General features: G+C 69.2%; 51 protein-coding genes, 2 tRNA genes and 1 riboswitch (2 of these 54 only partly in view). Of the genes, 28 read left to right on the top strand and 25 right to left on the bottom strand.

Translation table 11 applies throughout. The features are described 5' to 3' along the window. On the top strand, positions 1–1,497 hold the 3' portion of the coding sequence (gene pgi / locus HT102_RS06235) for a glucose-6-phosphate isomerase (RefSeq protein WP_225443362.1). 147 nt of this gene lie to the left of the window's left edge; the window shows 1,497 of its 1,644 coding nt (coding positions 148–1,644); its start codon lies beyond the left edge, outside the window; its stop codon occupies positions 1,495–1,497. Beyond that, the gene (locus tag HT102_RS06230) at positions 1,494–2,945 is read left to right on the top strand and encodes a hypothetical protein (RefSeq protein WP_192038554.1); all 1,452 of its coding nucleotides are present in this window, start codon (positions 1,494–1,496) and stop codon (positions 2,943–2,945) included. Before pgi ends, HT102_RS06230 begins: the two co-directional genes overlap by 4 nt. A gap of 19 nt (positions 2,946–2,964) precedes the next feature. Here HT102_RS06230 and cobF read toward each other — a convergent pair whose 3' ends face one another. Beyond that, the gene (gene cobF / locus HT102_RS06225; RefSeq protein WP_192038553.1) at positions 2,965–3,735 is read right to left on the bottom strand and encodes a precorrin-6A synthase (deacetylating); all 771 of its coding nucleotides are present in this window, start codon (positions 3,733–3,735) and stop codon (positions 2,965–2,967) included. 50 nt (positions 3,736–3,785) lie between these two features. Then, positions 3,786–4,436: a TetR/AcrR family transcriptional regulator gene (locus HT102_RS06220; RefSeq protein WP_225443328.1), complete on the bottom strand. Its 651-nt coding sequence runs from the start codon at positions 4,434–4,436 to the stop codon at positions 3,786–3,788. A gap of 320 nt (positions 4,437–4,756) precedes the next feature. Here HT102_RS06220 and HT102_RS06215 point away from each other — a divergent pair. From HT102_RS06215 to HT102_RS06205, 3 genes are all read left to right on the top strand, one after another. Continuing rightward, positions 4,757–4,830 (top strand) — tRNA-Arg (locus tag HT102_RS06215). 213 nt (positions 4,831–5,043) lie between these two features. Next, the gene (locus HT102_RS06210; protein WP_192038552.1) at positions 5,044–6,663 is read left to right on the top strand and encodes an adenylate/guanylate cyclase domain-containing protein; all 1,620 of its coding nucleotides are present in this window, start codon (positions 5,044–5,046) and stop codon (positions 6,661–6,663) included. A 66-nt stretch (positions 6,664–6,729) separates the two neighbouring features. Then, positions 6,730–7,755 (top strand): cutinase family protein, encoded by a 1,026-nt coding sequence (locus HT102_RS06205; protein WP_192038551.1) that lies wholly within the window; start codon positions 6,730–6,732, stop codon positions 7,753–7,755. On the opposite strand, the gene HT102_RS06200 is transcribed toward HT102_RS06205, so the two are convergent. From HT102_RS06200 to HT102_RS06190, 3 genes are read right to left on the bottom strand one after another with little or no spacing between them, the layout of a single operon-like run. Beyond that, positions 7,736–8,419: a GntR family transcriptional regulator gene (locus HT102_RS06200; RefSeq protein ID WP_192038550.1), complete on the bottom strand. Its 684-nt coding sequence runs from the start codon at positions 8,417–8,419 to the stop codon at positions 7,736–7,738. The genes HT102_RS06205 and HT102_RS06200 overlap by 20 nt on opposite strands. Beyond that, on the bottom strand, positions 8,400–9,161 hold the full coding sequence (locus tag HT102_RS06195; protein ID WP_192038549.1) for a maleate cis-trans isomerase family protein: 762 nt from the start codon (positions 9,159–9,161) through the stop codon (positions 8,400–8,402). The genes HT102_RS06200 and HT102_RS06195 overlap by 20 nt, the downstream gene beginning before the upstream one ends. Beyond that, entirely contained in the window at positions 9,162–9,911 is a 750-nt protein-coding gene (locus HT102_RS06190) for an aspartate racemase/maleate isomerase family protein (RefSeq protein WP_333473337.1), read from the bottom strand. 88 nt (positions 9,912–9,999) lie between these two features. Between HT102_RS06190 and HT102_RS06185 the strand changes: the two genes are divergently transcribed. From HT102_RS06185 to HT102_RS06175, 3 genes are all read left to right on the top strand, one after another. After that, the gene (locus tag HT102_RS06185; RefSeq protein WP_192038548.1) at positions 10,000–10,971 is read left to right on the top strand and encodes a D-2-hydroxyacid dehydrogenase; all 972 of its coding nucleotides are present in this window, start codon (positions 10,000–10,002) and stop codon (positions 10,969–10,971) included. Positions 10,972–10,980: 9 nt separating this feature from the next. Next, positions 10,981–12,354, top strand: a complete 1,374-nt coding sequence (locus HT102_RS06180; RefSeq protein WP_192038547.1) for an amidase — start codon at positions 10,981–10,983, stop codon at positions 12,352–12,354. A 306-nt stretch (positions 12,355–12,660) separates the two neighbouring features. Further along, the gene (locus HT102_RS06175) at positions 12,661–13,128 is read left to right on the top strand and encodes an FABP family protein (protein ID WP_192038546.1); all 468 of its coding nucleotides are present in this window, start codon (positions 12,661–12,663) and stop codon (positions 13,126–13,128) included. A 76-nt stretch (positions 13,129–13,204) separates the two neighbouring features. Here HT102_RS06175 and HT102_RS06170 read toward each other — a convergent pair whose 3' ends face one another. Then, a complete protein-coding gene (locus HT102_RS06170) occupies positions 13,205–15,034 on the bottom strand; it encodes an acyl-CoA dehydrogenase (RefSeq protein ID WP_192038545.1) in 1,830 nt (609 codons plus the stop codon). 173 nt (positions 15,035–15,207) lie between these two features. Here HT102_RS06170 and HT102_RS06165 point away from each other — a divergent pair, with 173 nt between their 5' ends. The 4 genes from HT102_RS06165 (at position 15,208) to HT102_RS06150 (ending at position 18,386) form a co-directional block, all read left to right on the top strand. After that, positions 15,208–15,921 (top strand): ABC transporter ATP-binding protein, encoded by a 714-nt coding sequence (locus HT102_RS06165; protein WP_192038544.1) that lies wholly within the window; start codon positions 15,208–15,210, stop codon positions 15,919–15,921. A 57-nt stretch (positions 15,922–15,978) separates the two neighbouring features. Then, positions 15,979–16,716 (top strand): ABC transporter permease, encoded by a 738-nt coding sequence (locus tag HT102_RS06160; protein ID WP_192038543.1) that lies wholly within the window; start codon positions 15,979–15,981, stop codon positions 16,714–16,716. A 60-nt stretch (positions 16,717–16,776) separates the two neighbouring features. Continuing rightward, entirely contained in the window at positions 16,777–17,394 is a 618-nt protein-coding gene (locus HT102_RS06155; protein WP_192038542.1) for a TetR/AcrR family transcriptional regulator, read from the top strand. Positions 17,395–17,591: 197 nt separating this feature from the next. Next, on the top strand, positions 17,592–18,386 hold the full coding sequence (locus HT102_RS06150; protein ID WP_192038541.1) for a VOC family protein: 795 nt from the start codon (positions 17,592–17,594) through the stop codon (positions 18,384–18,386). Between the two features lie 179 nt (positions 18,387–18,565). On the opposite strand, the gene HT102_RS06145 is transcribed toward HT102_RS06150, so the two are convergent. From HT102_RS06145 to HT102_RS06135, 3 genes are all read right to left on the bottom strand, one after another. Then, positions 18,566–19,363 (bottom strand): adenylate/guanylate cyclase domain-containing protein, encoded by a 798-nt coding sequence (locus HT102_RS06145; RefSeq protein WP_192038540.1) that lies wholly within the window; start codon positions 19,361–19,363, stop codon positions 18,566–18,568. A 68-nt stretch (positions 19,364–19,431) separates the two neighbouring features. Then, positions 19,432–20,706: a glutaminase gene (locus HT102_RS06140; protein ID WP_192038539.1), complete on the bottom strand. Its 1,275-nt coding sequence runs from the start codon at positions 20,704–20,706 to the stop codon at positions 19,432–19,434. Positions 20,707–20,819: 113 nt separating this feature from the next. Next, complete coding sequence (locus tag HT102_RS06135) at positions 20,820–22,088, bottom strand: aspartate aminotransferase family protein (protein ID WP_408611315.1); 1,269 nt, start codon at positions 22,086–22,088, stop codon at positions 20,820–20,822. Between the two features lie 72 nt (positions 22,089–22,160). On the opposite strand from HT102_RS06135, the gene HT102_RS06130 reads away from it, so the two are divergent. Both HT102_RS06130 and HT102_RS06125 read left to right on the top strand, forming a co-directional pair. Beyond that, positions 22,161–23,624, top strand: a complete 1,464-nt coding sequence (locus HT102_RS06130; RefSeq protein ID WP_192038538.1) for an NAD-dependent succinate-semialdehyde dehydrogenase — start codon at positions 22,161–22,163, stop codon at positions 23,622–23,624. 137 nt (positions 23,625–23,761) lie between these two features. Then, on the top strand, positions 23,762–24,598 hold the full coding sequence (locus HT102_RS06125) for a hypothetical protein (RefSeq protein ID WP_192038537.1): 837 nt from the start codon (positions 23,762–23,764) through the stop codon (positions 24,596–24,598). A 127-nt stretch (positions 24,599–24,725) separates the two neighbouring features. Here HT102_RS06125 and HT102_RS06120 read toward each other — a convergent pair whose 3' ends face one another. Both HT102_RS06120 and HT102_RS06115 read right to left on the bottom strand, forming a co-directional pair. Next, entirely contained in the window at positions 24,726–24,986 is a 261-nt protein-coding gene (locus tag HT102_RS06120; protein ID WP_192038536.1) for a hypothetical protein, read from the bottom strand. 60 nt (positions 24,987–25,046) lie between these two features. Then, entirely contained in the window at positions 25,047–26,255 is a 1,209-nt protein-coding gene (locus HT102_RS06115) for a fatty acid desaturase family protein (protein WP_192038815.1), read from the bottom strand. A 361-nt stretch (positions 26,256–26,616) separates the two neighbouring features. Between HT102_RS06115 and HT102_RS06110 the strand changes: the two genes are divergently transcribed. Both HT102_RS06110 and HT102_RS06105 read left to right on the top strand, forming a co-directional pair. Next, positions 26,617–27,525: an ABC transporter substrate-binding protein gene (locus tag HT102_RS06110; RefSeq protein WP_192038535.1), complete on the top strand. Its 909-nt coding sequence runs from the start codon at positions 26,617–26,619 to the stop codon at positions 27,523–27,525. 126 nt (positions 27,526–27,651) lie between these two features. Further along, on the top strand, positions 27,652–28,569 hold the full coding sequence (locus tag HT102_RS06105) for an ABC transporter substrate-binding protein (RefSeq protein ID WP_192038534.1): 918 nt from the start codon (positions 27,652–27,654) through the stop codon (positions 28,567–28,569). Positions 28,570–28,661: 92 nt separating this feature from the next. Here HT102_RS06105 and HT102_RS06100 read toward each other — a convergent pair whose 3' ends face one another. Continuing rightward, the gene (locus HT102_RS06100) at positions 28,662–29,912 is read right to left on the bottom strand and encodes a fatty acid desaturase family protein (protein ID WP_192038533.1); all 1,251 of its coding nucleotides are present in this window, start codon (positions 29,910–29,912) and stop codon (positions 28,662–28,664) included. A 144-nt stretch (positions 29,913–30,056) separates the two neighbouring features. Next, positions 30,057–31,145 (bottom strand): ferredoxin reductase, encoded by a 1,089-nt coding sequence (locus tag HT102_RS06095; protein WP_225443359.1) that lies wholly within the window; start codon positions 31,143–31,145, stop codon positions 30,057–30,059. A gap of 259 nt (positions 31,146–31,404) precedes the next feature. Between HT102_RS06095 and HT102_RS06090 the strand changes: the two genes are divergently transcribed. Beyond that, positions 31,405–32,025 (top strand): TetR family transcriptional regulator, encoded by a 621-nt coding sequence (locus tag HT102_RS06090; protein ID WP_192038531.1) that lies wholly within the window; start codon positions 31,405–31,407, stop codon positions 32,023–32,025. Positions 32,026–32,155: 130 nt separating this feature from the next. Here HT102_RS06090 and HT102_RS06085 read toward each other — a convergent pair whose 3' ends face one another. Further along, on the bottom strand, positions 32,156–32,377 hold the full coding sequence (locus HT102_RS06085) for a DUF3618 domain-containing protein (protein WP_192038530.1): 222 nt from the start codon (positions 32,375–32,377) through the stop codon (positions 32,156–32,158). Between the two features lie 136 nt (positions 32,378–32,513). On the opposite strand from HT102_RS06085, the gene bcp reads away from it, so the two are divergent. Next, a complete protein-coding gene (gene bcp / locus HT102_RS06080) occupies positions 32,514–32,987 on the top strand; it encodes a thioredoxin-dependent thiol peroxidase (RefSeq protein WP_192038529.1) in 474 nt (157 codons plus the stop codon). Positions 32,988–33,054: 67 nt separating this feature from the next. Next, positions 33,055–33,759, top strand: coding sequence for a TetR family transcriptional regulator (locus tag HT102_RS06075; protein ID WP_408611325.1), 705 nt, complete (start codon positions 33,055–33,057; stop codon positions 33,757–33,759). Positions 33,760–34,027: 268 nt separating this feature from the next. Here the strand turns inward: HT102_RS06075 and HT102_RS06070 are convergent, their stop codons facing one another. Both HT102_RS06070 and HT102_RS06065 read right to left on the bottom strand, forming a co-directional pair. Then, entirely contained in the window at positions 34,028–34,543 is a 516-nt protein-coding gene (locus HT102_RS06070) for a holo-ACP synthase (RefSeq protein ID WP_192038528.1), read from the bottom strand. Then, positions 34,540–43,758 carry a type I polyketide synthase gene (locus HT102_RS06065; protein ID WP_192038527.1) on the bottom strand — a complete coding sequence of 3,073 codons (9,219 nt, stop codon included), beginning with the start codon at positions 43,756–43,758 and terminating at the stop codon, positions 34,540–34,542. The genes HT102_RS06070 and HT102_RS06065 overlap by 4 nt, the downstream gene beginning before the upstream one ends. A 360-nt stretch (positions 43,759–44,118) precedes the next feature. Here HT102_RS06065 and HT102_RS06060 point away from each other — a divergent pair. After that, positions 44,119–44,200: transfer RNA gene (locus tag HT102_RS06060), tRNA-Leu, on the top strand. Between the two features lie 237 nt (positions 44,201–44,437). Here HT102_RS06060 and HT102_RS06055 read toward each other — a convergent pair. Further along, positions 44,438–45,046 carry a SanA/YdcF family protein gene (locus HT102_RS06055; protein WP_333473313.1) on the bottom strand — a complete coding sequence of 203 codons (609 nt, stop codon included), beginning with the start codon at positions 45,044–45,046 and terminating at the stop codon, positions 44,438–44,440. Between the two features lie 197 nt (positions 45,047–45,243). On the opposite strand from HT102_RS06055, the gene HT102_RS06050 reads away from it, so the two are divergent. The 6 genes from HT102_RS06050 to HT102_RS06025 all read left to right on the top strand — a co-directional run bounded on the left by HT102_RS06050 (position 45,244) and on the right by HT102_RS06025 (position 49,123). Further along, on the top strand, positions 45,244–45,894 hold the full coding sequence (locus tag HT102_RS06050; protein ID WP_192038526.1) for a hypothetical protein: 651 nt from the start codon (positions 45,244–45,246) through the stop codon (positions 45,892–45,894). Between the two features lie 62 nt (positions 45,895–45,956). Continuing rightward, a riboswitch (SAM riboswitch) is annotated at positions 45,957–46,070 on the top strand. 29 nt (positions 46,071–46,099) lie between these two features. Then, positions 46,100–46,510 (top strand): hypothetical protein, encoded by a 411-nt coding sequence (locus HT102_RS06045; protein WP_192038525.1) that lies wholly within the window; start codon positions 46,100–46,102, stop codon positions 46,508–46,510. A gap of 93 nt (positions 46,511–46,603) precedes the next feature. Beyond that, the gene (locus HT102_RS06040; protein WP_192038524.1) at positions 46,604–47,518 is read left to right on the top strand and encodes an arginase family protein; all 915 of its coding nucleotides are present in this window, start codon (positions 46,604–46,606) and stop codon (positions 47,516–47,518) included. A gap of 36 nt (positions 47,519–47,554) precedes the next feature. Next, positions 47,555–47,947, top strand: a complete 393-nt coding sequence (locus HT102_RS06035) for a transcriptional regulator (RefSeq protein WP_192038523.1) — start codon at positions 47,555–47,557, stop codon at positions 47,945–47,947. Then, positions 47,944–48,285, top strand: coding sequence for a DUF3817 domain-containing protein (locus HT102_RS06030; protein ID WP_192038522.1), 342 nt, complete (start codon positions 47,944–47,946; stop codon positions 48,283–48,285). The genes HT102_RS06035 and HT102_RS06030 overlap by 4 nt, the downstream gene beginning before the upstream one ends. Positions 48,286–48,340: 55 nt before the next feature. Then, the gene (locus HT102_RS06025) at positions 48,341–49,123 is read left to right on the top strand and encodes an LpqN/LpqT family lipoprotein (RefSeq protein WP_192038521.1); all 783 of its coding nucleotides are present in this window, start codon (positions 48,341–48,343) and stop codon (positions 49,121–49,123) included. Positions 49,124–49,161: 38 nt separating this feature from the next. On the opposite strand, the gene HT102_RS06020 is transcribed toward HT102_RS06025, so the two are convergent. From HT102_RS06020 to clpS, 8 genes are all read right to left on the bottom strand, one after another. Next, a complete protein-coding gene (locus tag HT102_RS06020; RefSeq protein ID WP_192038520.1) occupies positions 49,162–49,818 on the bottom strand; it encodes a non-canonical purine NTP pyrophosphatase in 657 nt (218 codons plus the stop codon). Further along, positions 49,815–50,606: a ribonuclease PH gene (gene rph, locus HT102_RS06015; protein WP_192038519.1), complete on the bottom strand. Its 792-nt coding sequence runs from the start codon at positions 50,604–50,606 to the stop codon at positions 49,815–49,817. Before rph ends, HT102_RS06020 begins: the two co-directional genes overlap by 4 nt. Before the next feature lie 61 nt (positions 50,607–50,667). Then, the gene (locus HT102_RS06010) at positions 50,668–51,459 is read right to left on the bottom strand and encodes a cyclic nucleotide-degrading phosphodiesterase (protein ID WP_192038518.1); all 792 of its coding nucleotides are present in this window, start codon (positions 51,457–51,459) and stop codon (positions 50,668–50,670) included. 392 nt (positions 51,460–51,851) lie between these two features. Then, positions 51,852–52,655 carry a glutamate racemase gene (gene murI, locus HT102_RS06005; RefSeq protein WP_192038812.1) on the bottom strand — a complete coding sequence of 268 codons (804 nt, stop codon included), beginning with the start codon at positions 52,653–52,655 and terminating at the stop codon, positions 51,852–51,854. Positions 52,656–52,699: 44 nt separating this feature from the next. Beyond that, entirely contained in the window at positions 52,700–53,344 is a 645-nt protein-coding gene (locus HT102_RS06000; RefSeq protein ID WP_192038517.1) for a rhomboid family intramembrane serine protease, read from the bottom strand. Further along, on the bottom strand, positions 53,328–54,434 hold the full coding sequence (locus HT102_RS05995) for a P1 family peptidase (RefSeq protein ID WP_192038516.1): 1,107 nt from the start codon (positions 54,432–54,434) through the stop codon (positions 53,328–53,330). The genes HT102_RS06000 and HT102_RS05995 overlap by 17 nt, the downstream gene beginning before the upstream one ends. Further along, complete coding sequence (gene aosR, locus HT102_RS05990; RefSeq protein ID WP_192038515.1) at positions 54,435–55,025, bottom strand: oxidative stress transcriptional regulator AosR; 591 nt, start codon at positions 55,023–55,025, stop codon at positions 54,435–54,437. Positions 55,026–55,079: 54 nt separating this feature from the next. Beyond that, the gene (clpS, locus tag HT102_RS05985; protein WP_192038811.1) at positions 55,080–55,376 is read right to left on the bottom strand and encodes an ATP-dependent Clp protease adapter ClpS; all 297 of its coding nucleotides are present in this window, start codon (positions 55,374–55,376) and stop codon (positions 55,080–55,082) included. 191 nt (positions 55,377–55,567) lie between these two features. On the opposite strand from clpS, the gene HT102_RS05980 reads away from it, so the two are divergent. Together HT102_RS05980 and HT102_RS05975 are read left to right on the top strand one after the other, a co-directional pair. Further along, entirely contained in the window at positions 55,568–56,830 is a 1,263-nt protein-coding gene (locus HT102_RS05980; protein WP_232845176.1) for a nicotinate phosphoribosyltransferase, read from the top strand. Next, positions 56,827–57,299, top strand: the 5' portion of a protein-coding gene (locus HT102_RS05975) for an isochorismatase family protein (protein ID WP_192038513.1). Its footprint extends 148 nt past the window's final position; 473 of the gene's 621 nt are visible here — the first part of the coding sequence; the start codon lies at positions 56,827–56,829; the stop codon falls past the right edge of the window. Before HT102_RS05980 ends, HT102_RS05975 begins: the two co-directional genes overlap by 4 nt.

Below are 57,299 nucleotides of genomic sequence, written 5' to 3'. Positions count from 1 at the left end.
CAGCGCGTTGACGCGACCGGGCTGACGCTGCTGTCGGCCATCGCGGACGCGGCGGGCATCATCGAGCGGCGCGAGGCGATGTTCCGCGGGGAGCGCATCAACACGACCGAGGATCGCGCGGTGCTCCATACCGCGCTGCGCCTGCCGCGGTCCGCGAGCCTGATCGTCGAGGGCGCGGATGTGGTCGCCGAGGTGCACGAGGTGCTCGATCGCATGGGCCGCTTCACCGACCGGGTGCGCGCCGGCGAGCATCGCGGCGCCACGGGCGAGCGCCTCACCACTGTCGTCAATATCGGCATCGGCGGATCGGATCTCGGTCCCGCGATGGCCAGCGAGGCCTTGCGCCACTACTCCGACGCGGGCATCAGCGCGCGCTTCGTCTCCAACGTGGATCCCGCCGACCTCACCGCGGTGCTCGCGACCCTCGACCCCGCCCGGACGCTGTTCATCATCGCCTCGAAGACCTTCTCCACCCTCGAGACCCTCTCGAACGCCGAGGTCGCCCGGCGCTGGCTAGTCGACGGCCTCGGCGGCGATGAATCCGCGGTCGCGCGGCACTTCGTGGCGGTCTCCACGAACGCTGGCCGGGTGGCCGAGTTCGGCATCGATACCGCCAACATGTTCGGCTTCTGGGACTGGGTGGGCGGACGATACTCGGTGGGCTCCGCCATCGGGCTGTCGCTCATGCTGCGGATCGGCCGGCAGCGGTTCGGCGAGTTCCTGCACGGCATGCGCCTGATCGACGAGCATTTCCGCGACGCGCCCCTCGACCGCAACGCCCCGGTGGTGCTCGGGATGCTCGGCGTGCTGAACAGCGAGCTCCTGGGCGCGCAATCCCGCGTGGTGCTCCCCTATTCCAACGACCTCGCCCGCTTCCCCGCGTACTTGCAGCAGCTCACCATGGAATCCAACGGCAAGTCGGTGCGCCTCGACGGCAGCGCGGTGGATGGCAGCACCGGCGAGATCTACTGGGGCGAGCCCGGCACCAACGGGCAGCACGCCTTCTACCAGTTGCTCCACCAGGGCACCCGCCTCGTTCCCGCCGACTTCATTGGCTTCGCCGAGCCGACCGATGATCTGCTCACCGCCGACGGCTCCAGCATGCATGACCTGCTCATGGCGAACTTCCTCGCGCAGTCGCAGGTCCTCGCGCTCGGGCGCACAGCGGAGGAGATCGCCGCCGAGGGCACCGAGCCGGGCCTCGTTCCGCACAAGGTCATGCCTGGCAATCGTCCAAGCACCACCATCCTCGCGCCCCGGCTCACGCCGTCAGTGCTCGGGCAGCTCATCGCTCTCTACGAGCATCAGGTGCTAGTCCAGGGCACGGTGTGGGGCATCAATCCGTTCGACCAGTGGGGTGTAGAGCTCGGCAAGACGCAGGCCAAGGAACTGCTGCCGCTGATCACTGGCCCCGGTGCTTCCGCTCCCGGCAGCGACGTCGATGGGTCCACCGCGGCACTGATCGACCGCTACCGGTCCTGGCGCGGCCGCTCATGAGGGGCGCCCCGGGCGAGGAAAGCTACCTCGGCCTTGTCGATATGCACTTCCTGCGCACCCACCGCGGCCACGGCATGCCGGTGGTGATGCAGGGGATCTGGATGCTCGACGAGACGGTCGACGAGGCCACGTTGTCGCAGCTGCATCGCCGGCTCGCCGCCGGGCCGCTCAACCGGCGCGTCATCAAGCCCCTCGTCCCGGGCGCCCGTCCGTACTGGGCACTCGGCGCGAGCATCGCTCCCATCCACTACACGCGGCATGCCTTGCCTCGTGAGCGGGTCATCGAGTGGGCCGACGAGCGCACCCTCACCCGGCTCAATCCCGAGCATGGCATCGGGTGGGAGCTCAGCATCGCCCGCATCGCCGATGGCGGCACGATCATCTCGCTGGTGTGCTCGCACGCGCTGACCGACGCGCGGGGACTCATCGGGGCGGTGGAGGCCGCGGTCACCGGCACGCGGGAGAGCGTCGCGGGCCTCGCGCGCCGCCGCGCGCTCGGCAGCGAGCTGCGCGATGCTGCTGTCCAGTACTGGAAGTTCCTGATCGGCTCGCTGCTCGCCTTCTACACGATTTTCGTGCAGGGCAACAACCGCGATGAGATCGTCCGGCACCTGCGCCGCAACCGCGTGGAAGCGCTGCGTCGCAAGCGGGCCGCCACGATCGCGGAGAAGGGCAAGATCCCGGCGGGCTGGCGGGAGGCGACCACCATCATTGATGTGATGGCCAGTGAATGGGATGCCGTAGCGGCCCGCTCGAGCGGCACCCCGAACAGCCTGCTCGTGTGCATCGTGTCCAACCTGATGTACAGCAGCGGCGCCAAGGGGCTGCATGAGCCGGTGACCATCGGCATGCCCTTCGACACGTCGAGCGAGGAGGACGGCACCGAGAAGCCCCTGCGGTCGAACGCGCTGACGTTGTCGACCCTCACCTGGGCGCCGCGTGGCAGCCGGTATGGCGAGCTCTTCCTGCTCCGCGACAGGGCCCGCGAGGCGTTCCGGCGCACCTCCACGAGCACCATCCCGGAGGCAGCCCGCCCCGCCGCGTTCCCGCTCGCCACCCTCAACATCGTGCCCGATCGGGTCGCCACGAAGCTCACGAGCGCGAGCTCCATCACCGAGGCCGTCGCGTCGCATGTGGGCACGCTGCCCCAGTCGCTCACCCATCTGGGCAAGTACCCGGTGGCGTCCACCGCGGCGCGGGCGGCGCATCCGCGCTTCCACCCGGTGGACGCGCTGGCCGGGCCGCTCGTGATCGATGCCTGCCTGCTGCGCAACGGCGATCACTACACGCTGGCGGTCAACGGGGTGGATCCGGTGCGCTTCCCGACCTCGCGGGGCCTGCGGTCGCTGGTCATCAAGGAGCTGGAGAAGTGGGGGCTGGTGCCGCAGAGCTGGGATAGCAACGAGCCCGGCCTCGGCATCCCGGGCGGACCGTCCGCCCTGTTCTAGCCGTGCTAGCCGGGCAGCGCTATGGGGCCGCCCGGCGCACCAGGTAGGTATCCATCACCCATCCCGCGGAGTCCCTCGCGGCCTCGCGGGCTCGCGCGATCATCGGTGCCGCCTCGGCGATGGGGCCGGCGATGAGCTGCTCGGTGCGCGTGCCGAGGTTGGCGCCCCACCAGATGTGCCACGAGCCGGGCTCGCGCTCCTCGAGGGCGGCGTAGCCGTGGTGGGCATCGAGCATGACCACCGCGTTGGTGATGCCCGCGGGCAGGCCCCGCGCGAGCTGGCGGCCAGTGGTGATGTGGATGGGCTCGCCGATCCGGTTGAGGGGGATGCGGTGGCGCGCGGCCAGCGCCTGGATGCTGGTGATACCGGGGACCACCTCGACCGCGAGCGGGAGGCGGCCGTCGTGCTGCACGCGCTCGAGGATGCGCAGGATGCTGTCATACAGGGTCGGGTCCCCCCATACGAGGAAGGCGCCGGTGCCGTTCTCGGGCACTGCCGTGGCGATGGTGTCCGCGAACAGCGCAGCCCGGCGCGCGTGCCAGTCGGTGACAGCATGCTGGTAGTCATCGGGGATGCGGTCACGCTGCGGATCATCGATCTCGACCACCGCGTAGCCACCGTCGGGCCGGTGGGTGTCGAGCAGGGCGCGGCGGAGATCCACGAGCTCGCGCTTCGCATCACCCTTGTCCACGATGAGGAACACATCGGTCTGCTTGATCGCGTCGATGGCCTGCAGGGTGAGCTGCTGGGGATCGCCCGCGCCGATACCGATGACAAGGAGTGTCCGCATGGCGTTCACCCTGCCAGATGGATCGGGAGCGGCGTGCAACCGTCTCGCGGCTACCCGAGGGTTGCTGCTCCGGGCTCGCGGACGGGGCGGGCCTCGAGCGCGCTGCTGAGGCTGGGCAGCTCCATCAGCTCGGTGACGAAGACGCGCAGCTTCTCGGGGCTCTCGGTGTCGACCACACCGGGCGTGGTGATCAGCGAGGTGACGACGCGATAGAGCCACTCGGCCATCGGGACGAGCGCGCGCTGGTCAGCCGTGGGCTCGTCGCCGCGCGGGAAGTAGGGCGCCATGAAGTCCGCGACCCGCTCGATGAGCGTCTGCCCCTGCGAGGTGAGCAGGTGCGTCACGACCTGCGGATCCTCCTTGAGCGACTTCTGCAGCAGCTCGTGCTCGCGGGCGTAGCTGACGACGAAGACCACGCTGTCGACGAGCCGCGCCTTCGCGTGGGTGCCCCCCTCGATGACCGGGCGAAGCCGCTGGAGGAAGCTGTTGACCTCGCGCTCGAACAGTGCCTCGATGATGGCGGTCTGGTCGCCGAAGTACTTGTAGACGGTGGGTCGTGACAAGCCGGCGCGCTTGGCGATGGCGGCGTGCACCCGGGCGCGGAAGCCGGACTGCATCAGGCACTCCTCCGCAGCATCCAGGATGCGCGAGCAGATCTCGTTGCGCCGCAGCATGTCCACGGTCGGTCGCACAGGATTCATCGATTGAAAGTTGCTCACATCTATCCCCAACTGTCCCTCTGGGCCTCTCTGGCCCGGTTCCTCACCCAGCGGTGACGATATGCGTGACTGTGTACACGCTCTGCCGAGTCTAGACAACGGAAACGCGAAACAACTAGCACTTACGCGACAAGGTTCGTTGTCACAATCGACGATGAGCAACTATGCGGGACACCGGTTCGCGCGGTGTAACACTGCTCGGGCAAGCCGGAAGCGACCACGCTGCTGCCCTCCTGGCGCTCCGGGTCGCGCGTGCGAGCCCGACCGCCCTCGCGGTACACTCTTTCCCGCGCGCCGCGCATGCCCTCGTAGCTCAGTCGGATAGAGCGGGACTCTCCTAAAGTCCAGGCCACAGGTTCGATTCCTGTCGGGGGCACTCTCCCCCGCACCCCTGCTGCGCGCATGCCGCGAACGTACGCGTAGCCCCGTCCCAGCAGTGACTCCGATCACTCCTGCACCCGGACTTGTCGAAGATCTCGGCCAGTTCTTTACTTGCGCATGAAACCTTCCGGCTTCCGCTCGCGACAATGGAGGTGACGACACCCCCTCCTGCCGCGAAGGACCACCGGATCAGAATGCCCACGGCTTCATGAACACCTCCCCCTCCGGCATCCCCGGCTCGTGGCTCCTCGGGGAGCCCGCGGACCACCCGCGTGATCGGGTCCGCATCCAGGTGCTGCTCACCACGCTGCTGCTCGTCGCCAATGGGGTGGGCGTCGCCAGCGTGATCGCCTACCTCGCGCTGGTAGTGCCTGGCCCGATGGTGCTGGCCCCGCGGTTCGCGCAGCTGAACTTCATCGCTGTCCCCACCTACCTGATCGTGGCGTTCCTGCTCGGCAGCCTCGTCGCGACGCACCGAGCCACGCGGGAACTGCGATGGGCGATCGACGGCACGGTTCCCGACGAGGCGCAGCAGCAGTCCGCGCTCGCCATGCCGTGGCGGCTCACCAGGATCCAGGCGGGACTATGGCTCCTCGGCACGATCCTGTTCGCGCTCGGGTATGCCTCCGTCGACGCGTCGGTAGGCATCCGGGTCGGCCTGACAGCAGCGGGCACGACCGTGGTGGTGAGCGTCATGGCGTACCTGCTCAGCGAGTTCGCGCTGCGCCCGGCCGTCGCGAAGGCGCTCGCGGCCAACCCGGCGGCGCGCAAGCGCGCGGGCACGATCAGCGTCCGCACCCTCATCGGTTGGGTGGTCGGCACCGCCGTGCCCGTGGTCGCCCTCATGGTGCTCGCCGCCGAGGCATTGCTGCACGACGATCTCGACCGTGACACCCTGGCTTTCGCGATCCTCGCGACCGGCGTGATCGTGCTGGTGTTCGGCGCGCTGCTCGCGGCGCTGGCCGGCGCCTCGGTGGTGGCTTCGGTGAAGGTGGTGCGGGACGGGATGGCCCGGATCGAGGCCGGCGACCTCGAGGCACAGGTACCAGTCTTCGACGGCACCGAGCTGGGCGACCTGCAATCCGGCTTCAACTCGATGTCGCGGGGATTGAGCGAGCGCTCGCGGTTGCGGGACCTGTTCGATCGACACCTCGGCCAGCAGCTCGCCCGCCACGTGCTGGAATCACCGGGCAAGCAGCACCGGACCCATCACGCCGTTGCTGCGCTGTGCATCGATCTGGCGGGCCCCACGAGCGTGGCCGAGCATCGCCCGGCGGAGGAAGTGGTCGCGCTGCTCGACAGGATCTTCGCGATCGTCGTCGAGGAGGCCGGTCACGGCGGCGGGTTCGTCAACAAGTTCGCCGGCGACTCCGCCCTGGTCGTCTTCGGCGCGCCCGATGCGCTCGAGGATCCGGCCGGCTCCGCCCTGGCCACCGCGCGCGGCCTCGCGAGCAAGCTCGGCGAAGTGACACCGCGCCCCGGCCTCGGCATCTCCTACGGCCACGTCATCGCCGCGATCATGGGGTCCTCCGACCGGTCGAAGTACACGGTGGTGGGCGATCCGGTGAACGCGGCAGCCCTGCTCGCCCAGCACGCGCGGTCGCTTCAGGCCGGGGGCGTTGCCTCCGGCAGCGCGATCGCGGCAGCGTCCTCCACGGAATCGAACCACTGGAAGGTGATCGATCGGCACGCTCTCCCCGGCCGCTCGAGCCCCACCTACCTCGCTATCCCCTCCTACCTCGCCGCGGGGGCCATCGAGCCCGGCCCGCCACCAGCGATGGCGGCGACCAGCATGCGCTGGGCCAGCCTGCTCCCGGGTCGCCGCTAGCCCGGAACAGGTCATTCATCGAAAACCCTCAGGGTCTGCGCGGCGAAATCAGGGATAATAGGAGCAATGCTCCTAGTCACGAATCGGCGCGGCCCGCGGTCCGAGGCCACGGTGACGCGTGGTCGGCTGCGGCGCTACGCCACGCGGTCCGCCGTTCTCGCCATGGGCGCACTGATAGCCGCTAGCCCCTCCGCCACCGCGCAAGCCACCGGCGAGGACCAGGCCAGCGATGGCGACCGCGCCGCCACGACGACCGGGCAGCAGATCGGCCAGATGATCGGCGAATCGTGCGCCGATACCTACGTGCTGGGGGTACGCGGCTCGAACGAGCCACCGAACGACGCGGACTCGACTGCAAGCTCCGACGACGTTGTGTACCCGCCCGGCACCGAGGGCCTCGGCATGGGGCCGACAGTGCATGCGTTCTTCGAGGAGTTCAGCGCGAGCCGCGAGGAGTCGGGCGCGTCCGCGCCTGCTGGCCTGGGCATCACCTATCCAGCCGTGCGAGTGGGCGAGGGACTCCTGCTGTACCCGATGGTGTACCGGGATTCGGTGGATGAGGGCTCCCGGAACCTGCTCGCCGCGCTCGAGCAGATCAACGAGGCGTGCGGCGACGATGGCACCGACGTCGTGGTGTCGGGCGTCTCGCAGGGCGCCGATGTGATCAACACCGCCCTGGCGATCGAGGAGGAGCGCGGCACCGGCTGGTTCGATCAGGTGTCACGGATCGTGCTATTCGGCGACCCCAGCCGGTCCGCCGAGCAATCGGCGATCACCGCTGGGGCGGAGCGCGGCGAGGGCATCTTCCGGAGGGTTCCCCTCAGCGGCTTCGAGCAGGACGGCTGGATGGACCGGAACCCGCGGGTGATCTCGGTCTGCATTCCCGGCGATAGCGTGTGCGACCCCTCCGGCGACCCGGCCGACGCCGCCAATGTCACCGGCGCCGACGGCCTGTCCCCCTTCGACCGGCACCAGGCCTATGTCGATCCCGAGGTGCAGGTGCGCTGCCCGTCGGGAGAGGACGGCGAAGAGGTCTTCCTCGATGGCCCGGCCTGCGCCGCCGCCATCATGGCTATGCCGACGTCCCGCTGACGCTGGCCCGCTGGACGCGCAGCCGCGCCACGGCGTCCTCCATGTGATCGGCGAGCAGCCGGTAGGCGATCTCACCCGGACCGGAACCGATGGCGTCGCGCAGGGCAGCGTGCTCGGCGACCTGCTCGTGCACATCCTCATAGGTGGTTTGCAGGGCCCCCAGGCACATGCGGGTCTCGATGAGCAACGTACGGGCCGCGCGCACGAGCCGCGGGCTCGCCGAGCTCTGCACCAACACCTCGTGATACGGCTGGTCCGCATCCGATACGCCCGCCGCATCGCCCCGGTCCGCGGCCGCAAGCATCATCTCCACGGCCGGGCCCAGCGCGGCGTGGGTCGCCTCGCGCCTGCCATCGAGGATGCGGCACAGCGCGCCCCGCTCGATGGCCGCGCGCGCGAAGTACACGTCCTCGATATCGTCCATCGTCAGCTCGATGACAAAGATGCCGCGATGGCGGATGCTGTGCAGCAGCCCCTCGGACACGAGCCGCTGCATGGCCTCGCGGACAGGCCCGCGGGAGACGTCGAACTTCGCCGCGAGATCCGTCTCGCCGAGTTGCGCGCCCGGGGCGAGCGCGCCCCGCATGATCGCGATACGGAGCCGGTCGGCGATCAGTTCCGCAGTGGATTGCCGGGCGACGGGTTCAAGATCGAACATCGTCATGGTGGGGCCTTTCCTGGAACAGCGTTCCGAGCGCGGGCTGGACTGCCGTGATGCCGGCCAGGCGCAGCGCCTCCCAGATGGTCACCTGGTTGGCGGTGAGCACAGGCTTGCCGAGCGTGGATTCGAGCCGGGGCAGCCCTCCGATGGTGTGCATCGCCGTGTCCGGGATCAGCAGGGCCTGGGCATCGGCGTGGTCGTTGGATGTCGCGAGATCCAGGACCTGGTCGGGGGCGAGGGTACCAACCTCGGCGGCGGTATCGATACCTGCGCTGGACATGCGCACCACCTCGATGCCCGCGGCGGCGAGGAACTCGACGAACAGCCTGGCGACATCGTCGGGATAGCTCGCGGCGACGGCCACCTTGGTGATGCCGAGCGACTGGGCGGCGTGCACGAACGCGTAGCTCGTGGAGGAAGCAGCCGTGCCCGCAGCCTCGGCAAGGCCCTCGACCTGGCCGGGAGCACCGCCGGTTCCGTAGACGAAGCTGCCGGAGGTGCAGGCCCAGATGACCGCGGCGGGATGGGAGCTGGCCAGCAGGCTGGCACCGTGCGCGAGCTTGTCGGGGCTACCGAGATCGAGCAGCTCCGGCACGGCATGCAGATCGGTGCCGTAGATGTGCTCGACCCGCAGCGTGACATCGGTGCCGGCCTCCCGGAGCAGGCGCTCGGCGAGCGGGTAGTCGTCCTCGGCGGCGTGGTCGGGGTAGATGAAGCCGAGCGCGGTGGCGGTGGTGGTGCTCATTCACTCTCCCTGGAATACGTCGCGGAGCCATTTGCCGGGCCCCATCATGGGCAGCTTCATGTGGCCGAGGCAGGCCCACATGGAGAGCTGGTTGGCGGTGAGGATGGGCTTGTTGAGGAGGGTCTCGAGCGGCTCGATGAGGTCGTAGGTGGGCAGGTTGGTGCAACTGACGAAGATGGCCTCGGACTCGGGAGTGTCTGCTGCCACGATGCGCTCGGCGATGGTGCGGTAGTTGACCTTCCAGATGCCACCGCCGAGGCCGAGGTGGTCGGACTTGAGGACCTCGACGCCGAGCTCGCCGAGGAAGTCGTGGAGCCGCTCGGTGAGCGGGGCGTCATAGGGGGTGATGACGGAGATGCGGCGCAGGTCGAGGTGCTCGAGCGCTTCGGCGAGGGCACCGCTGGTGGTGATCGCGTCAGGGGCCCCGGCCTCGATCATTGCCTCGCGGAGCGCTTTCTCGTGGGCGACGCCGTTGACGAAGCTGCCGGAGGTGCACATGTAGGCGACGACCTCGGGCTCGACGTGCATGATGTCGCGCGTGGCGGCCTTGATGAGCTTGGTGTCGGAGACGAGCTCGGCCATGGCGCAGCTGACCTCGACGTCCTCGTAGGGCGTGCGGGCCTGGTGGAGACTGACCTCGAGTGGCAGCCAGCGCCACAGCTCGCGCTCGAGGGCCATGTCGAAGGGCGCGATGATCCCGACCCCGCGCTGCGCGATGGGGCCTTCGAAGTCGGGGAGGTTGAGTTCCAACACGGGCCCTCGCCTTCAGTCGTGAGTGTTCCTTCTGGCATTTAAGCAGATTGTTGACAATCATACGAGTGCCTCATACGGTGTCAACGTGACCGAGAACCCCATCATCACGGTCCTCCACGGCGACGCCCGGCCCGACGAGGACCTCCTCGCCCCCGTCCGCGAGCACGCCACCCTCCGCTACTCCACCGCCGAGCAACTGCCCGAGACACTGCCCGGCGCGCGCGTCCTCTTCGCCTACGACTTCTTCAGCCACGCCGTGCCCGACGCCTGGCCCCACTCCGACGACCTCGAGTGGATCCACATCGCCTCCGCCGGCGTCGAGCGATTCATGTTCGACGAGCTCTCTGCCAGCAACGTCGTCGTCACCAACTCGCGCGGCATCTTCGATCCCCACATCGCGGAGTACGTGCTCGGGCAGATCCTCTCCTTCGCCAAGGACTTCCCCCGCTCCCTGCGGTTGCAGCAGGAGCGCGAGTGGCAGCACCGCGAGTCCGAGCGCATCGCCGGCAAGCACGTCATCGTCGTCGGCACCGGGCCCATCGGGCGCGCGATCGGCCGCCTCCTGCGCGCCGCTGGGATGAAGGTCACAGGCTCCGGGCGCCGCGCCCGCGACAACGACCCCGACCTCGGCACCATCATCGCCCAGGAGGACCTCCCCGCCGCGCTCGCCACCGCCGACTACGTCGTCTCCATCGCGCCAAGCACCCCGCAGACCCGGCACATGTTCAACGCGGAGATGTTCGCCGCGATGAAGCCGACCGCCCGCTTCATCAACGTTGGCCGCGGCGACCTCACCGTCACCGACGACCTCGTCGCCGCGCTGCGCGACGGCACCATCGCCGGGGCGGCCCTCGACGTCATCGACCCCGAGCCGCCACCCCCCGACCACCCGCTCTGGGGGCTCGGCAACGTCATGATCACCCCGCACAACGCCGGCGATGTCGTCGGCTGGCGCGATGACCTCACCAGCCTGTTCATCGAGAACTTCCAGCGCTGGCGGCGCGGCACCGAGCTTCTCAATATCGTTGACAAAGATCGTGGTTACGTCCCGGGCTAAGGAGCACCCATGAACCCCACAGAGCTGACCGCCACCGAGCTTGTCACCGCTTACACCGCGGGCGCGCTCTCCCCCGTGGAGGCCACCCAGGCAGTGCTCGACGCCATCGACGAACGTGATCCCGAGATCAACTCGTTCTGCCTCGTCGATAGCGAGCGTGCCCTCAAGCAGGCCAAGCAGGCCGAGGAGCGGTACCGCCGCGGCCACGTCAAGGGACTCCTCGACGGCGTGCCCATCTCCATCAAGGACATCTTCCTGACCAAGGGCTGGCCCACGCTGCGCGGCTCGCAGTGCATCGACCCCGCGCAGGAATGGACCATCGACAGCCCCATCACCGCGCGCCTGCGCGAGGACGGCATGGTCTTCGTCGGCAAGACCACCACGCCTGAGATCGCCTGGAAGGCCACCACCGACAGCCCCCTGACCGGCATCACCCGTAACCCCGCCGACCCGAGCAAGACAGCGGGAGGCTCCTCCGGTGGCAGCGCCGCCGCGGTCGCCGCGGGCCTCGGCCCCTGCTCCGTCGGCACCGATGGCGGGGGGAGCATCCGCATCCCCGCCTCGTTCTGCGGCATCGTCGGATTCAAGCCCACCCACGGGCGCATCCCCATGTTCCCCGCGAGCCCGTTCGGCCCGCTCGCCCACGGCGGCCCCATGACCCGCACGGTCGAGGACACCGCGCTGCTCATGGACATCCTGTCGCTGCCCGACCCCCGCGACCCCACCTACCTCGGGCCCACCTTCACCACCTATCGGGGACAGATGAACCGCGACGTGCGCGGGCTCGGTGTCGCCTACTCCAAGAACCTCGGCTACGTCACCGTCGATCCCGAGGTGGCCGCCATCGTCGACGCGGCCGTGCGCCAGCTCGACGAGGCCGGGCTGCCGGTCACCGAGGCCGACCCCGGATTCAGCGACCCGCTCGAGGCGTTCGAGCTGCTCTGGGCCGCCGGCGCCGCCGCCTTGCTTGCCGGGTTCCCCGAGGGATCGCGCGAGAAGGTCGACCCCGAGCTCGGCAAGGTCTGGGACGCTGGCAACAGCTACAGCGCCGTCGAGTACCTCGAGGCACGCGGCGTCGCCGCCCAGCTCGGCATCATCATGGGCAACTTCCACAACATCCACAACCTGCTCATCACCCCCACCATGCCGATCACCGCGTTCGAGGCCGGCCACGACGTGCCGCCCGACAGCGGGCTGAAGTCCTGGCCGCAATGGACCCAGTTCAGCTACCCGTTCAACATGACCCAGCAGCCCGCCATCAGCATCCCGGTCGGCACCACCAAGGCCGGGCTGCCCGTAGGCCTGCAGATCATCGGGCCCCGCCACTCCGACGACCTCGTGCTCGCCGTCGCCCGCTATGCCGAGCACGTTCTCTCGGTGTAGGGGTTATCGGGGGCTCTGCCTCGCGCGGGTGCCTAGCGCGAGTGCCTAGCCGGGGTGCCTAGCGCGAGTGCCTAGCCGGGGTGCCTAGCGCCCCGGGGGGTGCCTAGCGCCGGGAGAGCGCGAAAAACGACACGATTTCTCGCGGGACCTGTCGCTTTTCGCACTCTCCCGGGCCGAAATCGCACTCTCGCGGGACGAACCGGGCCCAGCCAGCCCGCACCACGCCGAGTTGGCCCGCACCACCCGCGGCGCCCGGCGCTGTCGATACCCTCGAGGCAAGCCCCGAACAGCCCCAGGGAGACGAAGATGACCAGCCCCACCGATCCGCTGCACGAGCTCGCCGCCCTCGCCGGGACATGGCATGGCACCGGCCATGGCCACTACCCCACCATCGAGGAGTTCGACTATCGCGAGGAGATCGAGCTTGCCCCCTCGGGCAAGCCGTTCCTGTTCTATCGCTCCCGCACCTGGAACCTGCGGACCGAGCAACCCATGCACACCGAGTGCGGCTATCTCCGTCGCACCACCTCGGGCAGCATCGAGTGGTTGCTGAGCCAGCCGACCGGATTCACCGAGATCCATGCGACGCGCTGGCACGGCGGCGTGCTGGAGTTCCATCCGGTCCGCATCGAGCGGTCGGTCGAGGCCAAGCCCGTGCACGATGTACGCCGCAAGCTAGTGCTCGAGGGCGATCGACTGGTGTTCGACATGTGGATGGCGCACGCCGAGACGCCCCTGACCCATCACCTGCACGCGGAGTACGCGCGCGGCTAGGCCCAGGGGCGTCGAGGGCAGCGGCGTCGAGGGCGGCGGCGTCGAGGGCGGGGGCGTCAAGGGCAGCGCCAGAGAGCTAGAAAGCGGCCTCGTCGAGCTCCATGATCGTGCTGTCGAGACTCGCGAGCACCGAGCGGGTGGCGGAGATCATCGGGAGGACATTGGCGGCGAAGAATCGCGCGCTGGCGATCTTGCCCTCGTAGAACGCTGTATCGCGCGCACCGGCATCGATGGCGGCGTGGGCGATCTCGGCGTGGCGGAGCAGTTGCCAGCCGATGATGAGGTCGCCGACGGCCATGAGCAGCCGCACCGAGCCGAGGCCGATGGTGTAGAGGTTGGCGGGCTCGTCCTTGGCTCCCATGAGGTGCCCGAACATGACGCCGAGGATGGCCTGCACATCCTCGAGCGCGGCGCGCAAGCGTTCGCGGCCTTCAGCGAGGCGCTCGTCGGCATCGGGGCTATCGACGAACGCGGCGATCTGGCCGGCGATGTGACCGATGGCGACGCCTTGGTCGCGGGCGATCTTGCGGAAGAAGAAGTCCTGCGACTGGATGGCGGTGGTGCCCTCGTAGAGGGAGTCGATCTTGGCGTCGCGGATGTACTGCTCGACGGGGTAGTCCTGCAGGAATCCGGAGCCGCCGAGCACCTGCAGCGACTCGGAGAGCAACTGGTAGGCCCGCTCGGAGCCGACGCCCTTGACGATGGGCAGGAGGAAGTCGTTGACCCGCGCGGCCATCTGCTCGTCGGCGCCGGAGACGATCGCGGCGACGGCGGGGTCCTGGTGCGCGGCGGTGTAGAGGTACACGGCGCGCAGGCCCTCGGCGTAGCACTTCTGCAGCATCAGCGAACGGCGCACGTCGGGGTGGTGGGTGATGGTGACGCGCGGGGCGTCCTTGTTGGTCATCTGGGTCATGTCGGCGCCCTGCTCGCGCTGCTTGGCGTAGTCAAGGGCATTGAGGTAGCCCGTGGATAGCGTCGCGATGGCCTTGGTGCCGACCATCATGCGGGCTTCCTCGATGACGCGGAACATCTGGGCGATGCCGTCGTGCACGTCGCCGACGAGCCAGCCGACGGCCGGGGTGCCGTGCTGGCCGAACGTCAGCTCGCAGGTGGCGGACGCCTTGATGCCCATCTTGTGCTCGACGCCGGTGACGAAGACGCCGTTGCGCTCGCCGGGCTCGCCGGTCTCGGGGTCGAAGTGGTACTTGGGCACGAGGAACAGGGAGAGGCCCTTGGTGCCGGGTCCCGCGCCTTCGGGCCGGGCGAGCACCATGTGCATGATGTTCTCGAAGAGGTCACCGGAGTCGGCGGGGGTGATGAAGCGCTTGACCCCGTCGATGTGCCAGGTGCCGTCGGGCTGCTCGGTGGCCTTGGTGCGGCCCGAGCCCACGTCCGAGCCGGCATCGGGCTCGGTCAGCACCATGGTGGCGCCCCAGTTGCGGTCCACCGCGAGCTTCGCCCAGTGCTTCTGCTGCTCGTTGCCGATGCCGTGGAAGATGTCGGCTCCCTTGGGCCCGGCTAGGTACATGTAGGCGGTGGGCTGGGCGCCGAGGATGAGCTCCTTGATGGCCCAGCCGAGCATGGAGGGGGCGGGCTCGCCGCCGATCGCGGGGTCGAGGCCGATGCGGAAGTACTCGGCCTCGTGCCAGGTCTTGATGGCCTTGACCAGGCTCGCGGGCAGCTCGACGCTGTGGCTGGCCGGGTCGAAGACGGGCGGGTTGCGGTCGGCATCAGCGAACGGGTCGGCGATGGGCCCCTCGGCGAGCCGCGCGGCCTCGGTGAGGATCTCGCGGACGGTGTCGCTGTCGAGATCGCCGAAGGTGCCGGTGGCAAGCACGTCGCCGAGCCGGAGGGATTCGAACAGGTTGAACTCGAGGTCGCGCACGTTGCTGCGGTAATGGCCCACCGGTTGTTCCTTCGTCTCGATGCTGGTCGTCCGCGCCACCGGGATCTGGCGGCACGAATCACACCTTTGAGCACGGCGGCCTGGTTACGCAACCGTAGACGCGTCAAGCATTGCCAATGCCGCGGCAGCGAGGCTATTCTTATTTCAACACCGTTGAATTAAGGATGCGCGCCATGACCACCACCGCCATCACGGTCGACGGCCTCACCGTCCACCGCGGAAAGCACCCCGTCCTCCACTCGCTCGGCTTCACCATCCCGGAGGGCAGCGTCGCCGGGCTGCTCGGACCCAGCGGCAGCGGCAAGACCACCCTCATCCGCGCCCTCGTCGGCGTCCAGATCATCAAGTCCGGCACGATCACCGTGCTCGGCGACCCCGCCGGCTCACCGTCCCTGCGCGGCACCGTCCGCTATGTCACCCAGGACGCCAGCGTCTACGACGACCTCACCATCGCCGAGAACGTCCAGTACTTCGCATCCCTCTACGGATGCAGCAGCGACGACGTGGCGCACGCCATCGACGCCGTCCACCTCGACCACCTGCCAGGCTCGCGGCTCGTCCGCGACCTCTCCGGCGGCCAGCGCACCCGCGTCACCCTCGCCTGCGCGCTCGTCGGCGCCCCCCGCATCCTCGTGCTCGACGAGCCCACCGTCGGCCTCGACCCGGTGCTCCGCGAGGACTTGTGGACCATGTTCCACCAGCTCGCCGATGCAGGGACGACCATCCTCGTCGCCAGCCACGTCATGGACGAGGCCCGCCGGTGCGACAGGCTGCTCTTCCTGCGCGACGGCCACCTCATCGCGGACGACACTCCCGCCGCCATTCGACGCACCACCAGCCAGGACGACCTCGAGGACGCCTTCCTCGCGCTCGCCCACCGCGACTGACCCCCCCGCTGCTGAACCCCCTGCAGCACGCCACCGCCCTCACGCCCGGAGGCCACCATGAACATCCGCATCCTGCTCGCCACCACTCGCAGGGTCCTGCGCCAGCTCAGCCGCGACCACCGCACCATCGCCATGATCCTGCTGCTGCCCAGCTTCCTGCTGACCATTCTCTACTTCATGTACGAGGACAACACGATGCTGTTCCAAGGCATCGCCACGATCATGCTCGGCATCCTGCCGTTCACGGTCATGTTCCTCATCACCAGCATCGCCATGCTCCGCGAACGCACCTCGGGCACGCTCGAGCGGCTCATGGCGTCCCCCCTGCACAAGCTCGACCTGCTCTTCGGCTACGGGCTCGCGTTCGGCCTCGCCGCCACCGCGCAGGCCACCGTCACCATCGCCGTCGCCTACTTCGCGTTCGACGTGCGCCCCACCGCCGGCACCGCGCTCGTCGCCCTCGTTGCTGTCGTCAACGCGCTCCTCGGCGTCTCGATCGGCCTGTTCACCAGTGCCTTCGCCCGCACCGAGTTCCAATCCGTGCAGTTCATGCCGCTGATCGCTTTCCCGCAGATCCTGCTGTGCGGGCTGTTCGTGCCCCGCGCGGAGATGAACATCGTGCTCCAGCACATCAGCGACGTCCTCCCCCTCACCTACGGCGTCAGCGCGCTCCAGGAGATCGCCGCGCCCTCCCCCGCCACCACGGAGATCTGGACCGACATCGGGATCGTGGCCGGAGTGGTCGCCCTCGCCCTCGTCCTCGCCGCAGCGACCCTGCGCCGCCGCACCCCGTGATACTGCGCCGCCGCACCCCGTGATACTGCGCCGCCGCACCCCGTGACCGGGAAGGACCCCATGCCCGAGCAACCACAAGCCAGCCAGCGCGGACGCCGCCCGGGCGATCCGGCCGAGACGCGTGACAACATCCTCGACGCCGCCCGCGGCCTCTTTGCCGAGGCCGGGTTCGACAAGGCCAGCATCCGCCGCATCGCCGCCCGCGCCCAGGTCGATCCCGCGCTCATCCACCACCATTTCGGCACCAAGCAGCAGCTATTCATCGCGGCAATGCGCGCCCCCGTCAATCCCGTCGACATCGTGAAGGGAATCATCGACGGACCACCATCCGAGCTCGGGCACCGCATCGCCGAGGCCTTCGTCGGCGTCTGGGACTCCCCTGCCGGAACAGGCCTCGCGCACACCCTGCGCGCGGTGCTCGCCCAGGACGGCATGACCATCGCGATCCGCGAGTTCGTCAACCACCAGCTCGTCCCCGTCCTCATTACCGCCCTCGACGGCGACGAGCAGGAGCGCCGGTTCCGCGCCAACCTCGCCCTCTCGCAACTGCTCGGGCTCGCCGTCACCCGCTACCTCGTGCGCATCGAGCCGATCGCCGACGTCCCCGCGACCGAGGTCGTGCGGCACATCGCGCCGACCTTGCAGCACTACCTCACCGGGCCGCTCGACGCGGACTGATGCGCGCGTGGCCCTCTGCTCGCGCGCGGCCCGGGTAGCAGCAGGAGCCGTGGCGAGGTCAGGTCGAATTCTTCGCTAAGCCGTCGCGTGGCCGTAACCCGACCCGGACTTGTTGTCAGACCGCGTGCGTAACGTGCATCACAGGGAGAGCTTCCCGCCGCACCCTCTCCCGCAGGCACTCTTCACGAGGAGGAATCATGACGATCCGGGACAAGGGCTGGCCCGCTGGAACCCCCTGCTGGGCCGACTGCGCGGTCGATGATGTCGCGCGCGCCAGGGAGTTCTACGAGGCAGTGATGGGCTGGGAGTTCGAGGACACCGGGCCCGAGACGGGCGGCTACCTCATCGCGCGCAAGAACGGGCACGTCGCCGCGGGCCTCATGCCGAAGCCGGAAGGCATGGAGGACATGCCCTCGGCGTGGACGACCTACCTGGCCACCGAGGATGCGGACGCGACTGCCGAAGCCGCGGCCGCGAACGGCGGGCAGGTGCCGGTGGCTCCGATGGACGTGATGACCGAGGGCCGAATCGCGGTCATCGTCGACCCCACCGGCGCCTTTTTCGGCTTGTGGCAGCCCATCAATCACACCGGCGCCGCCGTGGTCAACGAGCCCGGCGGCATGTGCTGGAACGAACTGCAGACCCGCGACGTCGACGCAGCGAAGGACTTCTACGCGAAGCTCTTCGGCTACAGCTACAAGCAGCTCTCCGAGGAAGGCATGACGTACTTCGTTGCCGAGCTAGATGGCGAGGGCGTGGCGGGGATGATGCTCAACGACATGGCTCCCGCCGAGGTCCCGCCGATGTGGCAGGCATACTTTGCCGTCGAGAACTGCGACACCGCCACCGAGGCCGCCACCAGCCGCGGAGCCACCATCCTCATGGAACCCACCGACAGCCCCTACGGGCGGATGAGCTTCGTGCAGTCGCCGCAGGGCGAGACACTGGGCCTCGTTGACATGTCCACGACCGTTGGCGAGATGCCCGCATAGCGCAACTGACTCGTGGTGCCGCGCGACCCAGCGGAAGCGCGGTCGCCCTAGCTGCCGCGGGTGTGCGAAGAACGACAGGTTCACGCACGAGAGCTGTCGCACATCGCACACTCGCGGGGGCGCGACCGGCCAACGGCGGGGCGCGCCCGGCCAGCCGAACACCTAGCTATACGAACGCCCTAGCCGGATCGCACCAGGTGCAGGACGTGGGTGCCCTCGAACCCCTTGAGCTCGGCCTCGCGGTGCCCCTCGACCACGATGGGCACCGTCGGATCAAGGCGCTTGCGCACAGATTCCGAGATCAAGGTCTCCCCGCCCTCGGCCTGGCTTGCCACCCGCGCCGCCATGGCCACATTGCGGCCGAACAGGTCATCGCCACGTCGCACCGAGCGCCCCGAATGGATCCCGATACGCACCCGCACCCGCACCCCGCCGCGCGACGCCCAGCCCACGCGCGCGAGCTGCTCCTGGATCGACGCCGCGCACAGCACAGCATCATCCGGGGACTTGAAAGCCACCATGAACCCGTCGCCCTGGCTCTTGATCACATACCCGTGGTGCCGGGCGACTGCCTGCCGGATCAGCCGGTCATGCTTGGCCAGCAGGCGCACCCACGCCTGGTCGCCGAGCTGCTCGTTCAAGGTGGTGGAGCCCTCGATGTCGGAGAACAGGATCACCACGCGCCCGTCCACCGTCATGCGGGCGAGGTCGGGCCGCTCCACCTGAGCCCAGCCCGCGAGGTCCTCGACCGAGGATCGCACTGCGGCCCCAATGCCTTTGGTGCGCACGAGGTTCGCGGTGTGCCACACCGTCTTCACGGCGTCCCGGCTCCCGGCGAACAGGCGCCGCGCCACTTGGGTGCGCAATTCGTGCCGCAGCTTCGCCACCTGCCGCGTGCTCCGAACCAGCAGCAGCGCCAGCACGAGGATGATCACGGCCTCGGCGGCAGCGATCATCACTAGCGTGTCACTGCTCATAGCCACCCATCCTCGGAACACTCGCGACGGCCCTATCGTAGCCAGGGCACGCTCGCCCTGGGCCTTGCCTACTGTGCCCGAAGCGCAGCGATCGCGTCGTCGAGGTGCGGGTGGACGTCGGGACGCACGCCCTCGCCCGCGTCGGGCTCGCTCAGCATCGCATCGGGATCGACCAGCATCACCCTCTTGCCATCGTGCAGGACCAAGCGGCGCACTGCCTCGAGGATCATCCGCCGCGCGACATCGCTGACCCCGCTCACCCTGCTCAGGTCCAGCACCACGCCGTCGTCGTTGAGCTCGTGCGCCACGATCGCCCGCAGCAATGCCTCGGCGCCGGAGAACCGGATCGAGCCCTGCAGCCGGAACACTGCCACGCCATCGCGATCGGACACGCCCCGCAGCACCGCCTGGGCGACCGGGGGCACCTCCATCAGGTGCATGCCCATGTCCGTGCTCAGCCGCTCGAACACCTTCACCCCGCGGGTGCTGTTGCCGTGCTCGTCCAGCCTGGGCGAGAACGCCGCAATGCCCACCTGCCCGGGAAGCACGCCTATAACACCCCCCGCGACGCCGGATTTCGCGGGAATTCCCACCGTCGTCACCCAGTCGCCCGCCGCGTCATACATGCCGCAGGTCATCATCACGCTGAGCACCTGGCGCACCGTCAGATCGTCGAACACTCGTCGGCCCGTCTGCGGCTGCACGCCCCCATTGGCGAGGGTGGCGGCCATGGTTGCCAGGTCACGTGTGGTGACGGTCAACGAGCATTGGCGGATGTAGCCGCGCACGATGTCGATGGGATCATTCTCGAGGATGCCCACGGTGCGCAGCATGTAGCCGATCGCGAGGTTGCGGTGCGCGGTCTCCATCTCGGACTCGAACACTGCCTCGTCGAACTGGAGCTCGCGGTCGGCAAGGATGCTCACCCGGCGCCGGAAGCGCTCCGCCCGCTCCTCCCAATTGCCGCCATGGATGAGCGAATGGGTGGCGATCGCGCCCGCGTTGATCATGGGATTGCGCGGCCGCCCCGTCTCGTCCTCGAGCGAGATCTCGTTGAACGCATCGCCGGATGGCTCCACCCCGATCTTGGCGAGCACCGCCTCGAGGCCGTTGTCGTGCAGCGCGAGGGCGTAGGCGAACGGCTTGGAGATCGATTGGATCGAGAACTCCACCTCGTCATCGCCCGCGCTGTACAACGCGCCCTCGGGGGTCGCGATGGCCACTGCGAGCCGCTCCGGATTAGCACGGGCTAGCTCGGGAATGTAGTCGGCGACGGTGCCGCCGTCGGTGTTCCGGCAATCGTCGAGGACTTCCAGCATGTATTCGGGGATCGGCGAGCGCATGAGCAGCACTGTACGTGACGGCGGTCGGCGGGCCGGGCGCTCGATCGTGAAGCCCCAGCCACGTAGGAGGTGGCTGGGGCTTCACGATCACACGGCCGCGCGGGAGGCGCCGTCTAGATCTCGGCGAGGACTTCCTTCCAGGTGCCGAGGGCGTCATCAACCTGCTCCTCGGTGACGACGAGCGGCGGGATCATGCGCACCGTATTCATGTAGGCGCCGCACATGAGCAGGAGCAGGCCCTTGCTGGCGGCAAGCTTCTGCGCGGCGGCGGCCGTGGCGCCATCGGGGTTGCCGTCGGCGTCGACGAACTCATTGCCGACGAGCAGCCCGAGCCCGCGCGTCTGCCCCACGGCCTCGGTCTTGAGGCTCGTCACGCCGTCGAGGAGCTGGGTGCCGCGGGCGGCGGCGTTCTCGACGAGGCCCTCGTCGCGGATGACGTCGAGTGTCGCGCAGGCCGCGGCGCAGGCGACAGCGTTGCCGCCATAGGTGCCACCTTGCGAGCCGGGCCAGGCCTTGGACATGAGCTCCTCGGACGCGGCGATCCCGGAGATCGGGAAGCCGCTGGCAATGCCCTTGGCGAGGGTGATGATGTCCGCCTTGACGTCGAAGTGCTGGTGGCCGAAGTACTTGCCGGTGCGGCCGAAGCCGGTCTGGATCTCATCGATCACGAGGAGGATCCCGTGCTTGTCGGCGCGCTCGCGCAGTCCTTGCATGAAGGTGGTGTTGGCGGGGATGTAGCCGCCCTCGCCGAGGACGGGCTCGATGATGAACGCGGCGGTCTCGTTGGGGGCGCTGATGGTGGCGAAGAGGAAATCGAGCTCGCGCAGGGCGAAGGCCGTGGCCTCCTCCTCGGTCCAGCCCCAGCGGTAAGCGGTGGGGAACGGCGCGACGTGCACGCCGGCCATCAGCGGGCTGAACCCGGCACTGAAGCGGGTGCCGGAGGTGGTCATGGAGGCCGCGGCGACGGTGCGGCCGTGGAAGCCGCCGTGGAAGACGATGACGTTGGGTCGACCGGTGGCCTGGCGGGCGAGGCGGAGGGCGGCCTCGACGGCCTCGCTGCCGGAGTTGGCGAAGAAGACGGAGTCGAGGCTGGGCGGTAGCACATCGCCGAGCTTGCTGATGAGCTCGATCATCGGCTTGTGCATGACGGTGGTGTATTGGCCGTGGATGAGGGAGGCGACCTGCTTCTGGGCGGCCTCGACGACTCGTGGATGGCAGTGACCGGTGCTGGTGACGCCGATCCCAGCGGTGAAGTCGAGGTACCGACGGCCATCGGTGCCGAAGAGGTAGCTGCCCTCGCCGCGCTCGACGGTGACGGGGGTGGCTTGCTTGAGAAGTGGCGATAGCCGGGTCACGGTCAGCTCCATCCTTGAAGGGGTCATCCTATTGTCGGATTGTTGACAATAGGCATACCATGACTGCGGAACTGTAGGCAATGCCCGCAAGGAGATGCGATGGCCCCCACGCCCCAGGACGAGCGCGACGCGATCGCCTCCGTCCCCACCGGACTCTTCATCGGCGGAGAATTCGTCGAGACCAAGCGCACCATGGCAGTGACCGACCCCTCGACCGGCGCCACCTTGTGCGAGGTCGCCGACGCCAGCCCCGATGAGGCCATGGCCGCCCTCGACGCCGCCGAGAAGGCCCAGCCCGGCCTCGCCGCCATGCCACCGCGCGAGCGCAGCGAGATCCTCCGCCGCGCCTACGACATCCTCATGGCCGAGCAGGAGCGCCTCGCGCTGATCATGACCCTCGAGATGGGCAAGCCCCTGGCCGAGGCCAAGGGCGAGATCGCCTACGCCGCCGAGTTCTTCCGCTGGTTCTCCGAGGAAGCCGTCCGCATCAACGGCGGCTACATGGACGCCCCGGCCGGGGGAGCACGCTTCATCGTGCGCCACGAGCCCGTCGGCCCCTCCCTGCTCATCACGCCCTGGAACTTCCCCATGGCCATGGGCACCCGCAAGATCGGGCCCGCCCTCGCCGCCGGCTGCACCAGCATCATCAAGCCCGCCGAGGCCACTCCCCTCTCCATGCTCGCCCTCGCCGAGATCCTCCAGCGCGCCGGAGCACCCGCCGGCAGCGTCAACGTCATCCTCCCCACCGAGCCGTCGAAGGTCATGCCGCCGCTGATCCACGACCCCCGCAGCCGCACGCTGTCCTTCACCGGCTCCACCGAGGTCGGCAAGATCCTCCTCGGCCAGTGCGCCAAGACCGTCATGCGCACCTCCATGGAGCTCGGCGGCAACGCGCCCTTCATCGTGTTCGACGACGCGGACCTCGACGAGGCCGTCACCGGCGCCATCCTCGCCAAGATGCGCAACATCGGCCAGGCCTGCACCGCCGCCAACCGCATCTACGTCCACCGCGACATCGCCAACGAGTTCACCCACAAGCTCGTCGAGGAGCTCAGCAAGTACACCCCCGCCCGCGGAATCGAGAGCGGCCTCATCGTCGGCCCCCTCATCGACCAGGCCGCGATCCAGAAGGTCGAGACCCTCGTCGACGATGCCACCCGCCGCGGCGCCGACGTCCTGCTCGGCGGCGAGCGCCTCAACCGCGAGGGCTACTTCTACCCCGCCACCGTCCTCACCGGCGTGCCCGATGATGCGGAGATGACCCACACCGAGATCTTCGGCCCCGTCGCCGCCATCAGCGTCTTCGACACCGAGGACGAGGTCATCAGCCGCGCCAACGACACCCCCTTCGGCCTGGTGGCCTACGTCTACACCGAGAGCCTCCGCCGCGGGCTGCGCGTCAGCGAGGCGCTCCAGTCCGGCATGGTCGGCCTCAACCAGGGCGTTGTCTCCAACCCCGCTGCGCCCTTCGGTGGCGTGAAGGAATCCGGCCTCGGCCGCGAGGGCGGCCTGACTGGCATCGACGAGTTCCTCGAGACGAAGTACATCGGCGTCAAGATGTAGTTCGCTGGCTGGCTGTTTGGCTGCTCGAGTGTGCGAAGAACGACAGCTCCACGCAGGAATCCTGTCGCTTTTCGCACACTCGCCACGAATTTCACGCGGAACGGATCCATACCCGGCGTGCGTGCGTCCAACATCGCGTGCACCCGTTCAAGCCCGCCCACCGAGGCATCCCGCCGCGCACCGCGCAACGCCGCTACACCCGCCTGTTCCCGGGCGTGTATATCGACCCTGCTGCGCCCGTCACACCCCTGGTGAAGGCCCGCGCGGCATGGCTGTGGGCCGATGGCGCATGCGTGCTCACCGGGATCTCTGCCGCGGCCGTGCATGGCGCCCGGTGGCTGCCCGGCGAGGCGCCCGCCGAGGTCGCGGTGGGCAGAGTCGTGCGGGTGCGCGGCCTCGTGGCGCACCGCGACCGCATCCACCCCCGCGACATCACCGATCGCCTCGGGATGCGGGTCACTAGCCCCGCCCGGACCGCGTTCGACCTCGCGCGGCGCCACGAGCCCGACACCGCGATATGCCACATCGATGCGCTGTGCCGCGCCACTGACCTGGCGCCGAACGCGCTGCTGGACCTCGCCGGGGCCTTGCGCGCAACACCCGGGGCGGCGCGATTACGAGCACTCGCGGGACTGGTGGACCCTGGCGCCGAGTCACCGCGCGAGACCGTGCTACGACTGCTGCTCCTGCGCGCCGGGCTGCCGAGGGCGGTCACCCAGTTCGTGGTGCGCGATGCGCGTGGCCGGTTCATCGGGCGCACGGACCTCGCGTGGCCGCGGTGGAGAGTCGCGATCGAGTACGAGGGATCGCATCATTTCACCGACCCCGAGCAGGCCCGCCGCGATGCCGAGCGTGGCAATCGCCTGATGCGAGCAGGCTGGCGGGTCGTGCGGGTCACCGCACCGATGATGCAGCGCCCCGACCTCATCATCGAGGAAGTGCGGGCGGCCCTCCGTGCAGCGGGCGGGTGCTGAGGGCTTCCCGGCGGGCCTGTCGCTGCTCAGAGTGCGATCGACGACAGCTCCGGGCGCGAAAGCTGTCGCTTTTCGCACGCTCGCGCGCAAGACGCACCCGCGCGACGCCCCGACCGGACCTGAGCGCCTACTCGTCGTCGAGGTCGTCGTCGGGGTCGGCGTCGAGGATCTCGCGGGGAGCAGGCTGCTCGATGCGCCGGGGCGCGTCCTCGCCAGCCTTCTTGGCGGCCTCGGCCATCTCGAACCCATCGGTGATCCAGTCGCCGATCTCGCGCGCGACGCCAGCGACCGCGCCAGTGATGATCACGGTGATGCGGCCGACGTGCGTTGCGGCGGATTCGACGAGTTGCTGGGCGATGTCCTTGCGCTGTTCCAGCTTGCCGACCATGCTTCCTTCTTCCGGCTGGGGGTTCGGCCTTGATGCCACGCTCGTCCGGCTTGGCGGTGCTCAGGCCGGTGCTGTGGTGTCTCGTTCCACGATAACAGTGCGGTACTTCTCCGTGCCCACGATGGATTTGGGCAGGGCGAGCTTGAAGACGCGTGCCCAGGCGGACAGCAGCTGCGAGGGCAGCGATCCGGTGTTGTAGGGCAGGTTGTACTTCGCGCAGAGGGCTTGCACCTCGACGGCGATCTCGGGCAGACGGCAGGACGGGATGTCCGGGAACAGGTGGTGCTCGACCTGATGGCCGGTGCTGCCGGAGAGGATGTGCAGGGCCTTCGATCCGGTGAAGTTCGCGGAGCCGAGGAGCTGGCGCAGGTACCATTCGCCGCGCGTTTCCCCGGCGATGTCTTCCTCGGTAAAGGTCTGGGCGCCCGCCGGGAAGTGTCCGCAGAACACGAGGTTGCCCACCCAGAGGTTGCGGATGATGCTCGCGGTGGCGTTGCCGGCGAAGGTGAGCGGGAAGAGCGGCCCGGTGAGGGCGGGGAAGAACACATAGTCCTTCATCGCCTGGGGCAGGATCTTCGCCCACCAGTGGTTGACGACCTTCTTGACCTTGGTGCTGGTGTCGTCGCCCACGACGGAGTGGTCGAGCTCGAGGACGTGCAGGGCGGTGAGCCATTCGAAACCCACGACGATGATGGCGCCGAGCACGGGGTTGAGGAGGAAGAAGGGGTGCCAGGGGCGGTCCTCGTCCATGCGCATGACACCGAATCCGATGTCGCGGTCCTCGTCGATGACGTTGGTGAACGTGTGGTGGCGGTAGTTGTGCGAGTACCGCCAGAGGTCGGATTGCACGACCATGTCCCATTCGAAGATGCGGGAGTTGAATCCGCGCTCGTGCATGAAGTCGTACTGGCCATGCATGACGTTGTGGCCGATCTCGAGGTTGTCGATGATCTTCGACAGGGAGAGCGCGGCGACCGCGGCGAGCCAGACGGGCGGGATGAATCCGAGGAAGAACAGGCCGCGGCCGGTGATCTCGAGGGCGCGCTGGGCCTTGAGGAGGTTGTAGATGTAGCGGCGGTCGCGCTCGCCGATGTCGGCGAGGTGGCGGGCGCGGATCTCATCGAGGGCGCGGCCGAGCTCCTCGACCTGCGCGAGGGTGAGGTGGACGGTGTCGCGGCCAGTCTCGCCGGGCCGGGCTGGGCGCAGCGGGGCCGGGGGCGCATCGACGGTCTGGGGCTTGCGCAGCACGGTGGGCGCGGGGATCGGCATCGCTTCCACGAGGGTCTGGGCAACAGCGAGGCCACGGGCGGGGATATCCCGCACTGCCCTGGTCTTTCCTAGCAGTGGCAGAGCTACCATGCCGCACCCTCCCCTCACATGTCTACGCGTAATCTTCACGCGGCGATCGTCGTTGATCGGCCCGGTAGACACTATCCGAGTTCCCATCGAATCAGCAGGGGCCTATGAACAAGGTCACTCTATATAACAATGTGTGATCAAAGCCGTTCCGACTAGGCCACCCGCCCGCGTTCCTTTGATCCGCTTGCGCCCCCGGATGATCGCGCCATGGGCCATAATCGGAAATGTCCGTTTCCTGCCGAGAGTTCTTGCCGAGAGGATCCCAGGTGCGATGATGCTACGCAGCCGTGGATATCGACTCATCCTGCCTGTGGCGCTCGGCGCCATGCTGGCCATCTCCTGCGGGGGCTCGTCCGGGCCCGCAGTGGAACCTGGTGTGCCCACCGGCGCGCTGCAACTGCCGGATGAGACACCGCCCGCGCTGCCCGCGCATTGCGGCCCTGGCGGCGGGCACACCGTCGTTCCCGGGGTGCTCACGGTCGCCGTCGACGAGCAAGGCATCGCCCCCTGGGTGATCGACAACGATCCGACGAACCGGCAGGGATTCGAGCCCGCAGTGGCCTGGACGGTGGCCGAGCGCCTCGGCTTCGACGGCAACAGCGTCAGCTTCGTCCGCGCCTCTTTCGGCAAGGCCCTGGAGAGCGGACCGAAGGAATTCGACTTCGCGATCAACCAGTACACGATCATGGGCGAGCGGCGGAAGAACATCGATTTCTCCGCGCCCTACTACGCCGTGGAGCAAGCCGTGGTGGCGCTAGAGGGCTCGGAGGCCGCTGAAGCGTCGAGCATCTCGGACCTCGAGGATCTGCGCGTCGGGGCATACAAGCATTCGAGCAGTGCCTTCGCCGTCGAGAGCGTGATCGGCCCCGACGACGCCGAGATCTTCGGCGGGTTCAGCGACGCCGTGACCGCCCTCGCCGACGGCGATATCGACGCGCTTGTCGCTGATCTGCCCACCGCCGTCCAGATCGCGGAGACCATGATCGAGGACGGCGTGATCGTCGGGAAGTTCCCCGCGCCCAACGAGGTAACCGAGTTCTACGGGCTCGTGCTGGAGACGGACGACCCCCTCACCCTGTGCGCCACCATCGCCCTCGAGCAGATGTATGACGATGGCACCCTCGAGAAGCTCGCCGCGGAATGGCTGGCAGTCGACGAGGCGATCCCGCCGCTCTCCTAGCCTCGCTCCGGCCAGCTCCCTCACGCCACACTGGCCCCATCCATTCCTCGCTGGATGCCCCGCGGCCGAGTCAGGTTGCCGCATAATGGGTCCATCATGGACGCACCCGTTGAGGAAGCGTGATCGATGCCGACACCCTCGCGCCGCCTAGCTGCCGCGCCGCTCGCAGCCCTTGCCCTTGTTGCCGCCTCGTGCGGGTCCAGCACGCCGGAGCCAGAGGAGGAGTTCGAGCAGACCCCCCAGGGCTCGCTGCGCCTGCCGAACGAGGACGCGGGCACCATCCCGGCACGCTGCGGCCCCGGGGGCGGCCGGACCGTGGCTCCCGAGGCACTGACGATCGCCGTGGATGATCCCGCGTTCGCCCCGTGGATCATCGATAACGATCCCGCGAGCGGGCAGGGCTTCGAGGGCGCCATCGCGCGGTCGGTCGCCGACACTCTCGGCTACTCCCCGGAGGCGACCGTGTTCGTGCGGGTTCCGTTCGACGAGGCGCTCGAGGCTGGACCGAAAGACTTCGACTTCGCGATCAACCAGTTCAGCATCATGGGCGAGCGCCGCGAGAATGTCGATTTCTCCGCCCCCTACTATGCCGTCGCCCAGGCCGTGGTGGCGCTGGAGGGCACGCCCGCCGCGGCAGCGACGACGATGGACGATCTGGAGGACCTCGCGATCGGGGCGGACTCGAGCTCGACGAGCATGTACGCGGCCGAGCACTCCATCGAGCCCGGGACCGATCCAGTGGGCTACGCCAGCGTGGCCGACGCGGCCAGCGCGCTCGCGAGCGGCGAGATCGACGCGCTGGTGGCAGACCTGCCGACCGCGGTGCGCATCGCGAACGACCAGCTCGCGGGCGGTGTGGTCGTGGGCCGGTTCCCCGCCCCCAACGAGGTCACCGAGTTCCTGGGGCTCGTCCTGGAGAAGGACAGCGATTTCACGGAATGTGCCTCCCTGGCACTGCAGAAGCTGCATCACGAGGGAGCCCTCGAGGAGCTCGCGCACGTGTGGCTCACCGACCATGAGGACGTGCCCGTCCTGACACGGTAGGGGCAGCGCCCCTCGCGCGCGGCAAGGCCCGGGCGGGGATTGCCCTGCCCGGGCCTTGGTTCATCAGCACTCGCGGAATGCGTCCGCGCGGATCACGCTGCGGGCTGCGGTGCTGCCTCGGCCTTGCGCTCGACGATCACACCGGCTGGCTCGTTGTGGCTGACCAGCGAGTTCGGGAGCGCGAGCTTGAAGATCTTGCCCCACACGGAGCCGATCTGCTTGGTGAAGCCGCCCTTGTTGTAGGGCAGGCCGTACTTGGTGGCGATGCGCTCCACCTCGGGCGCCATCTGGGGGTAGCGGTACGCCGGGATGTCGGGGAAGAGGTGGTGCTCGATCTGGTGCGACAGGTTGCCCGACATGATGTGGAACAGCTTGCCGCCGGTGATGTTGGCCGAGCCGAGCATCTGGCGCAGGTACCACTCCGCCTTCGTCTCGTTGGCGGTCTCCTCCTTGGTGAACACCTGCACGCCGGAGGGGAAGTGGCCGCAGAAGATGATGCTGTAGGCCCAGACGTTGCGGATCAGGTTCGCCGCGGCATTGCCCACGAGGGTGGTCGGGAACAGGGGCCCGGTGAGCGCGGGGAAGATCAGGTAGTCCTTGAGCGCCTGTGGGCCTGCCTTGCCGAGCCAGCCCTTGGCGAGCTTCTTGACCTCGCCCATGTCGCGCTGGCCCTTGACGAACTCCTCGGCGTGGAGATCATGGAGCATCACGCCCCACTCGAACAGTACCATGAGCAGGAACGCGTAGACCGGGTTACCGAGGAAGTAGGGGTGCCACTTCTGGTCCTTGTCCATGCGCAGGATGCCGTAGCCGATGTCACGGTCCATGTCGAGGATGTTGGTGAAGGTGTGGTGCATGTAGTTGTGCGAGTGGCGCCACTGGTCGCCGGGGCACACGTTGTCCCACTCGAAGACGCGGGAGTTGAGGCCACGCTCGCGCATCCAGTCGTACTGGCCGTGCATGACGTTGTGGCCGATCTCCATGTTGTCGAGGATCTTCGCGAGCCCGAGCGAGGCGACGGCGAGCGGCCATGCAGGCAGGACGTACATCAGTCCGCGGCCGGCGACCTCGAGGCCACGCTGGACCTTGATGAGGTTGTAGATGTAGTCGCGGTCCTTGTCACCGAGGTCGGCGACGATCCGTGCGCGCAGTGCCTCGAGCTCGCGGCCGAACTCCTCGACCTGCTCGGGGGTCAGGCGCACCGGCTCATCGGTGGCCGGCTCGGTGGCCGGGCGGAACGCGCGCCCGGCGATGGGCGCCTTCGCGAGGGTGGACGTGGCCTTGCGGCGCAGTTCGCGGCCAGGCAGGGCGGGCGGGGTTACGGGGAGATTGATGACAGCCATGATGTGTCTCCTTCTGGGTTTCCCGTTCTTGGCATGGGGGCACCGTCACGGGTGTTGTCCTGGTACTTCGCTAGTGATTCCGGGGTCTTGCTGCCGGGATCGGGGGCCTGCTGGCCCGGCTGGCGGGCGCGGCCCCGACGTTGCCTAGATGTCGATGTCGACGTCGCCGACGGCCTGCGAGACGCAGAGCTGGATCGGCTCGTCCGCGGTGTCGTTCAGCTCGCCAGTGAGCAGGCTCTTGGTGCAGCCGGTCTTCTTGACGGCGGTGCAGGTGAAGCAGATGCCCATCCGGCAGCCGTAGTCGGGGCTCAGCCCGGCGGACTCGGCCTCCTCGAGCAGCGAGGTGCCGGAGTTCTCCCGCTGCACGTTGCTGCTGGAGAACGCGATCGTGCCGGTGGCCTCCTCGGTATCGGCGGCCACGCTCCCGGCCACCTGGAACTCCTCGGTGTGCAGCTTGTCGCCGAGACCACGCTCGTCGTAGTAGGCGCGGATGGCGTTCATCATCGGCGGCGGGCCGCACAGGTACGCCTCGGCGTCGGCGAACCAGGGTGCCGCGATGTCGACATGCTCGGTCCCGAAGAACCCCTGGAGGTCGCCGCCACCGCCGGGGAGGGTGGACGCGATGCGCAGGGTGACGTTGGGATGCTTGGCCGCGATCTCGCGCAGGGCCTCGGCATGGGGAACGTCGTTGATGGTGTCGCAGTAGTGCAGGAAGGTGATGTCGCCCTGGTGGCCCTCGTCGACGAGGGTGCGCAGCATCGACAGCACCGGGGTGATGCCACTGCCGCCACTGAGCAGCAGGATCTTCTCGGGGCGCTCGGCGGGCAGCTTGAACACGCCGTTCGCCTGGGCGAGGTCGACGATCATGCCGGGCTCGGCGTTCTCGCGCAGGTAGCGGGAGACGAAGCCATCGGCGTGCGCCTTGATGGTCAGCTCGAGGCGCCCATCGGCCCTGTGCACCGAGTTGGCCGGCGAGAAGCAGCGGGTGTGGCGGACGCCGTCGACGACGACGCCGATCTGCACGAACTGCCCGGCCTCGAAGCCCTTCCACTGGCGGGTGGGGCGCAGCTCGAGGGTGACGGTGTCCTTGGTGTGCCGCTCGACCTTGGTGATCTTGGCGCGCAGGTCGCGCACCGTCACCATGGGGTTGACGAGCTCGAGGTAGCGGTCCACCGCATGGGGCGTGGCCAGGGCCTCGAAGAGCTTGACGAGCGACGGGCGCCCCTTGGGCAGCGCGGGCTTCTTGCCAAAGCGGGGCGGGTTAGGTCGGGTGGGAAGGGCCCGCGGCGTAATCGATGTGGTCACTGGGATCTCCTCATCGTTGCTGAACCTTAGGCCCGGTCCGTACACGAATCCAAGCCCGAACTTTCAGTGAACGTGTGTACACCCAATAGTTTGGGGGTGTCCCTCCCCCACTGTCAACAGCAACCCGCGTGATCCACATGACAGTGCTCATGCGTGCACCACCGCCCGTCGCCCTAGACTTATCGTCGTGACAGGGCCCGGAAGCAGAACCGAACGCAAGGAACGGACCCGCCAGGCACTCCTCGACGGGACATTGGAACTTCTCGATGACCGCAGTTTCTCGAGCGTGTCCTTGCGGGAGGTCACCCGTGCCGTCGGCATCGTCCCCACCGCCTTCTACCGGCATTTCGACTCCATGGAGCACCTCGGCGTCAACCTCGTCGAGATGAGCGCCAAGGCGCTGCGCCAGATCCTCCGCGACGCCCGCCGCCACACCGACGCGCTCGCCATCGAGGCGTCACTGACCATCGTGGTCCGCCAGGTACGCGACCACGAGCGCGAGTTCCGGTTCCTCACCCAGGAACGCTACGGCGGAGCCCCCGAGATCCGGCGCGCCATCGCCACCGAGATCCGCATCTTCGGCCGCGAGCTCGCCGCCGACCTCAGCCGGGCCCCCGCCATGCGCGAGTGGGACTTCGACGACATCGAATGGGTCGCGGACCTCATCACCGCCACCATCCTCGACTTCATCGACCACCTGCTGCGCGCCGACCGGCGCAACCCCGCCGAGGAGCGCGACATCCTCCAGCGCGGCGAGAAGCAGCTCCGCCTCATCGCCCTCGGCGTCCAGCACTGGCGCTCCCGCTAGCACCAGCGCACCGCCCGCGCTCCCCCGCGCCGTGGTCCCGCGCGACACACCCGGCCAGGCCACGTCATCGACCCCCCGGAAAAACGACAAGCGGGCAACCATCCGGCTGCCCGCTTGGTGCACACTCGTATCAGCGGAAGATCCGCCACAGCACGAACAGCACGAACAGCACGCCCACTCCGGCGACGGCCATCCGCACCTCCGGCTCCTCCGACTTCGCCACCACGCGCGCCTTCACGGTGTCCACGGCGCGACGCGGATCGGCCCGCACCACCAGCTCGTCAAGAGTGCTCGCAAGCTGCTCCCGAGCACGTTCAATGTCACGCTCAATGCTTTCGGGGTTTCTGGACACGTGTCCTCCATCAGCCGGGAAGTCTGTCGGCACCTACGTTAGAACACCAGTCCCGATCATGACGGACGCACCGCCGAAAAACACCCAGGCAGACCCGCATGACGCCAGCCGCGCACGTCGCCTAGTGTTGCAAGGCATGAGCGAGAACACCCGGCTGAACGTGGGCGACACCGCCCCCCGCCTCGAGCTGCCCGACGCCGATGGCAACACCGTATCCCTCAGCGACTACGCGGGCCGCAAGGTCATCGTGTACTTCTACCCCGCGGCCAGCACGCCCGGCTGCACCAAGCAGGCCTGCGACTTCCGCGACAACCTCGCCGAGCTCGAGGGCCAGGGCATCGACGTCCTCGGCGTCTCCCCCGACAAGCCCGCCAAGCTCGCGAAGTTCCGCGACGAGGAGAACCTCACCTTCCCGCTGCTCTCCGACCCCACCAAGGAGACCCTCGCCGCATGGGGCGCCTTCGGCGAGAAGAAGATGTACGGCAAGACCGTCCAGGGCGTCATCCGCTCCACCTTCCTCGTCGACGAGAACGGCACCATCGCCGCCGCGCAATACAACGTGCGCGCCACCGGGCATGTCGCCAAGCTCCGCCGCGACCTCGGAGTATGACCCCCAGCGCGGCCCTGCACCCATGACGCTGCCGCGCGAGATCGCCAGTACCGATATCCTTCGGGGCGTGGAGGCAGCAGCGAGCAAGCAGACCGGCGACGCTCGGGCGATCGCGACGATCCCCGAGCCCACCGGCGCGCCCGAGGAACTGCTCCCCCGGCGCCGCCCCGCCCAGGAACGCAGCCGCCGCAAGTTCGAGGCCATCCTCGCCGCCGCCCGTGAGCTCCTCGTCGAAGTCGGATTCGAATCCTTCACCTGCGAGGAGGTCGCGCAGCGCGCCGCCGTGCCCATCGGCACCCTCTACCAGTTCTTCGCCAACAAGTACGTCATCGTCTGCGAGCTCGACCGCCACGACCTCGTCGCCGTCCAGCGCGAGCTCGCCGCCTTCGCCGAGGAAGTGCCCGCGCTGCAATGGCAGCAGCTACTCGACCGGTTCCTCGATCACCTCGCCAATCTCTGGCTGCACGACCCCTCCCGCCGCGCCGTGTGGCACGCCGTGCAATCCACCCCCGCCACCCGCGCCACCGCCGTCATCTACGAGCGCACGCTCGCCCAGCAGGCCGCCAAGGTGATCGCGCCACTGGTGCCCACCGCCAGCCCCGAGTACATCCAGAAGATCGCCGAGGTGTGCGTGCACATGGTCTACTCCATGCTCAACTTCGCCGTCCGCGACGGGCAATCCCACCCCGAGGCGATCATCGAGCTCAAGCGCATGCTCAACGCCTACCTCAAGGCCACCGAGCGCGAGATCCGCCACCGCTCCCGGCGGTAAGTCGCGTTCCGGCGGGCGGCATCGCGGATGTGTTACCCAATGCACCCTCCGAACGCGGGTGGAGGGTGCAAAACCGCACACATCCGCGGACGTGCCCGGCTCGGCGAGGCGCCCAGCGACCCCGGGGCTGCCGCGGACGGGCCCGGCCCCACCAGCACCGCGCCCCACCTCAGTGCCACCGCTAGTGGAAACTTTTCCTCGTCACAGCGGGAAACGTTTCCACTAGCTACCCGGCCCCGGCCTGGCGAGCACCAGCCCGGCCGCCCAGCTAGCCCTCGATGATGACGAACGCGCCGGCCGTATCGCCGTCGTGGGTGAGCGAGACGTGGATGGTGGCATCGCGCAGGTGCTCGGCGATGGGGCCGTGCAAAACGATGCGCGGGCGACCGACGTGATCGGTGACGACCTCGATGTCCTGGTAGTCAACGGTCGCGAGCAGGCGGGGGCGACCAAACCGGGACCCCGACCAGGCCTTGACGAGCGCTTCCTTGGCCGCCCATCGCGCGGCGAGGTGCCGCGCTTGGCTGTCGGCGCTGCTCGCGCGGCTCGAGTCGCCCGGTGCCCCGGCCGCCGCCTGCTGGTGGAAACTCTCCCCGCTTGAGGCGGAAATAGTTTCCACTGCCGCCACGCCACCAGCCGCCGCGCCACCACCGGCAGCGGCGTGGCGCCGCTCGGCCGGGGTGAAGTTGCGCAGCATGGTGGTGCCGGGGCGGGCGAGCTGCCCGGCGAAGGCGGGCACATCGACGAGGTCGAAGCCGATGCCCCGCACGGCGGTGGTGCTCATCGCCGCTCACCTGCCCGAGACCGCTCACCGGTACCACCGCCGATGCGTGCGGCGGGGTCGAGCAGCATCTCCGTCTCGAGGGCGCGGGAGTCGCCCGGGATGCGCCGGTCGGCGGGACGGGTGTAGAGGCTGGCTTGCCCGCACTGGGCGGCGAGGAGCCTGCGCTGCCCGTCGAGCTGGCGTTGCGTGGCACGGCCGAGGTAGTCGTCGGCGCCTGCTCCGAGGGCTTGGAGGAACGCCTCGGGGTGGGCGATGGCGACGAGCGCGGAGACGTGCCCGAACCCGAGGCTGGTGATGAGCCCGGCGCGCAGCGGCATGGTGGCGCCGAGGCGAAGGGCCTGTCGCGGCCAGACGAGCCGGTCGTGCTCGGCGAGGACGTCGTCGACGCAGTCGAGGCTGCGGTTGGGTGGTATCGCTCCGTCGCGGAGGACCTGGCAGAGCCCGATCATCTGGAAGGCCGCGGCACCACCCTTGGCATGACCGGTGAGGGTCTTCTGGGAGATGACGAACATCGGGTTGCCGGGGTCTCGGCCGAGGGCGGTGGCGATGGTCTCGTGCAGCTCGGACTCGTTGGGGTCGTTGGCGTGGGTGGAGGTGTCGTGCTTGGAGATCACCGCGATGGCATCGGGCGCGAGCCCGTGCTTGGCGAGGGCCCGGTGCAGCTCGGAGCCGGTGCGGCCGCGGGCGGCGCTGGTGGCGCCGATGCCGGGCGCGGGGATGGAGGTATGGATGCCGTCGCCGAACGTTCCGGCCCAGGCAATGACCCCGTGCACGGGCAGTCCGAGCTCGGCGGCGATGTCGCCCCGGGCGAGGATGAGGGTGCCGCCGCCGTGTGCCTCGACGAATCCGCCGCGGCGGCGGTCGTTGGCGCGGGAGAAGCGTCCCGGCTCGATGCCCTTGGCGAGCATGTCGCTGGTGCGGGCGGTGGCGTTCATGTCGCCGAAGCCGGTGATGCCTTCCGGCCCGAGGTCGTCGAATCCGCCAGCGACGACGATGCTGGCGCGGCCGAGGCGGATCTTGTCGGTGGCCTCGGAGACGGAGACGGCGGCGGTGGCGCAGGCCGCGACGGGGTGCAGCATGTCGCCGTAGCTGCCGATGTAGGACTGCACGACGTGTGCGGCGATGACGTTGGGCAGCGCTTCCTGGAGGATGTCGTTGGGCCGGGGCTGGCCGAGCAGCGCGTCGACGTAGAGCGATCGCATGGATTGCATTCCGCCGATGCCGACGCCCTGGGTGTTGGCGACGTCGGCGGGGTGCACCCAGCGGAGCAGCTCGGCGGGGGTGAACCCGGAGCCGAGGAACGCATCGACGGTGGTGATGAGGTTCCATACGGCGACGCGGTCGAGGGCGGCGACCATGTCGGCGGGGATGCCCCAGCGGGTGGGGTCGAAGCCGGTGGGGATCTGCGCGCCGACGCTGCGGGTGAGTCGTGCTCGGCGGGGCACGCGGATCTCGGTGCCGGCCTTGCGGGTGACGTGCCATTCGCCGCTGGGCAGCTCGGCGATGGTGGTGTGGGTGGGGTCGGCGTCGCGGAAGGCCTCGGCCTGGGCGCGGGCACCGACGGTGAAGGGCAGGTCCTCGTCGAGGTAGACGGAGACGAGCAGCGGGATGCTGCCGTCCTGGAGCGCGCCGTCGTCCTCGTAGGTGCGGATGCCGCAGCGGGCGAGGATGGTGTCGTGGTAGCGGTCGGCGATGTCCTCCTCAGCGACCGGGTCGCCGGTGGCGGTGTCGGTCCAGCCGGGCTGGGGGTCGTCCTGCCAGGTGATCAGGCCGGTGCTCCAGGCAAGCTCGACCACTCCGGCTGCGGAGAGCTCTCCGGTGACCTCCATCTGGTGGCGGGTGCGGGAGGAGCCGTAGGGGCCGAGCTCGCCCGTGCCGACGATGACGATCATGTCGGCGGGGTCGAGGCCAACGCTGCCCCACGAGGGTCGCTGGTGGGCGGGTGCGCTGGGCGCGGGCGGTAGCGCGGCGATGAGGTCATCGTGCGTTTCCTCGGCCGGGTCAGCTTCCGTCGCCTGGTCAGCCACCGCACGAGCCAGCCCGGCGAGGTCGAGGTCAGCCTCGGCGAGCCCGCCGGTGAGGTCGCGGGCGAGCACGGCGGTCCGGGCTTGCTCGCGCGCTTCGGTGGTGCAGGCCTCGAGCAGGGCGCGGGCCATGCCGGTGGCGGACCAGGTGCGCACCCCGGCGTCCTCGACGGCGTCGACGAGCGGATCGTTCTGCGCCATGAGCCCGGTGCCGCGCACCCAACCGATCAGCGCGTGGACGAGGGTGATGCGCTGGGACCAGGACCGCTCGGAGCGCCATTTCGCGACGATCGCATCGAGCGCGGCCTTGGCCTCGCCGTAGGCCCCGTCGCCGCCGAAGATGCCGCGGTTCGGGGAGCCGGGCAGCACGACGTGGAGGCGTCCGTCGATGTCGGTGGTGGCGCCGAGGGTGCCGAGCCCGGCGATGAGCCGCTCCACCGACCACAGCAGCACGCGGGCCTGGGTCTCGGCGCGCGGTCCGGCGTCGGCGAGGGAGCCGTGGACGGGGGGCGCGGCGCACGGGATCAGCAGAGTGGGCACCAGGGCCGACTTGACGAGGGTGGTGGGGGCGCCGATGGTGGCGCGCTGCGCGGTGCCGATCCAGTCGATGAGCGCGTCGACGTCGCTATAGGAGGCGAGGTTGGCGGGCACGATCCACAGGGTGGCGCCGGGGCGGGCGTGCTGCTGGTAGAGGTCGCGGTAGAAGCGCAGCCGGGTGTCATCCAGGCGTGAGGTGGTGGCGATGACGGTGGCGCCTCCTGCGAGGAGCTCGGCGGTGACGGCGGCGGCGATGGAACCCGCGCTGGCACCAGTGACGACCGCAATCTCGCCGGACCATGCACCCTTGGTGCTCATGGTCGCTTGGTGAGCGATGCGCAGGTACGCCTCGGCGAGGGCGGGGCGCTCCTGCTGCCGGGCCTGGGTGGCCCACCAGTGGGCTTGCCGTGCCACGGCCTCCCCTGCTCCATCGAACCGGCCACTGGCCTGCGCGCCGTCCTGCCACATGCGGGCGAGGTCCTCGCGGGCGCTGGCCCAGCGGTCGTCGAGCTGCACGGCGCGGGCGGCGTCGAAGGCGGGCGCGACGATTCGCGGCCAGTCGGTGCCGAGCTCGCGGGCCATGAGGTCGAGGATCGCGCGATCGTTGGCGGCGCTGTCGTCGTCCGCCGCCCCGGCCGTTGAGGTGTCGTGGCCGAGCTTCGCGAGCAGGTGCCGGGCGGTGGTGGCGAGCACGCCGTCCGGGCCGGTGAGGGCCTCAGTGAGCGCTGCCGCCGCGGCCGGATCAACAGTGGAGCTGCTGGTGGCGGCAGGCTTCGCGACGGTGAGCCCGGCGCGACTGGCTACCGCAGTGATCGCGGCGTCGACCATCGCATCAGCGGTGGTGGCATCAATGGTGGCCAGCTCGCCGCCGCGCGCGCTGCTTCCCTCGCGGGTAGCGAGGGCAAGCTCGACGGAGACGTGATGCACCCAGCCGGGTCCGAGCTGCCAGGTCCCGGTGACATGGTCGGCGATGTGGGAGGGGCGCTTGCCGGTGGGTCCGAGGGCACGGCGCAGGTTGTCGGTGACGGCGTCGGCGAGGACGGGCCCGAGGGGCTTGTAGGAGCGGGCGAGACGCTCGACAGTGCCGCGCAGGGCCGGGATGCTGGCCTCGGCCGCGCCGTCGATGGCACCGAGCCCGAGTTCCGCGCCGAGGTCGAGAAGCACCTGGTTGCGGCGAGAGGAGACGCCGTCGCAGAGCGCCTCGATGGTGTCGGCTGGGGTGATCTGGTCGGGGCGGGTCTTGGTCCACAGCGCGATGAGGGCGACCGCGGCGTCACCGGCGGTGTAGGGCAGGTCCGGGGCGTCCCGGGTAGCGGATGCCGGTCCGGCGGGCTGGGCGGTGGGCTGGGCCGTGGGCTGGGGAGCTTCAGCGGTTGCAGATGCAACGGGCTCAGCGGAAGCCGCCGCTTCGGGGGCGTCCTGCGCGAGGAGAAGGGCGGCGTCGCGCTCGCAGTTCCACACGCGCGGCTGCGGATGCTGGTCGCTGGCCCGCAGGGTTCCGGCGGCGAGGTTGGCGAGCGTGGGGGCCGCGCCGACCCCGATCTCGATGAACCGCTCAAGGCCCAGTTCATCGCTGAACAGCAGGTCCTGGGTCTCGATCCAGCGGACGGGACTGGCGAACTGCCAGGCGAGCAGTTCGATGAGAACGGTGCGGCACAGCGCGGACGGGTCGGCGAGGGCCTGCTCGTAGTTCTCGAGGACACGGGCGAGGGGCTCGCTGTCGACGAGGTCCGCGATCTCGGCGATGAAGCCTCGGCCGAGGCTGAACAGGCGTGGCACGAGGTTCGGGATGTAGCGGCCAATGAGCACGGAGGGGTCGATGCCGTGCGGCACGAGCTCCTCGAGGCGCTGCCGGAACTCGGGCACGCCGGGGCGCAGCACATCGGAGTGGAAAGGCACGTCGATGCCGGGGACAAGGATGAACGCGCGCTTGCCGCCATGCTGGGCACGCCGCTCGTCGATGCGTGCCTCCAGCGCCTCGAGCCCGGCGACAGTACCGGCGATGGCGTACTGGCTGCCCCGCAGGTTGTAGTTGACGACCTGCAGGAACTCGACCGTATCGGTGGCGGTGCGCGCGATGAACGCGGCGACGTCATCATCGGCGATGCCGGCCTGGGCGGGACGGATCGCGGCGAGGCGGTAGTCGCTGCGCCCGTCGGCGTCGCGCGGGACGAGGGCGTGCATCGCGGAGCCGCGCCGGAACACGACTTCGAGGACCACTTCGAGCGGCAGCACCTCGGCGATGGCGGCCAATGCGGTGTACTCACCGACGGAGTGGCCGCAGAAGACGGCGTCGTCCACGAGCACCTCGGACTCGCGGAGGGTGGCTACCTGCGCGACGGCGAGGGTGGCCATGGCGACCTGGGTGAACTGGGTGAGGTAGAGGACGCCGTCGGGGTGGTGGTGCTCGATGCCTCGGGCACGCAGCCGGGTGGGGTTGTCGCGCACCACGGCGAGTACGGAGAAGCCGAGGGCCTTGCGGGTGTGGGCGTCGGCTCGCTCCCAGACGGCGCGGGCGGCGGGCGAGGTGGCCATCGCGGCCATTCCCATGCCCTTGTGCTGGATGCCTTGGCCGGGGAAGGCGTAGGCGGTGCGGGGCGGCTGGAGACGTGCGCTGGCGATGAGGACGGGGGTTCCGTCGACGCGGCAGGTCGCCTCGACGAGGGTGGCGCCGTTGCTGGTGCCGGTGCGCTCGATGGTGACGTCGAGGGAGCTGCCGGGGGCGACGGGGGCGAGGAACCGGGCGGTCCAGGCCGTGATGCGTGGGATGTCGCGGTGCTCGCTACCGAGATCCTCGGCACCGAGGAGGTGCTGCACTGCGGCGGAGAGCCACATTCCGTGCACGATGGGTCCGTCGAGACCGGCGAGCGCGGCGGCAGCGGGGCTGGTGTGGATCGGGTTGTGGTCGCCGCTGATGCGGGCGAAGGCGCTCATGTCGCGGGGCGCGGTGAGGGTCGCGCGGCGCAGCACGATGCGAGGCGTTGTGGTGGGCTCGCCCGCGGTGACGGGGCTAGCAGCATCGAGCGGCGCGGTGCCGGTGCGGTGGCGGATGGCGAAGCGCTCCCGCAGCGTCGCGAGCGGGATGCGGTGGACGCCGCGCGCGGGCACCGTCTCGATGCGCGCCTCGACGTCGATGACACGCCCCACGGTGGTGTCGGTGACGGACCGGAGCGTGGCGGTCACCTGGATCGACGTCGGCTCGGCGGGCGGCTCGGCGACAAGCTCGAGGTGGTGGTCGAGATGCACGAGGTCGAGCAACCCCTCGATGACGGGATCACCACAGGGCGTGCGGGCGGTACCAAGGACCGCGAAGATCGCCGGCCAGCAGGATCCAACGAGCGCATCCGGGGCGCTGGTGGGCACGCGGTGCGAACCGAGATCGAGCGCGGTGACGGAAGCATGGTCGGCGAACACCTCCGGTGCCAGGGACGCGCCAAGGCTGGCGGTGCCGCGCGGCGCGGGAGGCAGCTCGGGGCCTCCCCCGGCGAGGCGCAGCAAACGACGCATCCCGGTGACGGTGTCCTGCCGGGTGACCAGGGGCACGCCGCCGTCGATGCACGACGCGGGGATGGTGAAGCGCAGCGCCAGCCCGGCCGGGGCGCGGCGGCCCATGGGCACGTCGAGGACGACCGTGCGGTCATCGACGAGGCGGGCCGTGGCGCCGGAGATCGGCTCGGTGGCGATGCCCTCATCGAGCAGTCGCCACTGGTGGGCTGGGGCGAGGCGGCGCAGCGGGTTCGCGATGCGACGGTTGCCCCACGCGACGTCGGGGGCAGCGAGCAGGACGCCCAGCGGGGACGGGTGCGGCACGCGACGGCGGCTGATGGCGGGCGTCGCCGGGGCACGCAGGGCCGCGAAAGTGGCGGTCTCGAAGCGGCCGAGAATGTCCGCGATGGGCTCATCCGCGGCGGTGATGCCCGCGACCGAGACTGGCCCGGGGATGACGCACACCTGGTCAGCGGTGTAGCGGGGATCGTGGGCCTGCCACAGCGAGTCCGAGCGCCACCAGCGGCGCACGTCCGCGTCGATGATCGGCACGAACGGCACGGGCTTGCCGGGCTGCCGGCATAGGTGCAGGAAGAACGGCACATCGCCGGGGTGCAGGACGGTGCTGGCGGCGGCAGGGTATGCCTGGAGCAGCGCGCCGATGGTGGCGTGCGGCCATTCGAGGCGCGACGGCTGGACCGTCGTCGCAGTTCCCGCGGGCGCGGTGGGGTCGGTGAGGCGGGAGGCAAACCTGCCGCGGTCCTGCGGGTTGAGGCGGGCCTCGGCGCGGCGCAGCATCGCTGCGAAGCGGTCCTTCCAAGTGGGGTCGGTCCACACCGAGCGCCACGACTCATCGCACGCCGCGCCGAGGTCGGTGCCGAGGTCCCAGCGGGGCGCGGTGTTGCCCACAGTGAGCTCGATGTATCGCTCGAGCCACTGCTGGTAGGTCATGGTGGCGAGATCGCCGAAGTAGGGCTTCGCGGTGGCGGCGAGGGCCGCGATGATCTCGTCGCGGCACGCGGTGACGGCGCTCGCGTCGCCGGCGACGGTGTCGAGGAGCCTGCCGCAGCGGGAAGCGGCGTTGTCGATCTCGTGGATGTCCGCGCCAAGCTGGCTGCGGCCCGAGGCCATGCCGTAGGTAGCGTGCCCGGCACCGATCCACTGCTCGGTGCCGGTGGTGTTGACGAGGAGGCGCTTGACGTCGGGCGAGGTGGTGGCCTCGCGCGCCGCCATCGCGGCAGTGCCGATGAGGACTGCGTCGATCGGCATCGCCGGGAAGCCGTGGACGCGTGACCAGGTGCCGGTGAGGTACCCGGCCGCCCGCTCGGGGGTGCCGATGCCACCGCCCACGGCGATGACAATGTTGGGGCGGGCACGCAGCTCGGCATAGGTGTCGAGGAGCAGGTCATCGAGGTCTTCCCACGAGTGGTGCCCACCGGCCTTGCCGCCCTCGATCTGCACGATCAGCGGCTGCTCGGGCACCTCGGCGGCGATGCGGATGACGGCGCGGATCTGCGCGGTGGTGCCAGGCTTGAACGCGATGTGGGTGATGCCGGACGCGGTGAGGTCGCGGATTAGCGCCAGCGCCTCGTCGAGCTCGGGGATGCCCGCGGTGATGGTGATGCCGTCGATGGGTGCCCCCGCCTCGCGGTGCTTCTGCAGGAGCCGGCGCGCGCCCACTTGCAGCTTCCACAGGTACGGGTCGAGGTAGAGGGCGTTGAACTGGGCGGCCCGGCCCGGCTCAAGCGCAGCGGCGAGCTCGGTGATGCTCGCCTGCAGGATCTCGGCGGTGACCTGCCCTCCCCCGGCAAGCTCCGACCAGTGCCCGGCGTTGGCGGCCGCCGCGACGATCGCGGTGTCCACCGTTGTGGGGGTCATTCCGGCGAGGATGATCGGCGAGCGCCCGGTGAGGCGGGTGAAGCGGGTCTCCGCGGCATCGCGGCCATTGGGCAGCCGGATGGGGATCGGCGCGAAGGTGCTCCACGCGGGAGCGGGGCGGGGCGCGGCACCGGGGGTGAAGAGGTTGCGGTGGCCGCCTCGGGTGCTCGCGGCGATGCCCTCGATGCCGAGCCCGCGGGTGATGGAGCTGGTCATGCGGGCCAGGCCATCACCGGGGGTGATGTCGAGGATCCACGTGGCTCCGGCATCGCCGAGCGCCTCGATGTCGCGCACCCAGTCGACGGGATCGACGAGCGCGATGGTGGCGAGGCTGCGGGCGAGTTCGACGTCGAGGTCGCAATCAGCGGCCCAATCGGCCACGAGGTCAACGGCTTCGGCCATGGCGGGGTGGTGGAACGCGACCTCGGCGTGCACGGGCTCGAGCACCGGGTCGAGGATGGCGCCGCCGCGCGTGCGGGCATCTCGCTCGGCGCGCTGCTCGGCGGTGATCGCGGCGAGGCGGCGGCGCACGCGGTCGAGCTGGGCGGGCGGGCCGGACACCACGCAGCGGCGGCGACCATTGCGCAGCGAGAGAACGGGCGCCTGGGCCGGATGCAGGCCCGCGGCGAGGTCGGCGACGATGCGTTCGATGGTGGCGGGATCCACGCGGGAGATCGACAGCATCGCGGGGTGCTCGCCGTGGCCGCGCAGTCCGCGACGGCCGCCCACGAGAGTGGCTGCGGCGCCGATGAGCTGGGCGATAGCGAGGATCTCGGCGTCGCGTTCGCCGTGGTGGCGCACGGCCTCCGCGGCAAGGGCGCCCTGCGAGTGCCCGGCGGTCGCGGCAGGCGGGATGGCGCGGGTGTCGAGGCCCTCGAGGGCGAGCAGTCGGAGCGTGGCGAGCTGCACGAGCAGGATTCCGGGCAGCGACAATGCCGCTCCCCTGGCTTCGTGCCCGGTGATCGTGTGCGCGCCGTGGTTCTGGCCGGGTGCTGCTGACGGCATTGCACCAGGCAGCCAGGCTACCGGGTCGAAAGTGGGCCGGATGGCGAGCAGGTCATCGGCGAGCGGCGCGATCAGCGTGTTGGCCTGCTGCACGAGGTCCGCGAGCTCGGCGGTGGTGCCGGAGTCGTGGGCGAGCTCGGCGAGGGCCGGCAGCCAGTCGGAGCCTTGCCCGCCGAACGCGATCGCGTAGCGGGTGCCAGCTCGGAAATCCTCGACGAGCGTGCGGCCATGGTGGCGGTGGGCCGTGGCGGCTTCGCGGGCGTAGGGGTGATCGCTCAAGGTCATCTGTTGCTCCGGTGCGGGGTGTGCTGGGGAAGGTCTAGGGGGCGAGCGCGAGCGTCCAGCGGCACGTGGTGGGTGCGCGGCTCGTTGCGGCCTGGACCCAGAGTGGCACATATTCGTGAGGTTTTCCTCATGTTTTTTCGGTGCGGCGCAAGCTACTGACCGGTAGCCAATACGGTTAATCATGAGTAACCACTCATGTTTAGGCGTCTGCGCTGCTCAGGTCATCTATTTGACGCCTCAATGGCCGCCATCCAGGCCGCCTGGCGTTATCAAATCGTTATCTTTGCGATGTGGGGCGGAGGTGCCATGCAGTACCAAGTAGCGGACAGCCCGCGCCACGCCGTACGCTAGCCCCTGCGCGCGCGAGTGGCGGAATTGGCAGACGCGCTGGATTTAGGTTCCAGTGTCCTAGGACGTGGGGGTTCAAGTCCCCCCTCGCGCACAAGATGGGTTCGCTGCCCTCACAGGTCCCGCCCGCAAACGCGATAGAAGCTGCCTCGAACGCGGGGCGGTTTCTATCGCGTTTGGCAGTTTCCGGTGCTTTTGCGGGACGGGCAGGCGCGCGGCACTGGCCCACCAGCCGCCAGCAGAAATCTGCGAGCGAAAGTCAACAAATCACGCCCCAGAATCGGACATTTGTTGACTTTCGCTCGCAGATTCGGAGGCAGCCCCACCCCACTCACCGCTCGCGAGTCCGCGGCCCCGGATCAACCGTGCTATCGAGCAGCGCCTTGGGCCGGGAGAGCACGATCTCGCGGAACCAGTTGCGGACGGTGAGGTAGGCACCAGCGTCGGAGTTGGCTTCCGCGCCGAGGGTGTGGATGCCTTGTTCCTCGCAGAGCGCGACGGCTCGCCGCAGGTGGAAGTCCTGGGTGACGACGGTGGCGTTGTTGATGCCGAACACGTCGTGGGCGCGGGCGCACGTGTTGTAGGTGGTCACGCCGTGGCGGTCCTTGGTGATCGCCTCCGCATCGATTCCTTGCTCGATGAGGTAGTCGTGCATGGCGGCGACCTCGTTGCCCTTCTTCGACGCGGCGTGCCCGGAGATGAGCACCTGTGCCGCGCGATCCTCCTGCATGATGCCGATGGCGGTGTCGAGGCGTTCGCGCAGGTAGTCCGAGGGTTCGCCGTCGCGCACGCGGTCACCGAGGACGATGACCCACTGCTGCGGGGTTGCGGTCTCGATGCGTGAGCGGCTCTGCCACTGCACCCACGCGCTCGAAGCCGCGATGATGAGGACGAGCCCCAGGATTCCGATCAGGATGGTTCGTCGCAGGAGTCGTCGCACGGCAGCGAGCATATCCGCTGCGACCGATAATGCTGGTACGCGTCCGGCAATGTGTTGCCCCGGTCGGCTCGGACGGTCAGGGCCGGGGCTGGCAGGTTTCCTCCGGCGTCGAACCCGCCGACTCCGCGATCGCTATCGGATAGCCTGCTTCCGCTTGTCGAATGGTCCGGCACGTCCGCAGCGCCAAGGAGCATCCTGTGAATCCCCCACCGTCGCGTCGCCGAGCTACTCCGCCATCCTGGTCGACATACCGGCAATCCATCGGTGACAGATCCGAGCTGTTCGCTGGCATCGCGGATGCGTGGTCGCCAGCACGGGCGCTCTACCTGGGCAGCTATCTCGACGCGTCTCCCTCAACTGCTATCGCGTCGGTCATTTACGTTGATCTGAATCGTCGCGCGGCCCGCTATTTCGCCGATGAGGAACGCGTAGCCGCCGAGCTGAAGGGCCACCTGCACCGGATCAGCTCTCCCGAGGTGCGATTCGTCCATGCCGACTACACGAAGCCGCTTCCTGTGCCCGAGGCCAGTTTCGACCTTGTCATTTCCCTCTACGCGGGGCCGGTCTGGGGCCAATGCGACCAGTACTTCGCGCCACGCGGCCTGTTCCTGGCGAACGCGAGCCACGGTGATGCCAGCCTTGCCGCGCTCGATCCACGTCTCGAACTGGTGGCCGCCGTTCATTCCCGCGACGGGAGATTCCGCATCGACCGCGATCAGCTGGACAGCTACCTGATCCCGAAGAAGCCAGCGGACGCTGACCCGGCTCTCATCCGCAGCAGGGGCCGGGGCATCGCCTATACCCGGTCCGCTTTCGCCTACCTCTTCCGGTACGCGCCCGCTGGGTGATCCCGCCTGCCGAAATGGCCGCCGACGTTTTTTGTCAGACCTCCCCCGTACACTGACGAATGCTTCACGAGATGCAGCCGCCAAGCCCCGACTGGGTTGCAGGCCAACCCCATGCTCATGGGTGGCTCGGGTGAGGAAGCGGCCTCGCGTCGACCGGCGCGCGGCAGGAGCTGGCCCCTGAGGGCCCTGGATCGAGGAGTTCTCGATGTCTGACGACTTTCACGCCACACCTGAACCCGACGGCACCCCGGCAAAGGAAGTCGCTGTGGTCCGCATCGGCAGCGGCGTCCCCGGATGCCGCTTGTACCAGAGCGGGCACGTCGTGCACTGGATCCACGCGCGCAAGGCGTTCGAGGACAAGCATCCCGTCGAGGTGACGGCGAACGTCGATGACGACGACCAGATTGTCATTACGAAGGACGATGAGGTTTTCCGCTTCCGCAACCACAACCCGGACGCCGTCGCGGCCGCGCTGTTTCTCTCCGACGGTCAAGCATGGTGGAAGACGCGCTGGGGAATCCTCGAGGTCCGCAGCCCAGAAGGTGGCCACGCCTACTTCAACATCGCCGACCCCAGCATCTGGAATCCCTGCGACTACCTGAGGAACCGGCGCTAGCCACTCCACCGGCCAGTCGCCCCAAACGAGCCACCGGCGCAAACCCTCCACAAGCGCGGCTTCGCCATGCCCGCACGACGCGAAAGGCACCCCATGAAAGTCTTCTACTCGCCCCGCTACATCGCCTCCGAGGAAAGTTTCGACACCGTCGCGAAATCCGGATGGATCGCCGAGTCCCTCGCATCGAGCCCCATCGACGGCGTGCAGATCGCAATGCCAGCCCCGATCACTCCCGCCGACCTCGAGGGCGCGCACGACCCCGGCTATATCGACGCGCTCCGCACCGGACGGCCCCGCGTGGTCGCCGAATCGCAGGGACTCACCTGGGATCCGGGCCTGTGGACATCCATCTCCGCATCGACCGGCGGGGTGGTCGCGGCCGCGCTGACCGCGCTCGAGGAAGGCTCGGCTGGCTCGCTATCGTCCGGGCTGCACCACGCCCGCCGCGATCGGGGCAGCGGCTTCTGCAGCGTCAACGGCCTCGCGGTCGCGGCCGAGGCAGCACTTCGGGAGGGAGCGTCAACGGTGGCGATCCTCGACCTCGACGCGCATTGCGGCGGCGGAACGGCCTCCATCATCAGCACCGATCCGCGGATCACGCAGCTCGACGTTTCGGTGTCCTCGTTCGATTCCTACACCGATACCGGCAACTCGACGCTGTGGCTGGTCGACCACGCCGACCTCTACCTCGGCCGCGTCGCGCATTCGCTTGAACAGCTGAAAAGCCTCCAGCCCGACCTGCTGCTCTACAACGCGGGCATGGATCCGCACGAGGACTGCAGCATCGGCGGGCTGCGGGGAATCACCAGCGATATCCTCGCCGAGCGCGAGCGCCTCGTGTTCGAGTCCTGCGCGCGGGAATCCCTCCCCGTTGCATTCGTCCTCGCGGGCGGCTACATCGGCAGCCGTCTCACGGCCGACGAGCTCGTCGATCTGCACCGGCTCACCATCGCGGCGGGCGCGGTGGCTGCACGAACCAGGCCGAGCGGTCCCCCCGCACCTGCGTGAGCGTGGCCACAGCGTTGGTGCCGGTACCGTGGTGGTGTGGCTGGCACCTCTCCTTCTCGTTCGCGTCGCGTCGCGTTGATCGTTTTCGTGGTGATCGCTGCTTCCGCGTGCCTGATCCTGGGGTTGTGGCAGTGGCAGCGCTATGACTCGATGTCGGGCTCGGCGCAGAACCTGGGGTATGCGTTGCAGTGGCCGTTGTTCGCGGGGTTCTTCGTTTATGCGTATCTCCGGTTCGTCCGGCTCGAGCGCGGCGAGGTTGATCCGCGCGCCGACGAACTGCGGGAGATCCCGGAGGACCTGCTGCCACAGCGCCCGCGCGCCGAGGCTCGGTCGGACGTGGATGATCCGCAGTTGCGGGAATACAACCGCCTGCTTGCCGAGCTCGCCGGGGAGCAGCCCCGGACTTCTGACGAAAGGAACAGGGAGTGACTGCTCCGACGAGCACGTTGCCGCAGCATATTGGCTCGGCGCTCACCCGCTATCGGGTGCTGGCGATCACCACGGGCATCTGGTTGCTGGTGCTGACGGTGGAGATGATCGCGAAGTACATCCTGAAGCTCGACATGCCGGGGTGGGCGTCGATCATCCCGGTGGTGCATGGCTGGGTGTATTTCGTGTTCCTTCTGGTGACGCTGGATCTGGCGGTGAAGGCGCGCTGGCGTCCCGTGCCGACGCTGGGGGTGCTGCTCGCGGGCACGATCCCGTTCCTGTCGTTCATCGTGGAGCACAAGGTGACACGCAGGACCCGCGCGGGGCAACGATTGTGACTCGTCGCGGACGGCGCCTTTGACATCGCGGTGGCGGCGGGCTATTCAAGAGAGCATGATGATCCGTCGCTCCGGGACAGCGATCGTGGTAGCGGGCACGCTGGCCGTGGCAGGGTGCGCTAGCGAGGACACTGCCCCCAGCGATGCCCCGCCGACCACGGTGGCCGTGTCGATCCCGCCCGCTACCTCCACCGCGCCCGCGCCGGAGCCGCCGGAGGAGCCGGAGGCCGCCACCACGATCAATGACTATCTCGGCGAGCAAGGCATTGGCCGCACCCCCCTGCCGCCGGGCAGCGGCACGGGGCCGATCGTGGAGTTCGATGTGCCGGAGGGCTGGGAGCCAGCCGATCCCGCCACGTACCCGCAAGCCCATTTCGTGGCGCTGGGCACCGAGTGGTTCTACGAGGCGGATCCGGGCCCGCTGCCCACAGCTGTCCTCACCGTGCAGCGCCTCGATCGTGTGGTGCCTGCCGAGGAGCTCCTCGAGCATGCCGATGGCGCGTTGCGCAACCTCCCCGAGTTCGAGATCGCTCTCGATGACGAGGACACCGTGGTGGGCGGCTTCCCGTCGTACGCGGTGTCGGGCGAGTTCCGTGACAGCGAGCATGGCTACATGGCGGTGGTGGAACGCACGGTCGTCGCTGATATCGACGACACGACCTATGTGGTGCAGCTGCGGGTGAGTTCCCTGTCCCGCGATGCGGAGGCCATCGCCCCTACAGTGCAGGAGATCGACGGTTCCCTGCGCATCGAGCCACGCGCGCCCGAGGAGCCGGGCGCGCCGGCGGAGGTCCCGCAGGACGGTGGAGTGGACGAGACCGTGGACGAGGGCGAGTAGCCCGCATCGCCCCGCCCACGGGCCCACCGATGTTCAGGTCAGGACGCCGCCCACGCCGCGATAGAGGGCAAGAGCTGAGCCAGTGCCCGGCCACGATGCGATACTGCGTCCTTCTCGTGCGGTGATAGCTCGGCCGCGGTGTGATCCGCCAGCACGGGATGCACCGGATCCTCCCCCACCAGCGGGATGAACACTGGATCGTAGCCAAAGCCACCCTCGCCGCGAGCCTCGCGCGCGATGGCTCCGCGCCAGGTCCCGCGCTCCACGGCCTCGGTGCCATCGGGCAGCACCAGCGCGCAGGCCGACACGAACGCCGCGGAGCGGCGCTCGTCGGGAACATCCCGCAACTGGGCCAGCACGAGAGCGGTGTTGGCGGCGTCATCCCCGTGATCGCCGCTCCACCGCGCCGACAGGACCCCTGGCATGCCGTGCAGGGCGTCGATCTCCAGCCCGGAATCATCCGCGACGCACGCCAGGCCCGTCGCGGCCACCGCATCGCGGGTCTTGGCGAGCGCGTTCTGCTCGAACGTCTCCCCTGGCTCCGGGGCCTCGGGGAACTCCGGCACGTCCCGCCGGCTCACCAGCTCGATACCCGTGATCCCGGCTGCATCGAGCATGCGGCGCAGCTCGCCGAGCTTCTTGGCGTTACGGCTCGCTACCAGCAGGGTCTTCGTGGTGCCTGGTCCCGTGCTCATTTGTGGCCGAAGGCCTTCTTCTTCGCTGCGCTCGGGCTCGGGAGCGGAAGCTCGCCCGGGTAGGCCGCGGAGAGGGCCTCCCGCTGGATCTCCACGAGCTCGGCGCAGCCCTTCAGCGCGAGATCGAGCAGCGCATCGAGGGTGGACCGCGGGAACGTGGCGCCCTCGCCCGTGCCCTGGATCTCCACGAAGGTGCCCGCATCGGTGGCGACCACGTTGAGATCGACCTCGGCGCGGGAATCCTCCTCGTACGGCAGGTCCAGGCGCACCCGGCCGTCGATCACGCCCACGCTCACCGCCGCGATGGAGCACGAGAGCGGCTTCGGATCGATCAGCGCGTCCGCCGCGCCCAGGTAGGTGATCGCGTCATGCAGCGCCACGAAGGCACCGGTGATCGCGGCGGTGCGGGTTCCGCCGTCGGCCTGCAGCACGTCGCAGTCGACGGTGATGGTGCGCGGGCCAATGGCCTTGAGGTCGATGCAGGCCCTGAGGGACCGTCCGATGAGCCTGCTGATCTCCTGGGTGCGGCCCCCGACCTTGCCGCGCACCGACTCGCGACCGCTGCGGGAGTGCGTCGCCGCGGGAAGCATGGCGTACTCGGCGGTCAGCCAGCCCTCGCCGTTGCTTTCCTTCCAGCGCGGCACGCCCTCGATGATGCTGGCGGTGCACATGACGCGGGTCTTGCCGAACTCCACGAGCACCGAGCCCGCGGGATGGTCGGTGAAGCCCCGGGTGATCCGGATCGGGCGTAGTTCGTCGTCTGCTCTGCCGTCTGCTCGTCTGCTCACGCCTTCGAGACTAGCGGCTTCCCCACCGGTAGTTCACGCGCGACGCTGCGCGGGCGTCAGGTCAGGTCATGGATCCCTTGACGAGACGGGCCTGGGCCACATCGAACTGGTCGTCGGGCTTGACGACGTGGATGGGCCCGCCGAACTCGGCCTTTGCCTCCGCGAGCACGTCATCGGCGGAGGTCCACGGCGGGATGTGCGTGAGCAGCAGCGCGCCGACGCCGGTCTCGCGGGCGAGCTTTCCCGCTTCGGTGCCCGAGAGGTGAACTCCTATGGGCCGGTCGGGCGAATGCGTCCACGATGCCTCGCACAGGAAGAGGTCCGCGCCCGCGGCGAGCTCTCGCACTTGCTCGCACACCCCGGTATCGCCACTGACCGCGAGCACTGATCCGTCGGACGCGGTGATGCGGAACCCGTAGGACTCCGGGGGGTGGTAGACCCTTCGCGGCAGCACGGTGAGGCTGCCGAACTTGACTGCCTCGCCGTCGAGCCAGGTGCGCACATCAAGGACGTCGGAGAGATCGTCGATATGCCCGCCCACCTCGGAGGACGCGGCTCCGATCCGCACGGCCGTGTCGGTGGGCCCGTAGACGAGCGCCCGTCCCGATGGGGGCTCGGGGTGGTAGCGACGCCATACCAGCAGGCCAGGGATGTCCAGGCAGTGATCGGCATGCAAGTGCGACAGCATGAGGTTCGCCTCGCCCGGATCGACATACCGCTGCAGCGCACCGAGCACCCCGCCACCGAAGTCGAGCACCAGTGGCGCGGTGTCCTCCGCCGTGATGAGGTACCCCGACGCCGGCGAGCTCGGGCCCGTGACGCTCCCGGAGCAGCCAAGAACGGTAATGCGCATGCCCCTAATGCTGCCATGCCGCACGAATTCACAATTGGCTTCTCTGGCGTTTTCTGGGCGCTGAGGCGATAACTAGGCCAACTCGTGACGCTTCGATCGCCGAATCCGAATGATTCCGTTACGTGGCGAAATGACGGTATGCGCACGAGAGCATACTCATTGCCAGAGCAAGCAATACCGGGAATCGTTGTGCTGCAATGCTTTCGCCGATTCGATCGGTGGCGGGCAGCGATTGGGGGGTCTCGCGGCGGTAGGCGAGCCGGGTGCGCTTGGCGCGCGGCTTTGCCTGGACGCCGACGCCGGAAGTGTGCGGTTCTGCACCCTCGCAGGGCGGTGTCGGGGTACAAGACCGCACACTTTCGGCGGTAGGGCCGGGCCGGGATGGCCGCCCGCTAGATGTGCTGCACCACGGGAATCGACGGGCCGAGGAAGCGGGCGGCGAGCCGGCTGAAGCGCTCGGGGTCGCCGGTGGCGAGGAACTCCCGGCGCGGTGGCGCACCGGGGTGGGGACGCAGCAGGTCACGCTCGGTGAGCACGCGGAAGACATCCTTTGCGGTCTCCTCAGCGCTCGATACGAGCGTCACGTCATCGCCCATCGCGAGCTGGATCACGCCCGAGAGCAGCGGATAGTGGGTGCAGCCAAGGATCACGGTATCCACCCCGTCGCGCTGCAGCGGCTCGAGATAGCCCTGGGCGAGCTGCATCACCTGGCGGCCACTGGTGATGCCGCGCTCCACGAAGTCCACGAAGCGCGGGCACGCGACGGCACTGACGTCGATATCGCGGGCGGCGGCGAACCCGTCCTCATAGGCGCGCGACGAGATGGTGGCTTGCGTGCCGATCACGCCGATGCGCCCATTGTGGGTGGCCTTCACGGCGCGGCGCACCGCCGGCAGGATCACCTCCACGACGGGTATCGAGTAGCGCTCCCGCGCGTCGCGCAGGTAGGCCGCCGAGGCGGTGTTGCAGGCGATGACGAGCACTTTCGCGCCGCGCTCGACGAGGTCGTCGGCGATGACGGTGGAGTGCGCGCGCACCTCGGGGATGGTGAGGGGCCCATAGGGGCCGTTGGCGGTATCGCCGATGTAGATGATGTTCTCATCGGGCAAGAGGTCGATGATGGCGCGGGCGACCGTGAGCCCGCCTACGCCGGAGTCGAAGATCCCGATCGGGGACTCGGGGCCCGGCGCATCCACGATGGGCGATCCGGCTATACGTGTCTTCGGCGATCCGCTGGCGTTCACCACGTCATTCCATCGCGGGGCATCGGTCGCTGTCGAGCGGCGCGCCGTTGCTCGCGCTCGTGGGACGTGACATACCAGGCAGCGACCAGTCCGCCGATGGCGCCGAAGAGGTGCCCCTGCCAGGAGACGTTCGGCTGGCCCGGCAGCACGCCCCAGAAGAGCCCGCCGTAGAGGAACACCACGGCCACCCCGACGGCGATCTGCACGGCGTTGCGGCTGAAGAAGCCCTGCGCGACGAGGAAGGCGAGCCAGCCGAACACGATGATCGACGCTCCGATATGCACGCCGCTGCCACCGATGAGCCATGTCCCGGCCCCGCCGACGATCCAGATGATGGCGGTCGCTGTGATCGCCCGGCGCAGCGCGCCGAGGAACACGAGGAAGCCCAGCACCAGCAGCGGCACGGAGTTGGCCACCAGGTGCGCCCAGTCGTAGTGGATCAGGGGCGCCACGAGGATGCCGCTGAGCCCGTCGGAGTCCAGCGGGCGGATCCCGGCCTGGTTGAAGCGCTGGTTCAGCAGTGTGTCGATGAGCTCGATGACGAACAGCAGGGCAACAAATCCCCCGGAGAATGTGGCCGCGCGCAGCCACGGGGATGGGGCAGGCGTTCTCGGCATGGGCGCGCTATGGCTGTAGGTCATGGTCCCCTCCCGTCTCGTTCGCCGTTCCCGCCACCATCGTGGTGTAGGCAGGGATGCCCGCGACCGGCGTCGCCGCGAGCACGGCGTGCACCACGGCACGCTCCACGCACGACGCCGCGGCGGCGGACAGCTCCGCGAGAACGGCTGTTCCTCCCGGTATACCTGCGGGCAGCGCGGCTGTCACGCCGGGCGGGGGCGCGGCCGTGCCGGTGGCCACCGCGAAGATCGTGTCGCCATCGAGCGGGGAGTGCGACGGCCGGATCGCCCGCGCGAGCCCCGCTTGCCCTGCCACGGCGAGGCGGTGGCAGCCTGCCTTGTCGAGCGCCGCGTCGGTGGCGACCACGCCGATAGTGGTGTTGAGCACTGTTCCCTTCGCCCCGAGCTCCCGCAGCGCGGCGATCTGCTCGGGGGTGGGGCGCGGGATCGCGAACTCGTCCCCGATCCCGGCTGCAATGCCCCTGGGCGATCCCGTTGCCGGATCGATCACCGATCCCACGGGGTTCGCCACCACCAGCGCGCCCACGGTGAGCCCCTCGGCCGGACCACTGCCCAGGCGAACGCTCGCGGTTCCGACGCCGCCCTTGAGCGCCCCCGCCCGCGCGCCGGTCCCCGCGCCCACCGAGCCCGTCGCCACGTCGAGCGCGGCAGCGGCCGCGGCCTCGTGTCCTGCTTGCGCTCCCGGCCGGTTGGCCCAGGCACCCACGGGCAGGTCAAAGATCACGGCCGCGGGAACGATCGGCACCACGGCTCCCTCGCCGCCTATCCGCAGGCCGTGCCCGTGCTGCTCGAGCCACTGCATCACGCCATCCGCGGCAGCGAGGCCGTACGCGCTTCCCCCGGCGAGCACGATGCCATGCACGTGCTGAACAGTGTTGTGCGGGGCCAGGAGGTCGGTCTCCCGGGTGCCAGGGCCACCGCCGCGCACATCGACGCTGGCTGTCGCGCCCGCCGTGGCAAGGACGACCGTCGCGCCCGTCGCCCAGCCCGCTCCCAGCGCGGCATCCTCGAGGCGTGTCCACTGCCCCACGAGGAGGCCCTCGACGTCGGTGATGCTGTTGCGCGGCCCCGGCGTCGCTGGGCGCGGCACCATCTAGTGCTGCCCGGCCAGGGCGACGATCAGCGCGTCCTGCATCCACGTCAGCCAGTGGTAAACGCCCAGCTGCGGCGCGCGCGGGTCCTCGGGATCGATCTCCTCGGCCATCTCGTCGTGCACGTCGAGCACCGTGCCGAGCGCGAGGCGGGCATCGTTGATCGCCGCGATCCACCCCTCGGCCTGGGCGGTGGTCAGGGAGATCTTGCCCCCCTCGGCGGGCAGCGTGTCGAGCAGCGCCTTCGCTGCGGCCTTCTTGTCGTCGATGATCTCCGGCTCGTTGAGGCTCCGCAGGGCGCCATTGAGCTCGGCGACGCCCGCCGCATCGAGTTCCTTGTCCTGATGGTCGGGATCGTGGCGGCAGAAATCGGGCAGCAGCCGGGCAACAACAGCATTCGTGGGTGGCGCGCTGTTGCCCGAGCGCATTCCCGTCAGCTCCTCGAGCTCATCGTGGGGTGAATCGGACACCCGCTCGTCGAGCATCGCCACCACGGAATGGATGACCGACCGCAGCACCTTCGCCTCATGCGGATCCAGCTGCGACCGGATACGGACCCCGCTGAGCGTGTTCTTCCGGGACCAGGACTGCACTGGATATCGACTTCCTTCGACTCTCGACGGCTCGCCACGCGACACCGCGCGACGTCACGACTCGTGCTGCATCGTTGCCCACAGGCCAGCGGCATGCAGCTTGCGCACATCCGCCTCGACCTTCTCCCGCGTTCCGGAGGAGACAACGGCCTTGCCCTCGGTGTGGACCTTCATCATCAGCTCGGTCGCCTTCTGGCGGCTATACCCGAAGATCTTCTGCAGCACATAGGTGACGTACTGCATCAGGTTCACCGGGTCGTCCCACACGATGGTCACCCACGGACGCTGGCTCGCCTCATCCGTGTTCTCCACGGCCAGCCCCCCGGGCGTGGCCTGGGGCTCGGTCTCCATCGGAACAGGCATACGACCAGGGTACGACGACGCCCGCGGGCGCCACTAGGCGACCGGCCAACAATCCCACCTCCCGGACCACGGCCACGCTGTCCATGGGCTGCCCCCGGGCCGACCATCGCACTACGGTGGAGGACGTGACCACCTCGCTCGCGTCCACGGCCCTGCGCACCGACCAGTACGAGCTGACCATGCTCGCCGCCGCGCTGCACGATGGCAGTGCCCACCGCCGCTGCACCTTCGAGGTCTTCGCCCGCAAGCTCCCCGATGGCCGCCGCTACGGCATCGTCGCCGGGACCGAGCGCGTGCTCGATGCCGTGCGGGCGTTCCGCTTCACCGACGACGACCTCGCCTCCGTATCCCGGTTCCTCGACGCCAGCACCGTCGAGTGGCTGCGCGACTACCGGTTCAGCGGCACCATTACCGGCTTCCCTGAGGGCGAGCTGTACTTCCCCGGCTCCCCCATCCTTTCCGTCACCGGCACCTTCGCCGAATGCGTCCTGCTCGAGACGATCACCCTGTCCATCCTCAACCACGACAGCGCCATCGCCTCCGCCGCGGCCCGCATGGTCACCGCCGCCGACGGGCGCCCGCCCATCGAGATGGGCTCCCGCCGCACCCACGAGGAGGCCGCCGTCGCCGCGGCCCGCGCCGCCTACATCGCCGGGTTCACCGCCACCTCCAACCTCGAGGCAGCCCGCCGCCACGGGGTGCCCAGCGCCGGCACCAGCGCGCACGCCTTCACCATGGTGCACACCACCGCTGACGGCCCCGACGAGGCCGCCGCCTTCCGCGCCCAGGTGGCCACGCTCGGCACCGGCACCACCCTGCTCGTGGACACCTACGACATCACCGAGGGCGTCCGCACTGCTATCGACATCGCGGGGACCGGCCTCGCCGCGGTACGCATCGACTCCGGTGACCTCGGCCCGCTCGCCCGGCAGGTCCGCGAGCAGCTCGACTCCCTCGGCGCCACCAGCACCAAGATCGTCGTCTCCGGCGACCTCGACGAGCACGCCATCGCCGCGCTGCGCGCCGACCCCGTCGATTCCTACGGCGTCGGCACCTCCCTCGTCACCGGATCCGGAGCCCCCACCGCCGGCATGGTGTACAAGCTCGTCGAGGTCGATGGCGTGCCCGTGGCCAAGCGCAGCAGCAACAAGGAGACCATCGGTGGCGCGAAGTCAGCGCTGCGGATCGCGCGCCCCACCGGCACGCTCGTCGAGGAAGTCATCCACCCCGCCACGCTGGCCCCGCCACCCCTGCCGCATGCAAGGACCGTCACCCGGGTGTTCCTCGAGGGTGGCGAGCGCGCCGCCGCTCGCGTCACACTGGAAGAGGCACGCGAGAACACCCGGAAGGGATTGCGGTCCCTGCCGTGGGAGGGGCTCGCGCTCTCCCGCGGCGAGCCCGCCATCCCCACCCGGTTCCTGAGCGAGGAGGACCATCGATGACGAACCACCAGGACGCACCGGCCCCGGAGCAGCGCGCGCTCATCGTCGTCGACGTCCAGAACGACTTCTGCGAGGGCGGCTCCATGGGCGTCGATGGCGGTTCCGCTACGGCGGGCGAGATCTCCGCGCTCATCGCGGATTCCGCCGACCGCTATGGCGCGATCGTTGCCACCCGGGACTACCACATCGACCCCGGGGCGCACTTCCCCAATGACCCCGACTTCATCGACACCTGGCCCGTGCACTGCAAGGTCGGCACCACCGGAGCCGAGTTCCACCCCAACCTCGACCTCCACAGTGTCGAGGAAGTCTTCTCCAAGGGCGCCTACACCGCCGCCTACTCCGGCTTCGAGGGCGCGAGCGCCGACGACACCAGCCTCGCCGACTGGCTCCGCGCGCGCGGCATCACCAGCGTTGACATCGTCGGCATCGCCACCGACCACTGCGTGCGCGCCACCGCCCTCGACGC

The sequence above is a fragment of the Lolliginicoccus lacisalsi genome (assembly GCF_014841105.1).
GTDB classification, from domain to species: Bacteria; Actinomycetota; Actinomycetes; order Mycobacteriales; family Mycobacteriaceae; genus Lolliginicoccus; species Lolliginicoccus lacisalsi.
This window is presented reverse-complemented; position numbering and strand designations above follow the sequence as displayed.

Bases quoted from the DNA above. Each gene is read 5' to 3' on its own strand.
- HT102_RS06220 (WP_225443328.1), bottom strand. From the start codon at position 4,436: ATGAATCCTGTGCGACCGACCGTGGACATGCTGCGGCGCAACGAGATC.
- HT102_RS06160 (WP_192038543.1), top strand. From the start codon at position 15,979: ATGAACATCCGCATCCTGCTCGCCACCACTCGCAGGGTCCTGCGCCAG.
- HT102_RS06010 (WP_192038518.1), bottom strand. From the start codon at position 51,459: ATGCGCATTACCGTTCTTGGCTGCTCCGGGAGCGTCACGGGCCCGAGC.
- HT102_RS06120 (WP_192038536.1), bottom strand. From the start codon at position 24,986: ATGGTCGGCAAGCTGGAACAGCGCAAGGACATCGCCCAGCAACTCGTC.
- HT102_RS06105 (WP_192038534.1), top strand. From the start codon at position 27,652: ATGCCGACACCCTCGCGCCGCCTAGCTGCCGCGCCGCTCGCAGCCCTT.
- HT102_RS06020 (WP_192038520.1), bottom strand. From the start codon at position 49,818: ATGAGCACGGGACCAGGCACCACGAAGACCCTGCTGGTAGCGAGCCGT.
- HT102_RS06135 (WP_408611315.1), bottom strand. From the start codon at position 22,088: ATGACCCCTTCAAGGATGGAGCTGACCGTGACCCGGCTATCGCCACTT.
- HT102_RS06195 (WP_192038549.1), bottom strand. From the start codon at position 9,161: ATGAGCACCACCACCGCCACCGCGCTCGGCTTCATCTACCCCGACCAC.
- bcp (WP_192038529.1), top strand. From the start codon at position 32,514: ATGAGCGAGAACACCCGGCTGAACGTGGGCGACACCGCCCCCCGCCTC.
- HT102_RS06040 (WP_192038524.1), top strand. From the start codon at position 46,604: ATGAAAGTCTTCTACTCGCCCCGCTACATCGCCTCCGAGGAAAGTTTC.
- HT102_RS06100 (WP_192038533.1), bottom strand. From the start codon at position 29,912: ATGGCTGTCATCAATCTCCCCGTAACCCCGCCCGCCCTGCCTGGCCGC.
- HT102_RS06145 (WP_192038540.1), bottom strand. From the start codon at position 19,363: ATGAGCAGTGACACGCTAGTGATGATCGCTGCCGCCGAGGCCGTGATC.
- HT102_RS06210 (WP_192038552.1), top strand. From the start codon at position 5,044: ATGAACACCTCCCCCTCCGGCATCCCCGGCTCGTGGCTCCTCGGGGAG.
- HT102_RS06000 (WP_192038517.1), bottom strand. From the start codon at position 53,344: ATGACCTACAGCCATAGCGCGCCCATGCCGAGAACGCCTGCCCCATCC.
- HT102_RS06045 (WP_192038525.1), top strand. From the start codon at position 46,100: ATGTCTGACGACTTTCACGCCACACCTGAACCCGACGGCACCCCGGCA.
- HT102_RS06150 (WP_192038541.1), top strand. From the start codon at position 17,592: ATGACGATCCGGGACAAGGGCTGGCCCGCTGGAACCCCCTGCTGGGCC.
- HT102_RS06025 (WP_192038521.1), top strand. From the start codon at position 48,341: ATGATGATCCGTCGCTCCGGGACAGCGATCGTGGTAGCGGGCACGCTG.
- HT102_RS05995 (WP_192038516.1), bottom strand. From the start codon at position 54,434: ATGGTGCCGCGCCCAGCGACGCCGGGGCCGCGCAACAGCATCACCGAC.
- HT102_RS06175 (WP_192038546.1), top strand. From the start codon at position 12,661: ATGACCAGCCCCACCGATCCGCTGCACGAGCTCGCCGCCCTCGCCGGG.
- HT102_RS06165 (WP_192038544.1), top strand. From the start codon at position 15,208: ATGACCACCACCGCCATCACGGTCGACGGCCTCACCGTCCACCGCGGA.
- HT102_RS06130 (WP_192038538.1), top strand. From the start codon at position 22,161: ATGGCCCCCACGCCCCAGGACGAGCGCGACGCGATCGCCTCCGTCCCC.
- HT102_RS06205 (WP_192038551.1), top strand. From the start codon at position 6,730: ATGCTCCTAGTCACGAATCGGCGCGGCCCGCGGTCCGAGGCCACGGTG.
- HT102_RS06180 (WP_192038547.1), top strand. From the start codon at position 10,981: ATGAACCCCACAGAGCTGACCGCCACCGAGCTTGTCACCGCTTACACC.
- HT102_RS06065 (WP_192038527.1), bottom strand. From the start codon at position 43,758: ATGACCTTGAGCGATCACCCCTACGCCCGCGAAGCCGCCACGGCCCAC.
- HT102_RS06070 (WP_192038528.1), bottom strand. From the start codon at position 34,543: ATGAGCACCACCGCCGTGCGGGGCATCGGCTTCGACCTCGTCGATGTG.
- HT102_RS06230 (WP_192038554.1), top strand. From the start codon at position 1,494: ATGAGGGGCGCCCCGGGCGAGGAAAGCTACCTCGGCCTTGTCGATATG.
- HT102_RS06200 (WP_192038550.1), bottom strand. From the start codon at position 8,419: ATGACGATGTTCGATCTTGAACCCGTCGCCCGGCAATCCACTGCGGAA.
- HT102_RS06140 (WP_192038539.1), bottom strand. From the start codon at position 20,706: ATGCGCTCGCCGATCCCCGAATACATGCTGGAAGTCCTCGACGATTGC.
- clpS (WP_192038811.1), bottom strand. From the start codon at position 55,376: ATGGAGACCGAGCCCCAGGCCACGCCCGGGGGGCTGGCCGTGGAGAAC.
- HT102_RS06110 (WP_192038535.1), top strand. From the start codon at position 26,617: ATGATGCTACGCAGCCGTGGATATCGACTCATCCTGCCTGTGGCGCTC.
- cobF (WP_192038553.1), bottom strand. From the start codon at position 3,735: ATGCGGACACTCCTTGTCATCGGTATCGGCGCGGGCGATCCCCAGCAG.
- HT102_RS06115 (WP_192038815.1), bottom strand. From the start codon at position 26,255: ATGCCGATCCCCGCGCCCACCGTGCTGCGCAAGCCCCAGACCGTCGAT.
- HT102_RS06155 (WP_192038542.1), top strand. From the start codon at position 16,777: ATGCCCGAGCAACCACAAGCCAGCCAGCGCGGACGCCGCCCGGGCGAT.
- HT102_RS05980 (WP_232845176.1), top strand. From the start codon at position 55,568: ATGCTCGCCGCCGCGCTGCACGATGGCAGTGCCCACCGCCGCTGCACC.